52 protein-coding genes and 1 tRNA gene (1 of these 53 cut by a window edge) are annotated in these 56,299 nt (G+C 66.5%); 28 read left to right on the top strand and 25 right to left on the bottom strand.

The features are described 5' to 3' along the window. On the bottom strand, positions 1-643 hold the 5' portion of the coding sequence (locus tag VGI62_RS17545; protein ID WP_331505830.1) for a pirin family protein. The gene continues 257 nt to the left of window position 1, outside the view; only the first 643 of its 900 coding nucleotides appear in the window; its start codon is at positions 641-643; its stop codon lies beyond the left edge, outside the window. 22 nt (positions 644-665) lie between these two features. Then, the gene (locus VGI62_RS17540; RefSeq protein ID WP_331505829.1) at positions 666-1,163 is read right to left on the bottom strand and encodes an Lrp/AsnC family transcriptional regulator; all 498 of its coding nucleotides are present in this window, start codon (positions 1,161-1,163) and stop codon (positions 666-668) included. Positions 1,164-1,634: 471 nt separating this feature from the next. On the opposite strand from VGI62_RS17540, the gene VGI62_RS17535 reads away from it, so the two are divergent. From VGI62_RS17535 to lpdA, 4 genes are read left to right on the top strand one after another with little or no spacing between them, the layout of a single operon-like run. Beyond that, entirely contained in the window at positions 1,635-2,876 is a 1,242-nt protein-coding gene (locus VGI62_RS17535; protein ID WP_331505828.1) for a 3-methyl-2-oxobutanoate dehydrogenase (2-methylpropanoyl-transferring) subunit alpha, read from the top strand. A gap of 14 nt (positions 2,877-2,890) precedes the next feature. Further along, positions 2,891-3,955, top strand: coding sequence for an alpha-ketoacid dehydrogenase subunit beta (locus tag VGI62_RS17530; RefSeq protein WP_414695701.1), 1,065 nt, complete (start codon positions 2,891-2,893; stop codon positions 3,953-3,955). A 5-nt stretch (positions 3,956-3,960) separates the two neighbouring features. Continuing rightward, positions 3,961-5,250 (top strand): dihydrolipoamide acetyltransferase family protein, encoded by a 1,290-nt coding sequence (locus VGI62_RS17525; RefSeq protein WP_331505826.1) that lies wholly within the window; start codon positions 3,961-3,963, stop codon positions 5,248-5,250. A gap of 4 nt (positions 5,251-5,254) precedes the next feature. Next, a complete protein-coding gene (gene lpdA / locus VGI62_RS17520; RefSeq protein WP_331505825.1) occupies positions 5,255-6,652 on the top strand; it encodes a dihydrolipoyl dehydrogenase in 1,398 nt (465 codons plus the stop codon). A 24-nt stretch (positions 6,653-6,676) separates the two neighbouring features. On the opposite strand, the gene VGI62_RS17515 is transcribed toward lpdA, so the two are convergent. The 3 genes from VGI62_RS17515 to VGI62_RS17505 all read right to left on the bottom strand — a co-directional run bounded on the left by VGI62_RS17515 (position 6,677) and on the right by VGI62_RS17505 (position 9,898). Next, positions 6,677-7,597 (bottom strand): sulfotransferase domain-containing protein, encoded by a 921-nt coding sequence (locus VGI62_RS17515; protein WP_331505824.1) that lies wholly within the window; start codon positions 7,595-7,597, stop codon positions 6,677-6,679. 95 nt (positions 7,598-7,692) lie between these two features. Next, positions 7,693-8,655: a sugar phosphate isomerase/epimerase gene (locus tag VGI62_RS17510; RefSeq protein ID WP_331505823.1), complete on the bottom strand. Its 963-nt coding sequence runs from the start codon at positions 8,653-8,655 to the stop codon at positions 7,693-7,695. A gap of 52 nt (positions 8,656-8,707) precedes the next feature. Further along, positions 8,708-9,898, bottom strand: coding sequence for a serine hydrolase (locus tag VGI62_RS17505; RefSeq protein WP_331505822.1), 1,191 nt, complete (start codon positions 9,896-9,898; stop codon positions 8,708-8,710). Between the two features lie 105 nt (positions 9,899-10,003). Between VGI62_RS17505 and VGI62_RS17500 the strand changes: the two genes are divergently transcribed. The 3 genes from VGI62_RS17500 to VGI62_RS17490 all read left to right on the top strand — a co-directional run bounded on the left by VGI62_RS17500 (position 10,004) and on the right by VGI62_RS17490 (position 14,175). Further along, positions 10,004-11,116: an NAD(P)/FAD-dependent oxidoreductase gene (locus VGI62_RS17500; protein WP_331505821.1), complete on the top strand. Its 1,113-nt coding sequence runs from the start codon at positions 10,004-10,006 to the stop codon at positions 11,114-11,116. Between the two features lie 83 nt (positions 11,117-11,199). Further along, entirely contained in the window at positions 11,200-13,173 is a 1,974-nt protein-coding gene (locus VGI62_RS17495) for a M1 family metallopeptidase (protein WP_331505819.1), read from the top strand. Between the two features lie 9 nt (positions 13,174-13,182). Next, positions 13,183-14,175 (top strand): NAD(P)H-dependent flavin oxidoreductase, encoded by a 993-nt coding sequence (locus VGI62_RS17490; RefSeq protein ID WP_331505818.1) that lies wholly within the window; start codon positions 13,183-13,185, stop codon positions 14,173-14,175. A 47-nt stretch (positions 14,176-14,222) separates the two neighbouring features. Here the strand turns inward: VGI62_RS17490 and asnB are convergent, their stop codons facing one another. Next, complete coding sequence (asnB, locus tag VGI62_RS17485) at positions 14,223-15,992, bottom strand: asparagine synthase (glutamine-hydrolyzing) (RefSeq protein ID WP_331505817.1); 1,770 nt, start codon at positions 15,990-15,992, stop codon at positions 14,223-14,225. Next, positions 15,992-17,020, bottom strand: a complete 1,029-nt coding sequence (locus VGI62_RS17480) for a glycosyltransferase (protein ID WP_331505816.1) — start codon at positions 17,018-17,020, stop codon at positions 15,992-15,994. The genes asnB and VGI62_RS17480 overlap by 1 nt, the downstream gene beginning before the upstream one ends. A 177-nt stretch (positions 17,021-17,197) precedes the next feature. Between VGI62_RS17480 and VGI62_RS17475 the strand changes: the two genes are divergently transcribed. Continuing rightward, the gene (locus VGI62_RS17475; RefSeq protein WP_331505815.1) at positions 17,198-18,658 is read left to right on the top strand and encodes a PAS domain S-box protein; all 1,461 of its coding nucleotides are present in this window, start codon (positions 17,198-17,200) and stop codon (positions 18,656-18,658) included. On the opposite strand, the gene VGI62_RS17470 is transcribed toward VGI62_RS17475, so the two are convergent. Both VGI62_RS17470 and VGI62_RS17465 read right to left on the bottom strand, forming a co-directional pair. After that, positions 18,655-19,389 carry a hypothetical protein gene (locus tag VGI62_RS17470; RefSeq protein WP_331505814.1) on the bottom strand — a complete coding sequence of 245 codons (735 nt, stop codon included), beginning with the start codon at positions 19,387-19,389 and terminating at the stop codon, positions 18,655-18,657. The two genes, VGI62_RS17475 and VGI62_RS17470, sit on opposite strands and share 4 nt — an antisense overlap. Positions 19,390-19,499: 110 nt before the next feature. Then, positions 19,500-20,108 carry an OmpA family protein gene (locus VGI62_RS17465; RefSeq protein ID WP_331505813.1) on the bottom strand — a complete coding sequence of 203 codons (609 nt, stop codon included), beginning with the start codon at positions 20,106-20,108 and terminating at the stop codon, positions 19,500-19,502. A gap of 308 nt (positions 20,109-20,416) precedes the next feature. Between VGI62_RS17465 and VGI62_RS17460 the strand changes: the two genes are divergently transcribed. From VGI62_RS17460 to VGI62_RS17450, 3 genes are all read left to right on the top strand, one after another. Beyond that, positions 20,417-21,136, top strand: a complete 720-nt coding sequence (locus VGI62_RS17460) for a hypothetical protein (RefSeq protein ID WP_331505812.1) — start codon at positions 20,417-20,419, stop codon at positions 21,134-21,136. Positions 21,137-21,301: 165 nt separating this feature from the next. Next, positions 21,302-21,378 (top strand) — tRNA-Met (locus VGI62_RS17455). An 835-nt stretch (positions 21,379-22,213) separates the two neighbouring features. Then, positions 22,214-22,828, top strand: coding sequence for a DUF4118 domain-containing protein (locus VGI62_RS17450; RefSeq protein ID WP_331505811.1), 615 nt, complete (start codon positions 22,214-22,216; stop codon positions 22,826-22,828). Positions 22,829-23,080: 252 nt separating this feature from the next. Here the strand turns inward: VGI62_RS17450 and VGI62_RS17445 are convergent, their stop codons facing one another. Then, entirely contained in the window at positions 23,081-23,956 is an 876-nt protein-coding gene (locus VGI62_RS17445; protein WP_331505810.1) for a 3'-5' exonuclease, read from the bottom strand. A gap of 173 nt (positions 23,957-24,129) precedes the next feature. On the opposite strand from VGI62_RS17445, the gene VGI62_RS17440 reads away from it, so the two are divergent. After that, on the top strand, positions 24,130-24,699 hold the full coding sequence (locus VGI62_RS17440) for a DUF4126 domain-containing protein (RefSeq protein WP_331505809.1): 570 nt from the start codon (positions 24,130-24,132) through the stop codon (positions 24,697-24,699). On the opposite strand, the gene VGI62_RS17435 is transcribed toward VGI62_RS17440, so the two are convergent. Then, positions 24,700-25,323: a class I SAM-dependent methyltransferase gene (locus VGI62_RS17435; RefSeq protein ID WP_331505808.1), complete on the bottom strand. Its 624-nt coding sequence runs from the start codon at positions 25,321-25,323 to the stop codon at positions 24,700-24,702. It lies immediately after the preceding gene. Positions 25,324-25,337: 14 nt separating this feature from the next. After that, on the bottom strand, positions 25,338-26,381 hold the full coding sequence (locus VGI62_RS17430) for a DUF2125 domain-containing protein (protein WP_331505807.1): 1,044 nt from the start codon (positions 26,379-26,381) through the stop codon (positions 25,338-25,340). A 26-nt stretch (positions 26,382-26,407) separates the two neighbouring features. On the opposite strand from VGI62_RS17430, the gene VGI62_RS17425 reads away from it, so the two are divergent. After that, positions 26,408-26,938: a gamma-glutamylcyclotransferase gene (locus VGI62_RS17425; RefSeq protein ID WP_331505806.1), complete on the top strand. Its 531-nt coding sequence runs from the start codon at positions 26,408-26,410 to the stop codon at positions 26,936-26,938. Between the two features lie 47 nt (positions 26,939-26,985). On the opposite strand, the gene VGI62_RS17420 is transcribed toward VGI62_RS17425, so the two are convergent. From VGI62_RS17420 to VGI62_RS17405, 4 genes are read right to left on the bottom strand one after another with little or no spacing between them, the layout of a single operon-like run. After that, entirely contained in the window at positions 26,986-27,693 is a 708-nt protein-coding gene (locus VGI62_RS17420) for a lysophospholipid acyltransferase family protein (RefSeq protein WP_331505804.1), read from the bottom strand. A 2-nt stretch (positions 27,694-27,695) separates the two neighbouring features. After that, a complete protein-coding gene (locus tag VGI62_RS17415; RefSeq protein ID WP_331505803.1) occupies positions 27,696-28,319 on the bottom strand; it encodes a YdcF family protein in 624 nt (207 codons plus the stop codon). A 10-nt stretch (positions 28,320-28,329) separates the two neighbouring features. Continuing rightward, entirely contained in the window at positions 28,330-29,223 is an 894-nt protein-coding gene (locus tag VGI62_RS17410; protein WP_331505802.1) for a cell division protein FtsX, read from the bottom strand. Beyond that, the gene (locus tag VGI62_RS17405) at positions 29,220-29,948 is read right to left on the bottom strand and encodes a cell division ATP-binding protein FtsE (protein ID WP_331505801.1); all 729 of its coding nucleotides are present in this window, start codon (positions 29,946-29,948) and stop codon (positions 29,220-29,222) included. The genes VGI62_RS17410 and VGI62_RS17405 overlap by 4 nt, the downstream gene beginning before the upstream one ends. On the opposite strand from VGI62_RS17405, the gene VGI62_RS17400 reads away from it, so the two are divergent. The 6 genes from VGI62_RS17400 (at position 29,947) to VGI62_RS17375 (ending at position 33,962) form a co-directional block, all read left to right on the top strand. Continuing rightward, entirely contained in the window at positions 29,947-30,837 is an 891-nt protein-coding gene (locus tag VGI62_RS17400; RefSeq protein WP_331505799.1) for a DUF3426 domain-containing protein, read from the top strand. The two genes, VGI62_RS17405 and VGI62_RS17400, sit on opposite strands and share 2 nt — an antisense overlap. Continuing rightward, positions 30,830-31,357, top strand: a complete 528-nt coding sequence (locus VGI62_RS17395; RefSeq protein ID WP_331505798.1) for a phosphoribosyltransferase — start codon at positions 30,830-30,832, stop codon at positions 31,355-31,357. The genes VGI62_RS17400 and VGI62_RS17395 overlap by 8 nt, the downstream gene beginning before the upstream one ends. Before the next feature lie 69 nt (positions 31,358-31,426). Next, positions 31,427-31,831 carry a hypothetical protein gene (locus tag VGI62_RS17390; RefSeq protein ID WP_331505797.1) on the top strand — a complete coding sequence of 135 codons (405 nt, stop codon included), beginning with the start codon at positions 31,427-31,429 and terminating at the stop codon, positions 31,829-31,831. 74 nt (positions 31,832-31,905) lie between these two features. Beyond that, positions 31,906-32,778, top strand: coding sequence for a c-type heme family protein (locus tag VGI62_RS17385; RefSeq protein WP_331505796.1), 873 nt, complete (start codon positions 31,906-31,908; stop codon positions 32,776-32,778). A gap of 31 nt (positions 32,779-32,809) precedes the next feature. After that, positions 32,810-33,679: a toll/interleukin-1 receptor domain-containing protein gene (locus VGI62_RS17380; protein WP_331505795.1), complete on the top strand. Its 870-nt coding sequence runs from the start codon at positions 32,810-32,812 to the stop codon at positions 33,677-33,679. A 106-nt stretch (positions 33,680-33,785) separates the two neighbouring features. Further along, positions 33,786-33,962 (top strand): hypothetical protein, encoded by a 177-nt coding sequence (locus VGI62_RS17375; protein ID WP_331505794.1) that lies wholly within the window; start codon positions 33,786-33,788, stop codon positions 33,960-33,962. Positions 33,963-33,980: 18 nt separating this feature from the next. On the opposite strand, the gene lysA is transcribed toward VGI62_RS17375, so the two are convergent. From lysA to argH, 3 genes are read right to left on the bottom strand one after another with little or no spacing between them, the layout of a single operon-like run. Continuing rightward, positions 33,981-35,252: a diaminopimelate decarboxylase gene (lysA, locus tag VGI62_RS17370; RefSeq protein ID WP_331505793.1), complete on the bottom strand. Its 1,272-nt coding sequence runs from the start codon at positions 35,250-35,252 to the stop codon at positions 33,981-33,983. Then, the gene (locus VGI62_RS17365) at positions 35,249-35,563 is read right to left on the bottom strand and encodes a hypothetical protein (protein WP_331505792.1); all 315 of its coding nucleotides are present in this window, start codon (positions 35,561-35,563) and stop codon (positions 35,249-35,251) included. Before VGI62_RS17365 ends, lysA begins: the two co-directional genes overlap by 4 nt. Continuing rightward, positions 35,560-36,981, bottom strand: coding sequence for an argininosuccinate lyase (gene argH, locus VGI62_RS17360; protein WP_331505791.1), 1,422 nt, complete (start codon positions 36,979-36,981; stop codon positions 35,560-35,562). Before argH ends, VGI62_RS17365 begins: the two co-directional genes overlap by 4 nt. On the opposite strand from argH, the gene VGI62_RS17355 reads away from it, so the two are divergent. Beyond that, positions 36,982-37,611: a TlpA disulfide reductase family protein gene (locus VGI62_RS17355; RefSeq protein WP_331505790.1), complete on the top strand. Its 630-nt coding sequence runs from the start codon at positions 36,982-36,984 to the stop codon at positions 37,609-37,611. Between the two features lie 29 nt (positions 37,612-37,640). Here VGI62_RS17355 and VGI62_RS17350 read toward each other — a convergent pair whose 3' ends face one another. Then, the gene (locus VGI62_RS17350; protein WP_331505789.1) at positions 37,641-38,018 is read right to left on the bottom strand and encodes a helix-turn-helix domain-containing protein; all 378 of its coding nucleotides are present in this window, start codon (positions 38,016-38,018) and stop codon (positions 37,641-37,643) included. A 341-nt stretch (positions 38,019-38,359) separates the two neighbouring features. Here VGI62_RS17350 and VGI62_RS17345 point away from each other — a divergent pair, with 341 nt between their 5' ends. The 3 genes from VGI62_RS17345 to VGI62_RS17335 all read left to right on the top strand — a co-directional run bounded on the left by VGI62_RS17345 (position 38,360) and on the right by VGI62_RS17335 (position 41,253). Further along, the gene (locus VGI62_RS17345) at positions 38,360-38,611 is read left to right on the top strand and encodes a hypothetical protein (RefSeq protein ID WP_331505788.1); all 252 of its coding nucleotides are present in this window, start codon (positions 38,360-38,362) and stop codon (positions 38,609-38,611) included. A 38-nt stretch (positions 38,612-38,649) separates the two neighbouring features. Beyond that, positions 38,650-39,774, top strand: coding sequence for an AGE family epimerase/isomerase (locus VGI62_RS17340; protein ID WP_331505787.1), 1,125 nt, complete (start codon positions 38,650-38,652; stop codon positions 39,772-39,774). 63 nt (positions 39,775-39,837) lie between these two features. After that, positions 39,838-41,253: an NAD-dependent succinate-semialdehyde dehydrogenase gene (locus VGI62_RS17335; RefSeq protein ID WP_331505786.1), complete on the top strand. Its 1,416-nt coding sequence runs from the start codon at positions 39,838-39,840 to the stop codon at positions 41,251-41,253. Positions 41,254-41,546: 293 nt separating this feature from the next. On the opposite strand, the gene guaD is transcribed toward VGI62_RS17335, so the two are convergent. After that, complete coding sequence (guaD, locus tag VGI62_RS17330) at positions 41,547-42,854, bottom strand: guanine deaminase (RefSeq protein ID WP_331505785.1); 1,308 nt, start codon at positions 42,852-42,854, stop codon at positions 41,547-41,549. Positions 42,855-43,153: 299 nt separating this feature from the next. Between guaD and VGI62_RS17325 the strand changes: the two genes are divergently transcribed. Genes VGI62_RS17325 through upp form a run of 3 tightly spaced genes read left to right on the top strand, consistent with a single transcriptional unit; the run spans position 43,154 to position 46,258 of the window. Further along, a complete protein-coding gene (locus VGI62_RS17325; RefSeq protein ID WP_331505784.1) occupies positions 43,154-44,410 on the top strand; it encodes a GTP cyclohydrolase II in 1,257 nt (418 codons plus the stop codon). Between the two features lies 1 nt (position 44,411). After that, positions 44,412-45,620: a DUF1688 family protein gene (locus tag VGI62_RS17320; RefSeq protein ID WP_331505848.1), complete on the top strand. Its 1,209-nt coding sequence runs from the start codon at positions 44,412-44,414 to the stop codon at positions 45,618-45,620. A gap of 8 nt (positions 45,621-45,628) precedes the next feature. Continuing rightward, a complete protein-coding gene (gene upp, locus VGI62_RS17315; protein ID WP_331505783.1) occupies positions 45,629-46,258 on the top strand; it encodes a uracil phosphoribosyltransferase in 630 nt (209 codons plus the stop codon). Between the two features lie 6 nt (positions 46,259-46,264). Here the strand turns inward: upp and VGI62_RS17310 are convergent, their stop codons facing one another. The 3 genes from VGI62_RS17310 to VGI62_RS17300 all read right to left on the bottom strand — a co-directional run bounded on the left by VGI62_RS17310 (position 46,265) and on the right by VGI62_RS17300 (position 50,996). Beyond that, the gene (locus VGI62_RS17310; RefSeq protein WP_331505782.1) at positions 46,265-48,673 is read right to left on the bottom strand and encodes an ATP-binding protein; all 2,409 of its coding nucleotides are present in this window, start codon (positions 48,671-48,673) and stop codon (positions 46,265-46,267) included. A gap of 147 nt (positions 48,674-48,820) precedes the next feature. After that, positions 48,821-49,918, bottom strand: coding sequence for a YeiH family protein (locus tag VGI62_RS17305; protein ID WP_331505781.1), 1,098 nt, complete (start codon positions 49,916-49,918; stop codon positions 48,821-48,823). A 55-nt stretch (positions 49,919-49,973) separates the two neighbouring features. Then, positions 49,974-50,996 carry a glutathione S-transferase N-terminal domain-containing protein gene (locus VGI62_RS17300; RefSeq protein ID WP_331505780.1) on the bottom strand — a complete coding sequence of 341 codons (1,023 nt, stop codon included), beginning with the start codon at positions 50,994-50,996 and terminating at the stop codon, positions 49,974-49,976. Between the two features lie 149 nt (positions 50,997-51,145). On the opposite strand from VGI62_RS17300, the gene VGI62_RS17295 reads away from it, so the two are divergent. Next, positions 51,146-52,654: a tetratricopeptide repeat-containing sulfotransferase family protein gene (locus VGI62_RS17295; RefSeq protein ID WP_331505847.1), complete on the top strand. Its 1,509-nt coding sequence runs from the start codon at positions 51,146-51,148 to the stop codon at positions 52,652-52,654. 70 nt (positions 52,655-52,724) lie between these two features. On the opposite strand, the gene VGI62_RS17290 is transcribed toward VGI62_RS17295, so the two are convergent. Further along, positions 52,725-55,460 (bottom strand): TonB-dependent receptor, encoded by a 2,736-nt coding sequence (locus VGI62_RS17290; RefSeq protein ID WP_331505779.1) that lies wholly within the window; start codon positions 55,458-55,460, stop codon positions 52,725-52,727. Between the two features lie 275 nt (positions 55,461-55,735). On the opposite strand from VGI62_RS17290, the gene VGI62_RS17285 reads away from it, so the two are divergent. Continuing rightward, the coding region (locus VGI62_RS17285; protein WP_331505778.1) for a GntR family transcriptional regulator at positions 55,736-56,299 on the top strand (564 nt) is incomplete at its 3' end.

The following is a 56,299-nucleotide window of genomic DNA, read 5'->3' as shown; positions in this document are numbered from 1 at the left end:
CGTGGATCTGGCGGCCGTCGACCTCCACGATCCCTTGCGCGACATAAGCCGCCCGTTCGGAATATTCCGGTCCGATGTCGGCTTGGCCGCCGGCCTTTAGCGCCCAGTGGATGTAGAACATCGGCGAATGGGTCTTCACCTTGGCTTCCACGCCGAATGCGCGGCCGGCCACCAGGCGGGCCCACAGCTTGCCGTCGGGGCTCTCATAGGTCGGCAGGTCGTCGGAGCCATGGTGCGAGAACGCCGGGTCGGCTTCTTCGTCCCTCTCCGGTAGGGCCACCCATGCCTGGATGCCGTGCATACTTCCGCCGTGCGCCCGCAGATCTTCGAACCGCTCTGAATGGGTGATGCCCTTGCCGGCGGTCATCCAGTTGACCTCGCCCGGCCGGATCACCTCGGTCGAGCCGACGCTATCGCGATGGGTCATCGAGCCTTCGAAGAGGTAGGAGACCGTGGAGAGCCCGATGTGCGGATGCGGCCTGACGTCAACGTCGCGCGGGAAGCCCGCCTCGAACCTCGCCGGCCCCATGTGGTCGAAAAAGATGAACGGTCCGACCATCCGATGTGAATGGAACGGCAACACCCGCCCCACCTCGAACCCGCCGAGGTCCTTGCGTCGTTGGTCGATAACGAGCTCGATCACGAACGTCTCCGTCTATGCGCGCCTATCCCTGCGCGCTCACATAGGGACTGACCAGCCCCAGGGGCGCAGCGGTGGTGTTCTTCACCGAGCGGATGACGATGCGGCTTTCGATGTTGGAGACCAGCCCCAACGACAAGATCCGCTCGCGCAGGAAGTCGTCGAAGGCGTGCATGTCGCGGGTCACGACCCGCAATTCATAGTCAGCCGATCCGGTGACCGTGGCGCACTGCACGACTTCCGACAGCTTGCCGATTGCGGATTCGAAGGAGTCGAGGTTGTCCCGGGTCGGCAGGCTCAGCTTGACGGTGCAGTAGACCTCGAAACCCAGACCGAGCTTCTCCCGATCGAGGATCGTCACGCGCCGCTGAATGACGCCGGCGTCCTCGAGCCGCTTGATCCGCCGCCAGCAAGGGCTGGAGGACAATCCGACGCGTTCGGCGATCTCGGCGACTGACAAGCCCGCGTCATGCTGGATGAGGTCGAGTATCTTTGCATCGACAGCGTCCAGCACCTCAGACAAGTTTTCCTCCCCCGGTCGCCGAAAATCGGCTTCGTCGTGCCCTGGAACCGATCGGCTACGGCACGCTTTTGGCAAGCAATCGCGACATACTTACATGATCTTCCAAGCCGCGGGCGAGGGGCGGAAGGAATAAAATTGCGAAGTGGCGCCCTGAAGTGACGGGCGACGACAAGTTTCTGCTCACAGAAGGCAGAGTTTGCATCGCCTCAGTGCCGTCGACGCTCCTGCCCGGCTCGAGACACGGCGCGCCGAACGAAGCTCAGCGGATTTTTTCAATGCGAGGTTAAACCGACCCTGATATCACGTCGTAGTGGTATGATTGCGCGACGTTGGGCTGGACGTGGCAAGAGACTTGCTCGAACCCGGCCGATAAGGATCATTTATGTGCAGTTGTATCGATAGTGTCCGCGGCGCGCCGGACACCAAGCTCACCCCCGGACATCGCGCTTTGCGCTTCTGCAAGGACCGGCCATGACGACGCTGAAGAACAGTCGGCCTCTCAGCCTCCACATCCCCGAGCCGCGCTTCCGGCCGGGCGAAAAACCCGACTTCTCGAACCTCAATATTTCGGAAGCCGGTGCGACGCCTCGTCCAGCGACCGACACCCAGCCGAAAGACATGCGCGACCTGGCCTACGGCCTGGTCCGCGTGCTGGCCACCGATGGCGAGGCCGTGGGCCCCTGGAACCCCAATCTGGATATCGAGACGCTCAAGCGCGGCCTGCGGACCATGATGCTGACCCGCGTCTACGACGATCGGATGTATCGCGCCCAGCGGCAGGGCAAGACCAGCTTCTACATGAAATGCACCGGGGAAGAGGCCGTCTCGATCGCCCAGGCGATGGTGTTGAACCACGACGACATGTGTTTTCCGACCTATCGCCAGCAAGGCATTCTGCTGGCGCGCGGCTACCCCATCGTCGAGATGATGAACCAAGTCTACTCCAACTCCCTGGACCCGATGAAAGGCCGCCAGCTGCCGGTGATGTATTCGTCCAAGGCGGACGGCTTTTTCACCATTTCAGGCAATCTCGGGACCCAGTTCACGCAGGGCGTGGGCTGGGCCATGGCTTCAGCCCTGAAGGGCGATGATCGTATCGCCTCGGCCTACATCGGTGACGGATCGACCGCAGAGGGCGACTTCCACCACGCACTCACCTTCGCCTCGGTCTATCGCGCCCCGGTGATCCTGAACATCGTCAACAACCAGTGGGCCATTTCCTCGTTCCAGGGCATAGCCGGCGGAGAGGAGGCGCCGTTCGCATCGCGCGCCATCGGCTACAATCTGCCCTCGCTGCGCGTGGACGGAAACGATTTCCTCGCGGTTTATGCAGCTACGCAATGGGCCGTTGAGCGCGCACGCTCCGATCTCGGAGCAACGGTGATCGAGCATTTCACCTATCGGGCGGAGGGGCACTCCACCTCCGACGACCCGACCCGCTACCGACCCGCCGAAGAAGCCAAGCTCTGGCCCTTGGGAGACCCGATTGAACGGCTGAAGGCCCACCTGATCCATCTGGGCGAATGGTCGGATGCGCAGCAGCAGGCGCTGCACGAGGAATTGGTCGAAGAAGTCCGGGCCGCCGGCAAGGAGTCCGAAGCGCATGGCACCCTGCACGCGGGCGACCGACCCAGCGTCAAGACCATGTTTGAGGACGTCTACAAGGAAATGGACTGGCGCCTGATCCGGCAGCGGCAGGAACTGGGGGTTTGACGATGAACAAGCCAATGACCGCGCCCGCCGCCGCGAAGGCCGAGGAGGGCGGCGCACCGCCCGAGACGGCGAAGATGAACATGATCCAGGCAATCAACTCGGCCATGGATGTGATGCTGGGCCGCGATCCCGACGTGCTCGTCTTCGGCGAGGACGTCGGCTACTTCGGCGGCGTTTTCCGGGCCACCGAGGGCCTGCAGAAGAAACACGGCCTGAACCGCTGCTTCGACACCCCGATCGCCGAGGCAGGACTGATCGGCACGGCGATCGGCATGGCGGCTTATGGCCTGCGTCCGTGCGTCGAGATCCAGTTCGCCGACTACATCTACCCGGGCTACGATCAGATCGTGTCGGAGGCGGCCAGGCTGCGCTACCGCTCGGCGGGAGATTTCTGGTGCCCGATGACGATCCGCACGCCGTACGGCGGCGGCATCTTCGGCGGCCAGACCCATAGCCAGAGCCCCGAGGCGCTATTCACTCACGTCGCCGGAATCAAGACGGTGATCCCCTCGACGCCCTTCGACGCAAAGGGGCTCCTGATCGCGGCCATCGAGGATGACGACCCCGTCCTCATCTTCGAGCCCAAGCGGCTCTACAACGGCCCGTTCGACGGCAATCCCGACACGCCGGTCACCCCGTGGCAGAAGATCCCGGGCAATGACGTGCCCGTGGGCTACTACAAGGTGCCGCTTGGCAAGGCGCGAATAGCGCGGGAGGGCGCCGAGGTCACGGTCCTGGCCTATGGGACAATGGTGCACGTGGCGGTGGCCGCCGCCGAGGCGCTCGGCGTGGACGCCGAAGTGGTCGATCTTCGCACGCTTGCGCCGGTCGATATCGAGGCCATCGCCGCCTCGGTGAAGAAGACCGGCCGATGCGTGATCGTGCACGAGGCGACGCGGACGTCGGGTTTCGGCGCTGAACTCTCGGCGCTCGTCCAGGAGGCCTGCTTCTACAATCTGGAATCGCCCATCGAGCGGGTCACAGGTTGGGACACGCCCTATCCCCATGCCTTCGAATGGGAATACTTCCCGGGTCAGAAGCGCATCGGCGCAGCCCTCAAACGCGTGATGGAGGCCTAGGGCCCGTGGGACGTTTCGTCTTCAAGCTGCCGGATCTGGGGGAGGGCACGGCCGAGGCTGAGATCGTCGCCTGGCACGTCAAGGTGGGCGACGTTGTCGCCGAGGACGCCCCGCTCGTCGACATGCTGACCGACAAGGCCACGGTGGAGATGACCTCGCCCGTCGCCGGCAAGCTGATCGAGCTCAATGGCGCGCCGGGGGACATGGCCGCCGTAGGGGGCCCGATCGCGGTGTTCGAGGTCGAAGGCGCCGGCAACGCAGCCGCGACGGACCGCAGTCCGCCGGCGCGCCCCCAGGCCCCTCAGGTCGACGCTGAGGCGCCTGAGGCGCCTCAGGCGACGCAGGCGCCCGCTGTGGTGGCGGCTGCGCCCAGCGTAGCCGTCCAGGCGCCCGGCCGCGCCATACCCACGCGCGCCGAGGGCGAGAAGCCGCTGGCCTCTCCAGCGGTGCGCCGGCGGGCGGAGGACCTGGGGATCAAGCTCACTCAGGTGGCGGGAACGGGCCCGGCGGGCCGCATCACCCATGAGGACCTCGATATCTTCATAGCCGGAGCCGGTTCGAGTGCGCCACCCGCGCCGTCGACCCTCGCCAAGCGGACCGGTGTGGACGAGGTGAAAGTCATCGGCATGCGCCGCGCCATCGCCCGGCAGATGCAGGAGTCCAAGCGCCGCATCCCGCACTTCGCCTATGTCGAGGAGGTCGACATGACGGAGCTGGAAGAACTCCGCGTCCACCTGAACACGACCAAGCGCGACGATCAGCCGAAGTTGACGGTGTTGCCGTTCATCATGCGCGCCCTGGTCCGCGTGCTGCCTGCCTATCCGCAGATCAACGCGCGCTTCGACGACGAAGCCGGTGTGGTGCATCGCCACGCGGGCGTCCACATCGGGATCGCGACGCAGACCTCGAGCGGGCTCGTGGTGCCGGTGGTGAGGCATGCTGAAGCGCTTGATGTTTGGGCCGCCGCCGTGGAAGTGGCGCGCGCCGCGGACATCGGGAGGTCCGGCAAGGGATCTAAGGATGATCTCTCTGGCTCCACGATCACCATCACCTCGCTCGGTCCACTGGGCGGCATCGCCACGACGCCCGTGATCAACTACCCGGAAGTGGCCATCATCGGTCCCAACAAGATCGTCGAGCGGCCCGTCGTGCGGCACGGCCAGATCACCGTGCGCAAGATGATGAACCTGTCGTCGTCCTTCGATCACCGGGTCGTAGACGGCTATGACGCGGCGGAATTCATCCAGCGGGTCAGAGCCATGCTGGAACACCCCGCAACCCTCTTCATGGACTGACGCCGTGGCCGAGACCATCACCACCCGCCTCCTGATCCTGGGCGGCGGACCGGGCGGCTACGCCGCGGCGATCCGGGCGGGCCAGCTCGGTATCGACACCGTGCTCGTGGAGGCGGACCGCTTGGGCGGCACGTGCTTGATCCGCGGCTGCATACCCTCGAAAGCGCTGATCCATGTCGCCTCGAAGTTCGAGGGCATGGTCGAGGCGGCGCAAGGAGCGAAGGACGGCATCTCGCTCAGCTCGCCGCCCGTACTCGACATGGCCAGGACCGTCGCCTGGAAGGAGAGCGTGGTCGACAAGCTGAACGGCGGGGTCGTCGCGCTTTTGAAGCGCGCCAAGACCCGCGTCGTGGCCGGCTGGGGGACCTTCAGCGACGCCAAAACCTGCCACGTGGAAACCGACGACGGGCCGGTCACCATCAAGGCCGAGACTGTGATCTTGGCGGCAGGCTCCGTCGCCACCGCCTTGCCGCACATCCCCTTCGGCGGCGACGTGATCTCCTCCACCGAGGCGCTGGCGCTCGAGAAGGCGCCTAGGCGCCTGGCGGTGATCGGCGCGGGCTATATCGGTCTTGAGCTCGGCTCAGCCTTCCGCAAGTTCGGCTGCGAAGTGACGGTCGTGGAGGCGTTGGACCGCATCCTTCCGCAATACGATGAAGCCCTCACCAAGCCGGTGAAGGCCTGGCTTCAGAAGTCGGGCGTCGGCGTGCACCTCTCGGCGAAGGCGACGGCCTGGACGAACGGCGAACTGAGCGTGGACAAGAACGGTGAAAGGCTGGGAATTCCCGCCGACAAACTGCTCGTCACGGTCGGCCGCCGCGCTCGCATCGAGGGCTGGGGCCTGGAGAACATGGGTGTCGAGATGGCCGGCGCCTTCGTCAAGGTGAATGGCCGCATGCAGACGTCGATGAGCGGCGTCTACGCCATCGGCGATCTCGCCGGCGAGCCCATGCTGGAGCACAAGGCCATCGCGCAGGCGCATGTGGCTGTCGAGGTGATCGCGGGCCAAAACCGCACGTTCGATCCAGCGGCCATCGCCGCGGTCTGCTTCACCGAACCGGAGATCGTCTCGGCCGGGCTTTCGCCCGACGAGGCGGCCGCGGCGGGACACGATCCGCTCAGCGCAGTATTCCCGCTTCAGGCCAATGGCCGGGCGCTCTCCATGGGAACCGGCGACGGCGGCGGCTTTGCTCGGGTGGTGGCGCGAAAGGCCGATCATCGGGTCGTGGGCCTGCAGGCGGTGGGAGCGCATGTCTCCGAGCTTTCAGGCGAATTCGCCATGTCCATCGAGATGGGCGCGCGGCTTGAGGACCTGGCCGGAACCATCCACGTCCACCCAACCCTGTCGGAAGCGGTGCACGAGGCGGCGCTCAGGGCTCTGGGGCACCCGGTTCATATCTGACGGCTGGAGCGAGGGGCCGTTACTCTAGGCGACGGCGCGTTTCCGTCGCCGCACCTCGGCCTCGAGCGCGGCGTAGTCTGAGAACCCGCTCACAGGCGTCACCATCTCGCACCACTTGGCATCGAGGGCTGCGGCGATCTCGGGTGGGAGCTCCTGTCTGCCTCCACCGGAGCCGCCCTTGCGGACCTTGGAGGAATCCGAGTTCGGCGGCAGATTGCAGCGGACTTCAGACGCGGCTCGCAACATGGCGTCGTCGAACCGATCCTTGTGAGCCAGCATGAACTGAAATGACGAGCGCTCCAGCGTCAGAGCCATCAGTTCGTCGTCCAGCGCCAGGCCGCTGAAAGCGGCGACCCGGCGGACGGTGGCCTGCGGCTCGGCGCTCATCTGCTCGTAGGTGAGGATCAGCACATTCGGATTGTCGCGCTCGCCCCACCAACTTAGCAGGTGGTTCCAATAGTCGGCGCCAACGGCTGTCCGGGCCATCCAGTCCTGCGCGAAGTCGGCGATAGGAACCGCGCCGGGCTCCATGAACCAGCCCTCCATGAAGCGGTACATGGACAGGAAGGCGTCCTTCGGCTCGCGGAAGGCCACGATGTAGCGCGCGCCCTTCGGCACGCTGGAGTAGGAGAGGTGGCTCTTGAAGCCGCGTGGTTCGGCCCGCTGCGGCGCCTCAAGATCCAGGCCGACGATCGCCGCAGTCTCGATCCAGGGCACGACGCGCGAGATGTCGTCGAAAGCGAAGTCGCCGCGCGTGCGCAGGGTGTGAAAGATCTGCTGCAGCCAGGTTGTCCCACATTTGCCGTAGGGGGTGATCAACACGTCGGTCGGCCGGGGGCGATAGCTGCCGATGCCCGCACCGATGTCGGCGGGCACGAACAGCTTCCCGACAACCTCGCCGAACTCCGCCGCGCTCTGCGCCCGGCGCCGCGTGAGCTGATCCATGTCGCTGCCCCCTGCGCCGCTCTGCCGCTGGCGCCCGGACGCTATACACCTTTCGCGGAGAGAAAAATCGATTGGGCGATCGACGTTCGCCCTTTCTAGGCGACAAGCCCATTCAGGTATTCGCCGCTTATCCGCACCGATTCCATGCGCGGCTTGTCGTAGGGCGCCTCTTGTTCGACGAAGAAGCCGCGCACGCCTGCCGCGTAGGAGGCGGGGAGGAGCCGTTTCCAGTCGATGGTGCCCGAGCCCACCTCGGTCGGGTCCTGCTGGAAGGCGAAGTTTGGCTTGGTGGTCGCTTTCACGTCCTTCACGTGCATCTGGGTGAAGCGGTGTGGCCGGGCCTTCAAGAGAGCGAACGGATCGGCGCCGGCGGCAACCACCCAGCCTGCGTCCATCTCGAAGCTGACCAGCGCCGGGTCGGTGTTCTTGAGCAGGATATCCATCCCGGTGGTCGCGCCCAGCGGAGCGAACTCGACGTTGTGATTGTGATAGCCCAGCGTAAGCCCGGCGGCCTTCAACGGCGCGGCTTTGGCATTCAGGAAGTCGGCGGTCGCCTTCCAGTCGTCGGCCGTCATCTGCGTGGCGAGGCGGGCCAGGACGGCGCGGCGATCCTCGCCCGCCGAAGGCGTCATGTTCACGTGGGCCGGGATCGCGAACATCGGCAGCACGATGTGGCGGATGCCGAGCACATGTGCGTCGGCGATCACCTTATCGACGTCCGCCAGCCCCGGCTCCGTGGCCGAGGAGCGCGCCTGGAAGTGGGCGCTCGGACAAACGAGGCCCGCCTTGTCGAAAGCCGCCCGCAATTCCTGCGGGCTTCGGCCGAGGTAACCGGCCATCTCGACGCTCCGGTAGCCGGCCTTGGCGACCTGCCCCAGTTGCCCGTCCAGGTCGGCCTTCAGTCCGTCGCCAAGCGTGTAGAGTTGCAAGCCGATCGGCAGGCCCGTGCGCTTGAAGAATGGCGTGCCTGTCGCCGCAGCGACCGAGCCTGGGCCCAGCGCGGCCGCGGCGCCTGCGAGACCCGCTCCAATGGCTGCCCGTCGCGACAATTCGATCATCTCCCAATTCCCCCGCTTGCCTGGTTTCCGGCGCCCAACCTGACGCCGATGATCATGTTGAAGTGTCGCGCGCCGCCGCACGCACCCCTTCGAGGAACGCGTTGTGCGCCGCGCCGAGCTCCTTGCCGATCGCCGTCGGCCAGGCGGAATTCACGACAATGATCAGGTGTTCCTTTTTGAAGATTGTCACCGACTGGCCGAAGATGCCAACCGCCTCATAGACGTCGTTAGAGCGAATCCACCAGAAGTAGCCGTAGCCGGCCGGTGGAGGGGAGCCATTGTCGATCTCGACTTTGGTCGCCTGGCCTACCCACCAGGGCGGTACCACACGCCTGCCGTTGGCGACGCCGCCGCTCGCAATGAGAAGGCCGATGCGGCCGTAGTCCCGCAGCGTCATGGAGATGCAGCAGCCGCCACGTTCCTGGCCGCCCGGATCGGTCATCCAGATGGCGTCCTGCTCCATGCCATAGGGCTTCCAGATCTTTTCCGAGGCGTACTGCGCCAAGGTCTCGCCGGTCGCTTTGGAGACCAGCACGCCCACAAGGTCGGTCTCGCCGGTGTTATAGTTGAACTTGGTCCCCGGCTTGTTGGCGCGCGGCAGCCTTCGCAGGTAGCTGACCATCGGGTTGACGCCGGGCTCGGTGACCGATCCGCCGGCCAGGGCCACGTCGGACTTGGGGTCTGTGTAGTCCTCGTTCCACTTCACGCCCGAGCTCATCATCAGCATCTCTCGGACGGTGACACCCTCGTAGGCAGAGCCTTTCAGCTCCGGAATGTACGCGGTCACCGGATCGTTCAGGCTCTTGATCTTGCCATCCTGGATCGCCGCGCCGACCAGTGTCGAGGTCACCGATTTGGCCACCGAGAACGAGGTCCAGCGGTCCGTCGGCCTGCGGCCAAGGCCGTACTTCTCGAGCACGATCTTGCCATCCTTCAGCACCAGGACGCCGGAGACGCGATAAGCCTTCATGTAGTCGTCGGTTGTCCAGGTCCTGCCCTGGTAGGTGAAGGTCGGCTCGATCTGCCTGGCGGCGAGCGGAAGCGGATGGACCTTCGCCCCACGCTTGATCGTATGTGTCTTGAAGATCGTCTCGATCGACCGGTAGCCCGTGGCCTGCTGCTCCGGCGTCCACGTCAGGATCGAGGCGATCGGCTGAGGCTTCGACTCATCCAACGCCACCTGGGCATGGGCCGCCCCGGCGATGACCGTCGCCGCAGCGGCCAACCAGACACTCTTGCGCATCACGCCTCCCGAAACCGCGCGGGGAAAGCTAGAGCGCGGCGCGTTCCATGTCTTCCGTGAACTCAGATGGGTTTCGATTTGGTGAGACACGCGTTAGGCCAAGCTATGGCTGAGTTCGACTTCGATGCGGTGGTGGTGGGAGCTGGCGCGGTGGGCCTGGCCTGCGGCTATGCCCTCTCGAGGCGCGGACTGACGGTCGCGGTGCTGGAGCAAGAGAGCGCCATCGGCCAAGGCGTGTCCTCACGCAATTCCGAAGTGATCCACGGCGGCCTCTACTATCCAACCGGCTCCCTCAAGGCCCGGCTCTGCGTGACCGGGCGCCGGGCGCTCTACGCCTTTCTGAAAACCCATCACATCGACTTCGATCGTTGCGGCAAACTGGTTGTGGCGACCACCTCCGATGAGGTCGGGCGCCTGGACGAGATCCTAGACCAGGCGCGCATCAACGACGTCGAAGGCATGGCCCGGCTCACCAAGGCTGAAGCCTTGGCCTTGGAACCGGAGCTGAACTGCGAAGGTGCGCTGATCTCTCCCGAGAGCGGGATCTTCGACAGCCACGGCTATATGCTGGCCTTGCAGGGGGAGATCGAGGCCAGCGGCGGGGCGGTGGCGCTCTCGACGCCGTTCGAGCGCGCCACCCCGCGGGAAGGCCGGGGATTTTCCGTCCAGGCCGGCGGCGATGAGCCGACGACGTTTACGTGCCGCTACCTGGTCACCGCGCCGGGTCTTTCGGCCCAGGCCGTCGCCGCCGAGATCGAGGATTTTCCAGCCGCGAACATCCCCAAGGGCCACTATGGCAAGGGCATGTATTTCCGCCTGGCGGGCAAGGCGCCGTTCGCGCGCCTCATCTACCCGCCGCCCATCCACGGGGCGCTCGGCACCCACTACCGCCGCGACCTTGGCGGCCAGGCGGTGTTCGGCCCGGACCTCACCTACGTCGACGAGCTTGATTACAGCGTCGACCCTCAAGCGGAACCGGCCTTCGCCCGATATATCCGCAGGTTCTGGCCGGGCCTGCCGGACGGCGCGCTCGCGCCGGACTACGCCGGCATCCGCCCCAAGCTCCACGGCGCCGACGAGCCGCAGCCCGACTTCCGTATCGACGGCGAGGACGTACACCGCCTGCCGGGCCTCGTCGCCATGTTCGGCATCGAAAGCCCCGGACTCACCTCATCCCTCGCGATTGCAGAAGAGGTGGCTCTTCGTCTCGGCCTCTGAAGCGGACTGAGCCGCTGGGCCGCACTTGCAGGCTCGGCGATGCCGCGTCAGATGAGGTCCGCGTTCGAGGGGATTCCATTACTATGGCGTTGCGACTGTTTGCGTTCATGGCCGCGGCTGTCTTCGCGGCGACATCCGCCGCCGCCCAGCCCCCGCTCGCCGCGCCATACGACCCGCTGAAGACCTTCGCGCCGCTGACCCTGCCGCAGCCGGCCAGCACGCTGCGCACCGGCGCGGGCGCCCCGGGCCCGGCTTACTGGCAGAACCGCGTCGACTACAACATCGACGCGCGCCTCGACACGACGGCTCACGTGCTGAGCGGCGAGGTGACGATCACCTACACGAACAACAGCCCCGACGCCCTCGATGCGCTGTGGCTGCAGCTCGACCAGAACCTCTATCGCCGCGACAGCCGCGGCTACGCCATGGCCGGTGGGCGGCGGATCGACGCGGCGCAATCGACCGAGGGCTACGTCATTGAAGCGGTCTCCATCGAGCGCGGGGGGCGGGCGGCGGGGGCGAACTATGTTGTCAACGACACCCGAATGCGGGTGGACCTGCCCCAGGCGCTGAAGGCGGGCGGCGGCCGGCTGAAGCTGCATATCCGCTATCACTACACCGTCCCCGGCCTGTTCGGCGGCCGCACCGCGTGGAACTCCAACAGGAACGGCGACATCTACGACATCGCCCAATGGTATCCGCGGATGGCGGTCTACGACGACCAGCGCGGCTGGGACACGCTCCCCTACCTCGCCAACGAGTTCTACCTTGAGTACGGAGGCTTCGATTACGCCGTGAGCGTCCCTGCGGACATGATCGTCGCGGGCTCCGGCGCACTCACCAATCCAAAGGATGTGCTGAGCCCCGAGCAGCTGGTCCGTCTGGAGCGGGCCCGGGCCAGCGACAAAACCGTAGTGATCCGTACACCCGAGGAGGTGGTGGCCTCCGTCGCCGCCAAGCCGGGCGCGACGAAGACGTGGCGCTTCCACATGGAAAACACCCGCGACGTCGCCTTCACCGCCAGTCGCGCCTTCGTCTGGGACGCCGCCCGGATCAACCTGCCCGAGGGCAAGACCGCGCTCGCCCAATCGGTCTATCCGCCGGAGAGCCTCGGCGAGGGGGCCTGGAGCCGGTCTACCGAATACATGAAAGACGCCGTCGAACGGTTCTCCAGGCGCTGGTATTCCTACCCCTGGCCGAACGCCATCAATGTGGCCGGACCGGCGACCGGCATGGAATATCCCGGGATCGTCTTCGACGGCATCACCGACAAGGCCAAAACGCTCTTCTACATTTCGGCTCACGAGATCGGCCACAGCTGGTTTCCGATGATCGTCGGCTCCGACGAGCGCCGTGACGCCTGGATGGACGAAGGCTTTAACACCTTCATCGACGTCTATGAGTCCGATGACTTCGCGAACGGTCTCTACGCTCCTAAGCGCGACGGCGAATATGCGCCGGGCCCCGAGGCGCCCGCTGACCAGATTGCTGTGCTGCTCAATGACCCGGAGGCGCCGCCGATCGTCAGTCGTGCTGACACGGTGCGCGAGAAGTACCGGCACCCGGTCACCTATTTCAAAGCCGCCTTCGGCCTCACGCTGTTGCGCGAAGATATTCTTGGACCGCAGAGGTTCGATCCTGCCTTCCGCAAGTACATCGCCGACTGGGCCTATAAGCACCCCAAACCCAGCGACTTCTTCCGAGCGATGGAAAGCGCCGGCGGCGAGGATCTCTCCTGGTTCTGGCGCGGCTACTTCCTCAACAACTGGACCCACGACCTGGCCGTCACCGATGTCCAGTACGTTGGCGCAGACCCTGCCAATGGCGCCAAGGTGACGGTGGTCAATCTCGGCCAGCTCGTCCTGCCGGCGACCCTGCGGATCACCTACAAGACCGGCGAGAAGCGCGAGATCCGTGTCCCCGTCGAGACCTGGATGCAATCCGGGACCCATGTCTTCAACCTCGACCCCGGGCCGGCCATCGCCGAGGCGACCATCGACCCCGATCACCGCCTTCCGGACCGCGACCGCACGAACAACAGCTTCAGGCCAAAATAGACGCCAGGTTTGAGTTCCCAAACGTCATGGCTGCATCCTGCGCCAACGGAGGAACGCATGAAGAACCGCATCACCGATCTGCTGGGGGTCAGGTACCCAATCGTCCAGGCGCCGATGGGCTGGATCGCCCGCGCTCAATTGGCCTCGGCGGTGTCGAACGCAGGCGGACTGGGCATCATCGAGACCTCCTCCGGCCGCCTCGACGAGGTGCGTGAGGAGGTGAAAAAGATGCGCACGCTTACCGACAAGCCCTGGGGGATCAACGTCGCCCAGGCCTTCGTCCGCGACCCGGACATTGTCTCGTTTGTTGCCGACCAGGGCGTAAAGTTCGTCACCACCTCGGCGGGCGATCCGAACCGCTATTGCGAGGCGCTGAAGGGCAAGGGGCTGACCGTTTTCCACGTCGTGCCTTCGCTTGCGGCGGCCATGAAGGCGATCGAGGCGGGCGTCGACGGCCTGGTCGTCGAAGGCGGGGAGGGCGGCGGCTTCAAGAACAGCCGCGAGGTTGCGACCATGGTCCTCTTGCCGTTGGTCTGTTCCAAGGTGGGCGTGCCGGTCATCGCCGCGGGCGGCATCACCGACGGGCGGACCATGGCGGCCGCCTTCGCGCTGGGCGCCGAGGGCGTGCAGATGGGCACGCGAATGGTCTCCTCGGCCGAGAGCCCGGTGCACCAGAACTGGAAGGATATGATCCTCAGCGCGAAGGAGACGGATACCGTCTTCCTCAATCGTTTCGGACCTGGGCCCGCTCTTCGAGCGCTGCGCACGGCCAAAACCACCGAGTTTGAGAAAGCGCCACCTGCGAACATCATGGGCGAATTCGGCAATGCGCTTGCGCTCTACTTCGGCGGCGACATGGAGGCCTCCATCGCGCTCTCCGGCCAGGTCGCCGGCCGCATCGACGAGATCAAACCGGTGGCCCAGATCCTCTCGGAGACCATCGCCGAGTTCGATGCGACCGTGGCCGAGATGAGCGCTAAGTACGGCCAAGTCTCGGCCTGAAGGTTCTCCCCTCGCGGGAAAGGGAGGTGCGACGCGCCCCAGTGTCGCTAAGCCACGCCAGCGACGCTCTCCAGGGCCTCGACGGGCGCTGCGCCCTCCAGGTGGATCCGCGCCCAGACGGCCAGAAAGAGTAGCGGCCAACGCACCCCCTCGCCGCCGGCGGCGAAGGCTGCTGCCGCGTCCGGCCGGGTCCGGCGCACCGCCTCGACGTCGCCGATGCGCGCGGCGATATCGGAGGCCCGTGGGGCGATCCATGCGTCCACGGGGACCGTGAACCCCTGCTTGCGGGCCCAGGGCTCGGCGGCGGGGCAGGTGCGCTCCAGCCACTTGCGCAGCAGCCACTTGCCGTAGCGCCCGCGGACCTTGAACCGATCCGGCAGGGGGAATGCAAAAGCCGCCACCTCGCGATCGAGGAATGGTGTGCGACCTTCCAGACCATGGGCCATCAGGCAGCGATCAAGCTTCAGGAGAAGGTCGTTGGGAAGCCAGGTTGCGATGTCGGCCCACTGTGCCCGCTGCAAGGGCGTCAGCCCCTTGGGGGGCTCAGCCTCGGTTCGCCAGCGCGCCAGCGCCGCGGCATCACCGCCTCGGGGTTCGGCCGCTCGCCCGCCCATCCAGGAAGGCCTGAGGGCGCGGCGATAGCGGCCATAGCCCCCGAAGAGCTCGTCGCCGCCTTCGCCGGTCAGGACGACGGTCAGCGTACCCTTGGCAGCCTCGGCGAGCTTGTAGGTCGGCAGCGTCGCATAGTCGGCGGTCGGGTCGTCCATTGCCCAGGCGACCTCGGGCACGATCCGCCAGAAATCCGCCTCGCCGAAGCTGGTCTCCCGCCAGTCGAGACCAAGGGCGCGGGCCACCCGCTCGGCCTGCGCCCGCTCGTCCTTGGCGCCGGGCGCGTCAAACCCGCAGGTGAAAGCGGTCACCGGCCGCTCGTTCAGCCGGGCCATCAGAGTGGCTATCGCCGCGGAGTCTATCCCACCCGAGAGGAACAGGCCGTAGGGCACGTCGGAGCGCTGGTGAACCCGCACGCTGTCCTCGAGGACCGCGTCTAGGTGGCCAAGCACTGCCTGATCGCCTTCCGAACCGAAGAGTCCAGGGGAGGCGGCGGCGAAGCTGGCGGCGGGCGGGCGCAAGCTTGGAGCCTGGGGACGTGCGCTTCTGTCTTCGCCGTGAGGTTCGAGCCAAGGTTGGCGCCGGCCCGATATGATGCGGCCGTCGCGGATTTCACAGACTTCGCCTGGGGCGAGCCTTCGTAGGCCGCGAAACGGGGTGCGGGCGCCTAGCGTATAGTTGAAGGACAGCAGCTCCTGGGCGGCCTCCTCATCGAGAGCTTTCTGCATCAAGCCGGCCTTGAAGAAGGCCCGGGGCTCCGAAGCGAAGGCGAGTCCCTCCGCGTGCTCCATGACGTAGAGCGGCTTGATGCCGAAAGGGTCGCGCGCCAGCCAGGCGCGGCCGTCCGCGCCGATCAGGCAGAAGGCGTACATCCCCCGCAAGCGCTCGAAGGCCGTCTCGCCCTGGCGGGCATAGAGGTGCAGCAGCGGCTCGAAGTCGGAGCCGGTGGCCAGCAGGTTCCCAAGTTGGTGGTCTCTCGCCAGCTCGAGGTAGTTATAGATTTCGCCGTTGCCGATCACCGTCGAGCCCGCGGCGTGGAGCGGCTGCCAGCCGCCCTCCAGGTCGATGATCGAGAGCCGGGCATGCGCCAGGGCCGCACCGGCTGTTTCCTCGATCCTGACGCCATCGGGCCCGCGATGCGTCAGGGCGGCGATCATTTCAGGGACGCGGGCGTCGCGCCCTCCGAGCTGGCCGGCGATGCCGCACATCAGGCGGCACCGTAGTCCGAGAAGAGCGCCGTCCACTGGGCGACCACGGCGGTCTCAGAGAACTCGGCGGCCACGCGGCCCAGCCCCCGCGCCGTGAAACCCGCGGCAAGCTTCGGCTTGGCCAGGACGCTGCGCACGCCTTCCGCCAGCGCGCCGGGATCATCGACCGGGATCAACAGGCCATCGCGGCCATTCTCGATTAGCGCCCTTGGTCCCTGGCTCGCCGCCGCCACGACCGGCAGGCCGTGCGCCCAGGCCTGAATCACGACATTGCCGAGCGGCTCGTAGCGTGAGGGGAATACGCAGACGTCAGCCGCGCGATAGAGCGCCGAGGGATCGTTGCGCCATCCCAGGAACCGCACGCGCCCGGCCACGCCGAGAACGGTCGCCATGGCCTTCAGCTTGGCCTCCAGCGGCCCCACACCCGCGATCCAGAGATAAGCGTCCGGCAACTCGGTCAGAGCCTGCAGGCTCACGTCGTGGGCCTTGGAGTCATGCAGCCGGCCCATCGCCAGCAGCAGCGGCGCATCGTTCGGTGTCTCCAGGCTCGCGCGGTCGAGCGGGCCACCGTCTGGCGGCGCTGTGGCGAAGTTCGGGATGCAGCGGACGCGGCCCGCAGGCCAGCCCTGGCCCACGATCCACTCCGCGATGTCCTCGGTGTTGGCGACCAGCTCCTCGAAGCCCTGGTAGTATTTGAGATTGTAGTAGCCGCCCAGCCGGCCGATCCGCGCCCAGGGCCCCTTGGGCGTGTGCCGGGCCGCCCGGTTCATCCAGGCCAGAGCCAGCTTCGTCTTTTGCAGGCGCGCGTAGCCGGCAGCCGCCGGTTTGGTCAGGACGTCGAGCGGTCCGCCGAAACCAAGCACTTTTGCGGGTATGCCGGCCGCCTTCAGCGCCGCCTCGCGGCCAGGATGATGGCGGATGGCCGCAGCCTCGCTCACGCCCGCGCGCCGCAACGCCGTCAGCAGGTCGACGAAGTAGGTCTCCGCCCCGCCGTCGCCGGCCGTTCCCAGGAGGTGCAGCACGCTCATGTGTGCGGCGAACCTAGCGGGTCAGGGGCCTCGGCCCAAGGGCCAAGGTCTGCATAGGGGTTCCGGTCGCAGCGCCTCAGGTCCAGTCCTCATGGCGCAGGTTGGCATAACGTCGTAATTGTTCGGAGCCTGCCGCTTTCGCAGGCGCTTTACTGGTTTCGGCGCAAGGCAGTGATCGTGCAGTCTGATGTTGTGACAGGGCGACAGAGTTCGGCCGGCGTCGGCGACGCGGAGGCGGCGCTGCAGATTTCCACGCTGTCCGGTGTCTTGACTGCATTGAAACAGGCGCCGCTAGGGATCGCGATCTTCGACCGCGAGATGCGCTATCTCGCCGCCTCCAGCCAATTCCTGACCGAGCAGGGCTTGCCTGGCGACATGCCGCTGGTCGGGCGACTGCACTACGACGTGTTTCCGGAAGTCCCCCAGCGTTGGCGCGACCTGCACGCACTCGCCCTGAGGGAGGGTGTGGAGCTCAGCCACGAAGCCGATCCTTACGTCCGCGACGGACGCATGGACTGGGTTCGCTGGTCGCTCAGGCCTTGGCGCACCGACGAGGGCGCGATTGGCGGCCTGGTGCTCTACACCGAGTTCGTGACCCCCGCCGTCGAGGCCAGGATGCGCCTGGAGGCGGCGGAGGCTCGCTACCGCGCCGTCTTCAATCAGGCCGCGATGGGCGTCGCACGCGTGGCGCTCGACGGGCATTTTCTGGAAGTGAATGATCGCTTTTGCGCGATCACCGGCTTCGGTCGTGACGAGCTCGACACCCTGGCCCCGCGCCAAATCACCCATCCCGACGATCTCGCAGCGAATCTCGCCCAGACCGCAGCGCTGGTGGCCGGTGAAATCGACCAGTACTCAATCGAGACGCGATCCCAGACCAAGTCCGGCGAACTCGTCTGGGTCAACCTGACCGTCTCCCTCGTCCGTGGTCAGGCCGACGAACCGGCCTACTTCGTCTCGATCATTGAGGACATTGAAGCGCGCAAGCAGGCCGAGGCGGGACAACTTCGCTACCAGAACCAGCTTCGGCTGATGATCAACGAGCTGAACCATCGCGTGAAGAATACGCTCGCCACGGTCCAGTCGATGGCGGCCCAGACATTACGGACCGAACGCGACCCGGGCGCGGCCTACGAGAAGTTTGAGGCTCGCCTCCTCGGCCTTTCGGAAGTGCACGACCTCCTGACCCGCGAACGCTGGCACGGCGCGGGCCTGCAGGAGGTGGCCGAGCGCGCACTGTCTCCCTTCGACGGGGCGGCCTCCGGCCAGGTCACGATCGGTGGCCCGCCGGTGCGGCTTCAGCCCGGCGCGGCTCTGACCATGGCGCTGGTCTTTCATGAGCTCGCCACCAACGCGGTGAAATACGGCGCACTATCGGTCGACGATGGACACGTCGACCTCTCCTGGACCTTTGATGAGGCGGACGACCGCGTGCAGCTGACCTGGGCCGAGTCCGGCGGTCCGCCCGTAAAGCCGCCGGCCCGCCGGGGTTTCGGCTCCCGGCTTATTGAACAAGGATTGCGCGGCGAACTGCGGGGCTCTGCGATGATGAGTTACCGACCCAGCGGTTTCACCTGCACGATGCAGGCGCAGACACCGCAGCATGAGGACGTGCCAACCCTGTTCGACGGCTTTTAGGATCCGCCGGCGGCCGGGGCTCCGGGGGGGCGAGGCAGGCTGAACAGGTTGCGATCTGGCGGAGTGAAGGCCACGCTCTCGACTTGCCTGGTGTCAGGGCTGTCCGGCGCTGCGCCGGCCACCGTGATTCGATAGGGGACCAACAGCGCTCCCACCCGGCGATAGTCCGAGAGCTGTACGATGACCGGATTGGGACCCGCACGATCGACGATAAGGCCAAGGAGATGGCTGCGTTTGTCGAACCAGAGTTCGCGCGCCTCTCCACCCCAGGGCTTCACGCTCACCACCTCGAATGGCCGACCCTCGCGCGCCCGCACGCCGACATATTCGCCACGCGCATCGAAACGGCCCGGGTAGAAGAAACCGTAGGCGCCTAAGAAGGCGCTCGTCCGGGCTTTCGCCACGGCCACTCGTTCGTCGCCGCCGGTCTTGGCGCCGTTGGGCAGGATCTGCCATTCGCCCTGACCGTTGAACCCGCGCACATGGACGCCGCCCGCCTCACGGGTTTCGATGCGCATGCCGTAGCGCAGGGTGTCGAACCAGCGCTCATAGGGCGCACCGCCCTCATGCCCTGTCTCATGCCAGCCGCGCAGATAGTCCCAACCGGCCCCACCCGAGGCCGCGCGCGCCTGAGCGAGCACGCGCTTGGCGGCCGGGGAATAGCCCTGGGCATGGGCCGATGCGGCGAGGCAGGCGAAAACCAGCCCCGTGGCGAACACGAAATTGCGCATGGGACTGTCATGCGTGGGCCCAGCCGGCCCGGCAAGGATTGTTCTCAGGTGGGAAGGGCGATCTGCCGGATTCGCCGTCAACAGCCACTCCGGCAGATCGGCGCACCCCGTTAGGACATGACGATAATTACGACCCGCCGGTTCTGGGCGCGGCCATCGCGCGTGTTGTTGGGCGCGACCGGGTCGTCCTGGCCGTAAGAGATCGTAGCTATGCGGTTCAAGGCGACGCCTTGCTTGTTGAGGAACAGGCGGGCGGCTTCGGCCCGCTGCTGACCCAACATTTCATTATAGGCCGGCGATCCTTTGGAATCGGTGTGACCCTGGATTTCCAGATAGACGTTCTTGTTGTCGTTCTTAAGCCGCGTCGCCAGTTCCGCGAGACGGGCCTGGGCCTCCGGCGACAGCTGGTGGGCGTTGGTCGGGAACTTCACCGAGTCGTCCGACAGCACGACGGCATAGTCGAATTTGCCCTCTGCGAGTTTGCCGGCCGCGGTGGCCCGCTGCAGCGCATCCTGAGCCGTCTTGTCGGTGGCGCCGAGGCGGGTGTCGACGTCGCCGAGATGCGTGTCGACCGCTGAGACCCGCGTATCGACCGTAGCGACGTGCTCGTTGACGTATTTTTCCGTCGCGCAGCCGCCAAGCGACAGGGCGCCTATCAGCACCGCTGCGCCCATCCCGAATGTCCGCACCCCCACCAAGCTTCGTGTCGTCTGTTGCATCTCGTTCCTCTCAGTCGCCAATGGCCGACCCCCGGCGCCCCATGTTTGACTCAACTCAGACTCAACGCCCCCCCGCCTTGTTCAGCCTTGAACTGTGGCGGAACGACGACGGGCGGCCGCGCGCTGCGAGGCAACTCCAGCGAGCTTCGACTGGAAACGATTCTGGGCCCAAGTGGTTTCGCTTCAGGTGCTGCGTCAAACCGAAGGCGCCACGATCCTGCCGCGGGTGCAACCGAGATTGCGGCGGGAGCGAAGTCTCAAGGTCAGCATCTGGGATGGTTATGGGCGGTCGACCGCGCAGACGAGGCTTGCAGCGGCTTGTCACCGTAACGTTCAGCCTCGCGGCTCACGTGCTGGTTCTGGCGGCGCTGCTCTCGGTCCGATCGACCCCGCCACCGACGCCCGCACAGGAGCCGGCGCCGATCCCGGTAGCCCTGGTGGAACTCCCGCCACCGCCGAAGGCCCAGCCGCCCGAACCGCCGTCGCCGGCTCCGCCTGCTCCCGAAAAACCCCCGCCGAAGCTCCACCCGCCAAAACCGGCGCCGCCGGATGTCGCGCCGCTGCCGGCGCGGCCAGATCCGAAGGCGACGACAGGCGTCGAACTCACCGCGGCCCAGTTGGCCGGCGCAACTCACGCCGGAGCAGGCTCGGGCGGCGGAGGGCCCTGCGACGTCGCGCGCTGGCTGCAGGCCGGTCTCCGCAAGGATCCCCGCGTCCAGGCCGCCCTCCTGAACGGCGCGCTCGGTCCCGGCTCGGGAGGCCGGGCCCTGATGCTCTGGAACGGGGACTGGGTGCGTAGCGCCGGGGAGGACGGGGACGGATTAGCAGTTATACGCGAGGCCGTTATGATGGAGATCCTGTCTGCTCCCGCCGCCTGCCGAGTCGAGCCGATGCACGGCTTGATCCTGATTTCGCCCGCAGAGGGCGCCGGCTCGGCGAGGCTCGCCGTCGGCTCCGCCGACTGGCGCTGGGCGGACCTTCTGCTGCCCAGGGGCGGTGTGACCGGACACCCGATACTGGTTCGGTAACTCGTCCGCGGCGCCGGCGCGAACGAGTGTCCAACCCGACCTGCGAGTACGAACATCGGACGGAGCCGAGGTGGCTGATGGCCGCGCCCTGCGGCCATGCGCCCAAGCCGCTTGAAGCCGCGGATTCGAAACCCTATAACCCGCGGCTCTCGCGCGAGAGCCCGTGGCTGGGTAGCTCAGATGGTTAGAGCGGTGGATTCATAACCCACAGGTCGGCGGTTCGATCCCGCCCCCAGCTACCAAAGCATCCAACCCAGCGTTTCCGGGTTGTTCTGCTTCGCTCATGAACTTCGCAAGTTTCTGTGCACTACGATCTCGACGGGACCGCCCCGATCTTGAGACAGGGACGTGCGCGCGAGCGACTTCGTCTCAGTGGGAGCCCAGCTTGCTGAGCCCCGGGTAGTTTTCCGTCTGCGGCGAGGCGCCCGGGAGCCCTCCCCCGCCTGTCCGGGCCGGCGGGGTCGCGCGATAGTTTGTCCAGGCTTTGCGGTTTGCCGCCTCGGCGTCGAAAGCCGCCCTCTTGTGAGGCGGAATCGTATGCGGCTTCGGTGGAGCGTGAACAGTCACCCCGGATACTGTGTGCGGCGGCTTTGATGCCGCAGCGCCGCTCTTATGGTTCCCGCTCTGATTATCCTGAGCCAAGCCTACGGACGCCGGCAGCGCGAAACCCGCCGCGGCGACGATGACCACCAAAAGCCGAAGAGTCCCCCGAATAGCGCGGGATTTCATGGCAATCCGCCCCCCTTCTTCGACACGTGGCACTTCCTGGTGGGGAGCGGATTTTTCAGGGCGGATGTCCCAACGACGCGCTTGCACCGGCTCATGAGGGGCAGCCCGCACCTCGGACCGCCCTCCAGCGACTGCGGAAGCGTTTCGCACTCTCAGGACCACGTCTATCAGGTCGATCCCGGACCGGCGGATAGTTTGCTGCGAACGTCGGCAATCCGCCCCCTGAGCTGAGGTTCAGAACGTCCCCTGGCGGAAAGGCTAAACCTCAGATCCCAGGCGCCGAGGCGATGACCGAGTTCGGACCCGCTGCGCACCTGGATCGGACCTCGGGATAGTCCCGATTTCCATATGCATCGCCGTGGCGATACTCCCCGCGAATGTCCAGCCAGCGGGCCCGTGCGGACGGAGCCGGGTATTGCGTGCATTTCTGCGAGGTCCGCCCTGCCGGAGCTTCAGGTTATGTCTCATGCGCCAGTCCCTAGGTCCCGCGTCCGCGCCCCGCCGCCGCTGATAGCCATCCTCTGGGCCGGCTCCGCGGCCGTCGTGCCCACGCTGATCCGGCTGGCCATGGACCACGTGGTGAACGACGTCTCCATCTTCCCAGCCTACTTCCCGTTTGTGCTCGCGGCCGCGACCTTCCTCGGCTGGCGCAGCGCCGTTGTCACCGCGGTCCTCTCCGCGCTCGCGGCCAATCTCATGTTCATGGGGGCGCGCTTCGAATTTTCCGCCGCCCCCACCGACATTGTCAGCACGCTGTTGTTTCTGCTGTCCGCCAGCGCCGTGATATTCGGCGTCGAAAGGCTCAAATCCGCCGCCCACAGGGGACAAGGAGCATCACCTGCCGCAATTGGGAGACGTCCGCTGGCCATGGGACGCGGCCTGCTGCTCGCCGCCGTCCTTTCATTCATCTCGTGGCTGGCCGTGATTTTGGGCGTGGTTCACACCATCCGCCTGTTTACCTGAGCCGCGCGCTCTGTCGCCAGCCACGGAAGGGTCGCGCTAGGGGCGCACCAATCGGGCATCGCAATGCGCGCCTCCGGCGTCAGGACGGCGGCTGCTTGTCCCGCCTCCGGATGGAGCTGGAGTCCGGTTTCGCGCGAGACGGCTCCAGCATGACGTCGGATTTAAGCGAGTTCGATTTCAGTGGAAAACGATCTTGAACGGGCCCCGATCAGGCTTGGCCCTACAATTTCAGATCTCCGTGGCCGAGACGCGTCAGACGCGGTCGGAGAATCGGTCGTGCGCGTCGATGCGGGTGACGAGGAGGTTCACGTCGGCTTGGTAGATCTCTCGCTGCAGGTAAGTGATCTCCGCGTCGCGAAGATCGGCGGCTACGTCGACGTACCAGGCCCGGGGTTGGGCATTGCCCTCCGCGTTCCAGCGGTAGCCGCGCGCCTTCAAGAGATCCTTGAATTCGAAGGGGCTGTTCTCGGCCCAGATGCGGTAGGTGGGTCTTCGAGCCCGGTCCAATAGCTTGCCAAGGGCGGTGCCGCCGCCGCCCGGGAGCGGGCGGGCGAGAAGCTCGATCGCAGCCAGGCAATCGTTCATAGCGCGGTGCCGATCGTAGAAGAATCCGGCGTGCGCGACGAGGTAGCCCAGCTTCGTGCCCTCGAATCCCTCCACCTGCCACTCAATTTGGCTCATCGAGCAAGCCCAGGGCTTGGTGGTGAATACCGGGCTGAGGCGCTCGAGAAAGCGGCGGTCGAACCCGGCGTTATGGGCGACGACGACTGCGGCGGGCGCAACGCAGCTTGCGACGACATCAGGATCGATGGACGCGCCTTGGACCATCGAGTCGGTGATTCCGGTCAGCGCCGTGATCTCGGGCGCGATCGGAACGGACGGTTCGCGGTAGCTTTGGAAGGCTTGATGCACCTCCAGCACTTCGCCGCTCAAGGAATATGTGAACGGCACCATGGCGAGCTCGATGATCTCGTCTCGGGCCGGGTCCAGGCCCGTGGTCTCGACGTCCACGAACAGGCCCAGGCGCGTTGGGCCATCCGCCTTGAGTGGGGTCCGAGGTGAAAGGCGTCTCAGGACCCGATATTCGCCGGTGGCCTCCAGCGTCTTCGCCATCTCTTCGTGCGTCATGGCCTAGGTGTGCCGTCGGTCTGCCTTCAGGCCAAGTCAAACGTCCAAGCAACGCCACGAACGGCTGTTGGCTCCACGCCCGAAATTCGACCTTCAGGCCAGCCTACCTTCCATTCGCTGGTGAGCCTCAAGTGGCCTAAGCTGGGCGCCCGCCAGCCTCGATCGGAAGCCCAATGGAAGTCTGGGTCCTGCCGGCTTTGATGGGCCTCGGCCTAGCCGCCGCGACCGGCCTGCGCACATTTCTGCCTCTGTTGGTGCTGGCGGCGGTGGCGCGCATGGGGCTGTTCGGCGTCACGATCAATCCGCATGTGGCCTGGCTGGGTTCGACCCATGCGCTGGTCGCCCTCGGTGTCGCAACGGTCGTCGAACTGGCGGCAGACAAGATCCCGCTCGTCGATCACGCCCTGAGCGGCGTGGGCGTCGTGACCCGCCCCCTGGCCGGCGTTCTTGCGGCCGGCGCCGTCTTCAGTCACGTCGACCCGGCCATGGCTGCTGTGGCGGGGCTCATCGTCGGCGCCCCGACAGCGCTGGCGTTCCATGCCGCCCAAGCCGGCACGCGGGTGGTCAGCACGACGACCACGGCCGGACTGGGCAATCCGATCGTCTCCCTGGTCGAGGATGCTGTGTCGGCGATCCTCTCGCTTCTCGCCATTCTTGCGCCCGTCCTGGCCGCGCTAGCGGTGGCCGCGCTGTTGTTCGTCGGGTTCAGGAGTTGGGCTTTCCTGCGCAAACGGGCGTCATAGTCAGGCCGGTGTTGCTGAACCCCATTCGTTCCAGGCGGCGATCCTGGGCGTGTTCGGTACGTACATGCTCTCCACCTGAGCGAGCGCGAAACCCGATGCGGCGATAGCGCTGGAGACCGGGCGCGTCAGGTGGCATCCGCCGACCATGCGCTTCCAGAGGGGCTCGATCCGCCGCTGCCATTTGGCGACACCAAGGTCGGGGGCCAGTCCGTGCTCACAGAAGAGCAGGGTCCCGCCGGGCCGTAGCACCCGGCGAGCCTCGGCGAGCGCTGCTGCCGGCGAATGGACCGAGCAGAGGGTGAAGGTGCAGACCACGGTTGTGAAGCTATGGTCTTCGAACGGCAAGGCCTCAGCGGTCCCCTCGACGACGCTGACGGCGAGCCTCGGGTCTCGCGGCGCAGCGACCGCCGCCGAGCGGAGTTCCGCGGAGGGATCGACCCCCGTGACGCTCTCGACCTTGTCCGGATCGTAGAAGCCAAGATTGAGGCCAAGGCCGATGCCAAGCTCCAGCACTCGCCCGGTCGCTCGGGGCACGACCTTGGCGCGCTGCTTCATGGTCGGTGGCGACGAACATCCGCAAGCCAGCAGCCTGGGTAGAATGAAGCGGTCGTAAAGCGAGGCCATGGGTCCCCCAGCCTTCAACGCGCCTCGTAGACCTTGGGCGCGGGGCCTAGGGCTACGGGACCCAGGGTGGTGCGGCCAGCCTGGAAATCAAGTGTCGCCCGGGCCGCTTCGTCGCCGCCACGGCGAGCCTCGGCAACCGCAGTGGCGGCTTGGGCGGCATCGCGGTCGATGACCCCTTCGTCGCCCAACGCGCCCAAGGCTCTTGGCGCCTGGCGCAGGGTGACATCCAACAAGCCGGAGAGCCGCCCGTCATGCCCGACGCCCAGGTTCCCTGCGTTCGATCCAACAACCGCCTCGCCAGCGGTGATCCCGGCCTGGCGAACGGTCATTCGACCACCGGCGTCGGTCCAGTGACGCACCGCCTCGGGCCAGTCGGCGCCGGCGAAGGCGCTCATCTTCGATAGCGTGGAGTTCCAGACGATTGAGATCGGCTTGTCGCCGGCCACGCGGGCGAAGAGACCGGAGAGCCGAGCCTTGCCGTTGTCCAGGCGCGCGAAGACGCCGCCCTCGTCGTCCGGTCCGGCGCGGAGATGAAACTCGACCCGGTCAGCTGTGGTAAGCGCGAACGGCTGGGCTCCCGGCTGCGGGGTGAAAGTCAGCTTGACGCCTTCGAACGAGACACTGGGGGGTCGGGTGTCGAAATGGCTCACGCTCGCGCGTATGAGGTCGCCCTTCACCGCCACCGGTCCGCCGACGGGACGTACGAAGGTGATCCCCTCGGGTGCGGCGATCAACCAATGGGTGATAGCGTGCATGTAGGCTTCGCCCTCGATCCGCGGCGATTCCAGCGCCCAGCCGGAAGGCTCGCGGATACGGGCGTCCGTAAGCGTGACGTCCATGCGGAACGGATAGCCGCCGATCTGCCGCTCCTTCCAGGTAAGCTGCCAGCCGGCGCGACCTAGCGTCTGGACCGCCTCGTCAATCCGCGACTGCGCCTGGCCCTTGGCCCAGAACCAGACTGCGCTCCAGCCGGCGACAGCCAGCGCCAACACAACGAAGGGCAGCCACAAGCCAAGCCTGCGGGATTTGCGGGGCGGAGAGGGATCGTGCACAGACATTAGGTCTCTTATAGCCGCGGGGCGGGATGTCGAACGAGCTTTGGGTCTTCGGCTACGGGAGCCTGATGTGGAGGCCCGGCTTCGCTTTCGCTGAACGCGTCGCAGCGACCCTGCCGGGCCGCCGACGCGCGTTCTGCATCTATTCGGTCCACCACCGCGGAACCTACCAAAGACCAGGCCTCGTCCTGGGGTTGGCGCCCGGGGGTTCGGTGCGGGGCATGGCCTACCGAATCGCGTCCGAGGATTGGCCGGACGTCTACGCCTACCTGCTGGAGCGCGAACAGCCGACTGAGACCTATGTGGAGGCGCGTCGCTTCGTGCGGCTGGGGGATGGCCGACGGGTCGAAGCGATGGTCTTTCTTTCCGATGTGCGTCATCCGCAGTGGGCTGGCGCCTTGAGCCTGGAGCGCCAGGCCGAACTGATCGCCGGAGCCAACGGCCTTTCCGGTCGTAATGTCGACTACCTGCGGGACCTGGTCGAACACCTTGCCCAGGAGGGTATTCGAGACCGCTCGATGCAGATGCTGCTAGGGCTGGTGGAAGCCCGCGAAGCCTAGCGCCCATGGCTGTCCGCTAACCGCGCGTCCTCCAGGTCCAACCACGACTAGAGCCCGAGCAGGGCCGTCGACGCCGTCTCGATGCGGTCTTCAAGAGTTCTCATGAACTCTGCGCGCTTCAGGCCAGGCGGGATGGGCTCGAGGTATTCGTAGACGATGGTCCCTGGCCGCCGGATGAGACCATGCGCCGGCCAGTGAACGCCCGCATTGGTGGCCATGGGATGCACGGGCGCATCGAGTTCGCGATAGAGGGCGGCGATCCCCGGCTTGTAGTCGCCGGGTTGGCCGGGCTCGCCCCGATGGCCCTCAGGGAAGATCACGATCTGCCGCTCGTGGCTGAAGCGGTCCTTGGCGTCGGCGACCATCTTGCGCAGCGCCGTGGACCCGGCCTCTCGATCGACCGAGATCATCCGCGCCTTGGCGGCGTACCAACCGAAGAATGGAATCCACATCAGTTCCTTCTTCGTCACGAAGCAGCTGTCGGGCAGCACCGCGAACTGGGCGAATACGTCGAACATGCACTGGTGCTTGGGCGCGATCAGCGCACGGGCCGTGGGCATATGCTGATGACCCCTGAACTCGACGCGAATATCGCACACGACGCGCAACAGCAGCATCACGCCCTGCGACCAGATCGTCCAGGAACGCACCATCCAGATTCGCGGCCCCAGCATGAGCGGCGAGATCAAAAGCACCCAGAACACTGACCACAGGTAGAACAGCGCCGTGAAGAGGTAGGATCGCACGAGGAGCAAGGTCAGCCCTTCTGAGGCGCCACGGAGTCTGCGGGGGGACCGAGCCCCAGCACCAACTCGCGGCCGAGGATCGCCAGATACTTGGAATACTCCACCACCATCAAGCGCGTAGCGCGTGGCGAGCGCCACCATTCGCGGGCCTTCAGCATCGGGGTCGGCACCGCATAGGTCTGCAAAGTGAAGGCCGGCGGCCTCAGGACTGCGCGCAACTCGAGCATCGCGCGGGGCATGTGGTAGTCCATCGTAACGATCGTCAGGCTCTGAAAGCGCATCGTCTTGGCCCAATCGGCCGTTTCGCGGGCGTTGCTGACGGTGTCGACCGAGTTGAAGCCGAGATCGACGCAGCAATCGTAGAGCCTGCGAACGGTGTTTGAGGCCGTCCGCAACTCCTCGCGGCTGACCACCCGGTTCACACCTGAGACCAGGACGCGCCGCCCGCGATGCGCGGCCAGCAGATCGACCGCCGCAGCGATGCGTTCGTTCGAATTGGCGCCGGTAAGGACCACGATCCCATCGGCCGGCGGTGGATCCGCCGGCGGCGTCGACTGTTGAACGCGCGTCGCGAACGCCATCAGGCCGGACGCCCAGATCAGCGCCAGCACCAGCAAGGCCGCCAGGGTTTTCAAGGCGCCAACATCATCGCATGCCGCGGATCAACCGCATCGCCGTGACCTGGGCCGCAGCGGCGGCCACCAGGGCGGCCAAAAGCGGACAGGGGACTACGGCGAGGATGTCGCTCCAGGCCAGCGGTAGGGCAGGGGTCAGCCCTTGGCCGCCGCCAGCAAAACGCAGGCCCGCGCCCAGCACCCCGGCCGATACCGCCCCGATCAGGCCCGCGAGGCCGGCGACGCGGGCGAATCGCACCTGGAACAGCCTGGCGATGAAGCGGTCCTCGGCGCCGGCCATGTGCAGCACCTCGACCACGTCTCGCCGCGCCGCAAGCCCCGCGCGGGTCGCGAACGCCACCACTGCGGCCGCCGCGGCGGCGATGAGCGCGAAGACGCCGACGCCCAGCCAGCGCACCAACCGACCCGCGCCACGTATGTCCTTGATCCAGCGGGAATGGTCGTCGACCGTTGCATCGATCCTTTGAGCCTGGAGGGCCGCGTTCAGGCGCTTGGCGTCGGCCGGATGCCTGGCGTCCAGGGTGACGGCGACCAGCCTGGGAACCGGAAGGTCCTCCAAATCGCTGACGTCGCCCAGCCAGGGACGAATCAGGTCGTAGGCCTTGGCGGGCTCCAGCGCCCTGGCCTCGGTCACACCGGCGGTCCCAGCCAAGGTCTCCGCGGCGCGGGCGGCGGCCGCGTCGGGCGTCTCGCCGCCGTGGGGCCGCACGATCACCGTGGCTTCGCCGGTCAACTGCGCCGTCCATCCTCGGGCCGCTCGGTCGGCGGCGATAACCCCCATGGCGGTCAGACAGGCCAGGAAGCATAACACCGCGACGACGAAGATCAGCGCGACGTCCCTTGCCTCGCGCTCGGGCAGAAATGGCGCTGGGCGCCAGCGTTGGGGATCAAAAGGCTCGCTCACGTGGCCGCCGGACCTTGTGGCGGCGCGGCGCTGATCCGTCCCCGCTCCAGTTGCAGCACGGGGCGCCCCGACCGCGCGATCAGGTCCTGGTCATGCGTGGCGATGAGAACGGTGGCCCCAAGCCGGTTGAGCTCCACGAACAGCCGGAAGATGCGCAGCGCCATCTCCGGATCGACGTTGCCGGTCGGCTCGTCCGCCAGCAGAATCTCGGGGCGATTGACCACCGCGCGCGCTATCGCCAGCCGCTGGCGCTCGCCGCCCGCCAGAGTCGGTGGGAGCGCGTTCATCTGCCCGCCCAGCCCGACCCAGGTGAGCAACTCGCCCACGTCGGTCCTGTATTCCGCCGGCTTGCGGCCAGCAATCCGCAAGGGCAGGGCCGCGTTATCGAACGCGGAGAGGTGGTCGAGCAAAAGGAGATCCTGGAACACCACGCCAATTCGCCGGCGAATCTGCGGTCGCGCTGCGGGCGAAGCGAGTGCGGTGTCCTGGCCGAACAGATGCACCTGCCCCTTCGACGGGCTGGCGGCCAGATAGATCAGCCTCAAGAGCGAGGTCTTGCCGGCCCCCGATGGACCGGTCACGAAGTGAAACGAACCCTGCGGCAACGAAAAGTTGAGGTCGCGCAGCACGTCCGGCCCGCGCCCGTAGCGCATGGAGACATCGTCGAAACGGACGACCTGATCGGCGGATTTGGTCGCCGGAGCGGCGTCGGGGTTTCTGGACATGAAGGCCGAAATCGGCGACCTCGAAAGGGAGGTTGCGGGAGCGTCCGATTCGATCGTCATGATACTGACCTGTCCAGAGTGCGCCACCAGCTATTTCGTGGACGACTCACGGATTTCGCCGGCTGGGCGAACAGTGAAGTGCTCGAATTGCGGGGCGCGCTGGACGGCGCGTGCGGAAGCAGCGGTGGAGGCGCACGAAGCGCCGCCGGCGCACCCCGATTCCGAACCGGAAGTCGCGCCCGTCGCCGATCCGGCTGTACATGAACGGATTGCGGAGGAGCCTGAGCCTGAGCCGGCGGCGGCGCCTGCCTACACAATCAAACCGACTCGCGAACCGCGACGGGCGGCCGGGGGAAAGGTGCTGGTCTGGGTCGGCGCGGCCGTGGTGATCGCAGCGCTGGTCGCCGCCGCGGTCGCGTTCCGAGCTCAGGTGGTGCGGTTCCTGCCAGTCAGCCGGGCGGCCTACGCCGGCCTCGGAATGGCGGTTAGCAACCTCGTGATCGAGGACGTCCACGCCGAACCCACCTTCCAAGGGGGGCGACCGGTGCTGGAGGTGACCGGGCGGATCCGCAACCAACGCGACGCGGCCTCAAGCGCGCCGGCGCTCCGCATCAGCCTGCTGGACCACGCGGGCAAGCCACTGGCGGTCAAGGTCGCAAGGCCCATCGACGGCGAGATGCCGGCCCGCGCCGTCCGCAATTTCGCGATCGCCCTTGTCGATCCGCCCGCCGGCGTCCGGGACATGGAAGTGACCTTTGATCTTGCTGGCGGCCGGGGCTCCGTGCAGGGCCCGGCGCGAGCGGACGAGGCGAGCCTGGGGAGCGCAGAGCCGGCTGAAGCCAGGCCACTGCCCGCGGGCAGCCCCGACGCGCTGCCGCCTCATGACTGACGCTGTTCCCACTGTCCTGCTTTCCGAGGAAGAGGTCGCCACGCGCGTCGCCGCGCTCGCGCGGGTCATCGCGCCTCGTGTCGACGACAGGACAGTCGCGGTCTGCCTGCTCACCGGCGGACTTTGGTTCTGCGCCGACTTGACCCGCGCCCTGTCACAGCTGGGCTGCAATGTGGGCTTCGACGCCCTTTGGCTCGCGTCCTATGGCGACGCCCGCGCGAGCCTCGGACGCTGCGAGGTGCGCGCCGACCTGCAGCGGCCGCTGGCCGGCCGAACGGCGCTGGTCGTCGACGACGTTTTCGACACCGGCCTTTCGCTGTCGGAAGCCGCCCGGCTGGTGCGCGACGCCGGCGCCGGCAAGGTCCTGACCTCGGTCTTTGCCCGCAAGCCGTGGCCGACCCTGCGGGCGATCGAGCCGGACTTTGTCGCCTGGGAGGCGCCTGCCCGGTTTTTGGTCGGCTATGGCATGGACGCGGCCGGGGCCTATCGCGGCCTCCCCTACATCGGCGCGTTGGACTAGAAGGGCTCCGCCCTATTGCCGCCGCATCGTTGCGGCTTCCAGCGCGACCAACCCATGGGAGTTCATAACTTGACGAGACGCGCGGCGGCCATCGCGGCCCTATTGATCCTTGGCGGCTGCAACCAGGCGCATCAGTCCGGCAAGGCCGGTGACAAGTTCGCCGGCCTCGACACGGAGATCCTGAAGTGGCGCACCGAAATCATGGCCTCCGATCCGCTCTGCAAGAGCCAGGCTGAGGGTGAGAAGTGCGAGAGCTTCGAGGTCGCCTGCAAGGCCGAGCGCACAATTTCGCCTGCCGACCAGGCCAAGGGCGCCACCGCCCGCGTCGTGGCGGCCATGACCTGGAACGGCTTCGACCCCAAGTTCAAACACAGCCAGTCTGGCGTCCGGGCCGCGCAGTTCGACAAGGCGGCATCAGGCTGGACCCGTACTGACCATCGCCCCGTCAACATGAGCTCCTGCGCCGACCTCTAGGCCGAAGCCGCACCGAAACCATTGAATGATCTTCGCCCTTGGGCGACTGTCCGGCCGAGAACCGGAGGGGCGCCATGGGTCTCCGAACGAAGTTCAATCTAACGTTGCTGTTCGTCGCGCTGCTGGGCGTCGGCCTCTTTGCCGTTGCCGCGACCCCGATCCTCCAGGCCCTCACGCGCGACGAGGTGTTGCAGAGTTCGCGGATCATGATGGAGAGCGCCGCCGGCGCTCGGAAGTACACCTCCGAACAGATCGCGCCGCTCTTGAAGAGCGACATGGAAGCGACCTTCCATCCGCAGGCCGTGTCCGCCTACGCGGCGAAGAAGAACTTCGACGTGCTGCATGCGAAGTTCGTCGACTACAGCTACCGCGAGGCCGCGCTCAATCCCACCAATCCCGAGGACCGCGCCAGCGACTGGGAAGCCGACGTCATCAACGACTTCCGCGATCATCCGCTGAAGCAGGAGATCGTGACGGAGCGCCAGACACCGATAGGCCCGACCCTGAACCTGGCCCGCCCGCTGGTGAGCAAGCCGGCCTGCCTAAGTTGCCATTCGACGCCGCAGGCGGCGCCGAAGTCCATGGTCGTGCTCTATGGCCCACAGAACGGCTTCGGCTGGCAGCCGAACGAGATCATAGGAGCCCAGATCGTCAGCGTGCCGATGTCGGTGCCCGTTGCGCGCGCCGCTCACGTGAGGCTGTTGTTCCTGGGCATCTATGGTGGCGTCTTTGCGCTCCTGTTCCTGCTCCTCAACCTTCTGCTGGGCTTCATGGTGATCCGGCCGATCGACCGAATGGCCAAGACCGCCGAGGCGGTCAGCATGGGAGACATGGACGTTCCGGAATACGTGCGCAGCGGTTCCGACCAGATCGCCCGGCTATCGAACGCCATCAACCTCATGCGCCGCAGCCTCCAGGAAGCCTTGCGCATGCTCTCCGAGGGGTGAGAGGTTTGCCTGCCACGGAGCGCTCCGCGCCATGACGACCTACTTTCTGAGCTATGCCCGGCTAGACGAGCGCGTCGCCCTGCGGGTCGCCGATGCGCTCATCGCCGCGGGCGTCTCGGTTTGGGTCGACCAATACGACATTCGTCCGAGCCAGCACTGGGACAGGGCCGTGGAGACTGCCGTCCGGGGCTGCGAGGGGATGGTCGTGATCCTTTCGCCACGTTCGGCGGCAAGTTCGAACGTGGCTGACGAGGTCAGTGTCGCCCTCGACGGTCAGAAGGACATCATTCCCATCCTGATCGAACCGTGCACTCCGCCGCTGCGCATGACGCGAATGCAGTTTCTCGACGCGACCAAAGACTTCGATGAGGCGGTCCGCCGCTGTGTGACGACGATCCGCAGACAGGCGGGCGAGGCTGAGGCGCCACGGGAGGAGGCAGGTCCGATGGCGCCGGGCCTTTCGGGCGACGTCCTGCAGGATGCGAAACGGCGGCTGACCGGCTTCATGGGGCCGATCGCCGGAGTGCTGGTCCGGCAAGCTGCGGGCAAGGCGTCGAATCGCCGGGAGCTCTATGAAGAGCTCGCCCGCAGCATCGCCAATCCGCTCGACCGCAAGAGCTTCCTCGACTGGGCCACCGATCATCGCCCCGCGGGCCAGGTCGTTACGCCGAGGACGACGAAAATCCCCGAAGGCCCGCCGGCCCCAGACCGGATAACGACCGAGGAGGTCGAGGCGATCACAAGCGCCTTGAAGCCCTATCTCGGTCCGATAGCCGCACAGCTTGTCGCGCGCGAACGCCAGGCGGCGGACTCCAGGGAGGGGCTCTGCCAACGCCTTTCCCTCCGGATTTCCGGCGAAAAGGAACGCCTGCAGTTCCTCCGAACCACCCGCGCTGAGTAGCCAAGACGCGATGATTTTCCGAACGATTGGGGAACGGCGGCGAAAGTTGCGCGTTAAACCGGCGAGGAGACGTTGGACGTCGCCTGTGGGGGCGGCTGGAGTAAGTATGCCTAGCTACCAGCTCTATCTGTTCGACGAGGGCGGCCGCATCAGAGAAGCGGTGTCTTTCGAAGTGGCCTCCGATTCGGAGGCCAAGGACTACGCCGAGGAGCAGCGCGAACGCCGCGCCATGGAGCTCTGGAGCAGCAGCCGCGTCGTTGAGCAATATCCGGCGCAGGCCTAGCTTTCGCTCAGGCCCGCGTCATAGCCACGGCGCGGCTCGCTCGCGCGCCAGCATATCGTTGTAGTTCGGGCGAGGTCGAACGATCGCGTAATCAGCGCCTCTGACCAGAACCTCAGGCGCCAGCAGGCGGCTGTTGTATTCGCTCGACATTGCCGCGCCATAGGCGCCTGCGGTCATGAAGGCCACCAGGTCGCGGGCCGCCAGCGGCGGCAGCAGGCGGTCGCGGGTGAAGGTGTCGCCCGTCTCGCAGATCGGCCCAACCACATCGTAGACCAAGGGCTCTCCCGACCGCGGCTTAACCGGCCGGATGTCGTGATAGGCGTCGTACATAGCTGGCCGCAGGAGGTCGTTCATGGCTGCATCCAACACCAGGAACTTCCGCCCCTCGGGTCTCTCGTTTACGTGCAGGACGCGAGCTACCAGCACGCCGGCGTTTGCAGCGATCATTCGCCCGGGCTCGAAGGCGAATTGGATGCCGGTCAGGCCGTCCATCACTCCGGCGATCATGGCGGCGTAGTCGCGGGGTTCCGGCGGCGTCGGCTGATTGAAGTAAGGGGCCCCCAGGCCGCCGCCCAGATCGAGGCGCTCGACGCCCAAACCTTCGGCGCGCAGGCGTTCCACCAGCGCGCGCATCTTGCGAAACGCCGCCTCGAGGGGGGCGAGGTCGGTGATCTGGCTGCCGATGTGGCAGGCGACGCCGACCGGCCGCACACCGGCCATGTTGGCGGCGTTGGCGTAGAGCCGCTCCGCCTCAGCCAGCGACACGCCGAACTTGTTCTCCGCCTTGCCGGTGGAGATCTTCGCGTGGCCGCCCGCCTCTACGTCAGGGTTGACCCGGATGGCTACTGACGCGCGCTTGCTCAGGCGTTGGGCGACCGCGCTCACCAGGTGCAGTTCCGGTTCGGACTCCAGATTGATCTCGGCGACACCGGCCTCCAGTGCAAAGGCGATCTCGGCCTCCGTTTTACCGACGCCGGAGAAGACGATGCGCTCGCTGGGCACGCCCGCGGCCAGGGCCCGGCGGATTTCGCCTTCCGACACCACGTCAGCGCCGGCGCCAACGTTGGCGAGGGTCCGAAGGACTGCGACGTTGGAGTTAGCCTTCACCGCAAACGCGATCAGCGGATCCTTCAGGCCCGCGCCGACCAGCGCGTCGCGAAGCACCGTGAAGTGCCGTTCCAGCGTCGCTGACGAATAGACGTAGACCGGCGTGCCGACCGCCTTGGCGATCTCCGCCAGCGGTACGTCCTCGCAATGGAGCTCACCCCCCTTAAGTTCGAAGTGATTCATCGCGGGTTGGCGTACGGGTCGGGGAGCGCACCCTGCGGGCCGGAGCGCCCGGGATCTCGCGGCGCGCCCTCGATCGGCAAAGTGCGCGGCGGGGCAGGGTCGGTGGTGCGATCGCGCGGATCGATGGTGTCGACGGGCCGCTCGCGGTCCTGCGCCTGACGCTGTTGCTCGTCAGCCTGACGTTCGGTGGCCCGGCCGGCGCCGTTCAAAGGCCCGGGCTTTTCGAGCTGGCCCAGCTTGCCGCACGCCGCAAGCGGCGCGCCAAGGATCAGAAGGACCGCGCAGGCCCGGGAGAGATGATGAAGGTTCATGCGAGGAACTCCTTCCAACGGTGGATTTGGGCGCGCACCTGATCGGGCGCGGTCCCGCCGTAGCTCATTCGGCTGGCCACCGAAGCGGCGGGGCTCAACACGTCGTAGACACCGTCGGTGATCCTTGGTTCCAACGCCTGAAGTTCGGCAAGCGGCAGGCCCGGCAAGTCGCAACCCAACTGTTCGGCCCGTTTCACAGCCGCTCCGGTGACATGGTGGGCATCGCGGAACGGCAGGCCAAGGTTGCGCACGAGCCAGTCCGCAAGATCCGTCGCGGTCGAGAAACCGGCTCCAGCCGCCGCGGCCATGCGGTCCTTGTTGGGCTCGAGGTCGGCGACCATCCCGGCCATGGCGCGCAGCGACAGTTCGAGGGCGTCGAAGGCTTCGAAGGTCGGCGCCTTGTCCTCCTGCATGTCCTTTGAGTAGGTCAGCGGCAGGCCCTTCATCACCACGGCGAGCTGGGTGAATGAGCCCAACAGGCGGCCCGCCTTGGCCCGTACCAGCTCAGCGGCGTCGGGGTTCTTCTTCTGCGGCATGATCGACGAGCCGGTGGTGAAGGCGTCGGTGAGTGCGATGAAGCCGAACTGCGGCGTCATCCAGATCACGATCTCCTCGGCCAGTCGCGACAGGTGGATGGCGCAGATGCTGGCCGCGGCCAAGGCTTCGAGGGCGAAGTCGCGGTCCGCCACGGCGTCCAGCGAGTTGGCGGCCGGCGCTTCGAAACCCAGCGCCTTGGCCGTGGCATGACGATCGATGGGGAAGGGCGAGCCGGCCAAAGCCGCGGCGCCTAGCGGGCTCTCATTCATCCGCCGCCTGGCGTCGGCGAATCGCGAGGCGTCACGGCCGAACATCTCCACATAGGCCATCAGGTGGTGGCCGAAGGTCACCGGCTGGGCCGGTTGCAGGTGGGTGAAGCCCGGCATGAGGGTCGCGGCGTTCGGCTCGGCCTTGGCGACCAGCGCCTTCTGCAGCGCACGGATCTGGGCCAGGGTACGGTCGCAGGCTTCGCGCACCCACATGCGGAAATCGAGCGCCACCTGGTCGTTGCGCGAACGCGCGGTGTGCAGCCGGCCGGCCGCCGGCCCGATCAGCTCGCGCAGACGGGCCTCCACGTTCATGTGGATGTCCTCGAACTCCGCCCGGAACGGGAAAGCGCCCGCGGCCATCTCCTTGCCGATGGCCTCCAGCCCTTTCAGGATCGCCTGGGCGTCCTCGCTTGTAATGACGCCGGTCTTTTGCAACATCGCGGCGTGCGCTCGGGACCCCTCCAGGTCGTGGGCCGCCAACCTGCGATCGAAGCCGATGGAGACGTTGATCGCCTGCATCAGCTCGGCGGGTTTGTCCGAAAAACGTCCGCCCCACATGGCCTGCCCACCGGGGCCGGCCGTTTTCGGGGCGTCAGAGGAGTCGTCAGTCATATGAACGATCAGTCCGCGGGCAAGCCCAGGGGCGGGGTCCTGACATGGGCCCTCTGGGGCGCCGCTGCTATAGGCGTCGCGGCGGTTGTCTACATCATCGTGGAGGCCTCGACCAAGTCGGCGCCGCAGGCGCCCACTTCCGTGCCTGTCGCAACCGCCACGCACGACGTCGCCTTGAAGCTGGAGCACCCCGCCGATGGCGTCCTGCCGCCGAGCTACGCCTTCTTCGACGAGGACGGCAAGAAGCTCACGGCGGCCGACTTCAAGGGCAAGGTCGTGGTGATGAACCTGTGGGCGACCTGGTGCGGTCCCTGCAAGATCGAGATGCCCACACTGGCCACCCTGGCCAGGGCCTACGCCGGCAAACCGGTGGCGGTGGTCGCGGTCAGCATCGACAAACCCGAGGCGAGGGATCAGGCCAAGGCCTTCATCGCCCAGCAGGCCCCACTTACCTTCTACAATGACCCCGAGGCCAAGCTGCCCTGGGCGCTCAGGCCGGCAGCGAGCGGCATGCCGACGACGATCATCCTGGGCAAGGATGGCCTCGAACGCGGGCGTATCTCCGGGGAAGCCGATTGGGCAGGCCGGGGCGCCGCCTCGGTGATCGACAGGCTCCTGGCGGAGAGCTGAGTCGCGCCGGGGAGCACCCAGGAGTTCCTTTAGGCGACCCGGCGGCTCTTGACGGGCGTGACGGCGGCTTGCGCTGTCAACGCGCGCAGCAGGCCGACGAGCGAGGCCCGCGCTTCGGGCGGCATCTGTTCGTAAGCCGCCAGCAACTCGAGTGCGCCAGGAGTCCGCATCCGCGTGAGCAGATCGAGGTCTCCTGTCGTTTCGCGATCAGGGCCGTCCAGGACGTCCATCAGGTCGACCACGCGGCATTTCAAAGCGCGCGCGATCTGCACGAGCCGCGAGAACGAGATTCGATTCGCTCCATTCTCGTATTTCTGGATTTGCTGGAAGCTGACGCCGCATTGGTCGGCGAGCGCTTCTTGCGAAATGCCAATCGTGCGCCTGCGGATGCGCACCGCGGCTCCCAAGGCGACATCCATAGGATCCGGCGCCTTCGTCGACGGGTCTGCCAAGTTGCGATCCTCTCCGAGCCCCTTCTCAGCGTGGAACGCCCCCGATCCGCGCGTAAGCTCGACCATAGGTTAAGGTTTTAATTTCCGCTTCGCAAAGAGGTCCGAAAAACCGCTGGTTCGAGAATATGCAACCTCAGCCGTAAGAGTCACCAAAAGACGCGTCATAGGCGAGATTTTGCGTCGATTTGTCCCGCTTCGGAGTGGCGCCGGTCGCTTCGGAGTGGCGCCGGTTAAGCACTTGGTGACCGAAGCACCCCGAATTCGACTCAATGAGTTCATTGTCAGTCGCGGGTTCCATGCGCGCCATTCGCCTCCATCCGCCTTTCGACCACGGCGCCGCCCTGCGGGTGCCGCCGCCAAGCGACAAGAAGAGCTGGCGCACGCTATGGCGTTGGCTGGGCGAGGAAGCCTGCGCAGTGGTGGAGAGCGCAGCCGTTCAGGTGCGCACGCCGGAAGGACCAGTCATCGCTCGCTGCGGCGACTGGATCGTGCTGTCTCACTCGGGATCGTTCCACGTGGCTCACGCCGTCAGGAGTTGCGACGCCTGACACGCGCGGATCGCCCGAGAATCCACCATGATAGCCCGATGCCGCTAAGGTTCGAGACACTCACCCAAGCCGCTGCCTGGTATGACGCCTGGCTGCGCGAAGCCGCCCTGCCGCTCTGGGCCGGGGCGGGTGTCGATCCTGTTGGCGGGCTCTTCCAGGAGGCGTTGATCGTCGACGGCTCCCCAGTCGAGGGGCCGCGTCGGGCGCGCGCGCAAGCGCGCCAGGTGTTCGCCTTCGCCTCGGCGGCGAGCGCCGGCCATGGCGAGCACTGGCTGCCGGTGGCGCGCGAGGGCTGGGCGCGTTTCGTAGCGGTCTACGGTCGCGCCGATGGCCTGTTCATAAATCGCGTCGCCTCCGACGGCACGCCACTGGACCCGGCGGCGGACATCTACGAGCAGGCGTTCGCAATGCTCGCGATGGCTGCGCTGCTGGCGGCTGAACCGGGAGCGGGCGACCTTATCGGCCGGGCAGAGCGCACGCTGGCGGCGTTGGACGCGCGGCGCGTTCCGGCCGGCGGCTTTCGGGAAAACGGGCCACACCCCTACCAGGCCAACTGCCATATGCACCTGCTCGAGAGCTCTCTTGCCCTGGAAGCCGCGGCGGGCGCGCCATGGGCAGCCCTCTCCGATGAGATCGCAGGCCTGGCCATGGAGCGGTTCATCGATCCGGCGACCGGCGCCATGCGCGAGTTCTTCGACGCCGAGTGGCGCGCGCTGGCCGGCGAAGAAGGGCTGGTGGAGCCCGGCCACCAGTTCGAATGGGCCTGGCTCTTGCAGCGTTGGGGCCAGTCGCGCGCCGAGCCGAAAGCGCTGACCGCCGCCAGGCGGCTCTACGAGAACGGTCTGCGTGGCGTAGATGCCGGCCGCGAAGTGGCGGTGAACGCGTTGTGGGACGACTTCTCGGTGCGCGACGGGTCTGCTCGGCTCTGGCCGCAGACCGAGCGCCTGAAGGCGGCATTGGCGCTGGGCGAGGAAGCCCAGGCGGTCCGTGCAGCCAGCGGACTGGCGCAATACCTGCAGGTTCCAGCCCGCGGCGCCTGGCGCGACAAGCTGCGCCCCGATGGAACATTCGTTGAAGAGCCGGCTCCCGCCACGTCCTTCTATCACCTGGTGGTTGCGATCCTGGAACTGACGGCGCAGGGCCGTTCGGCTGCAACGCGGTAACGGCGGCATGCAACCGGCCAGACCTTGATCAGTTCACCGCCCAGGGTGTGAAGGAGCTTGCCGATGGACATGGCGCAGAAGCCCAACTTCCAGACGGTCGATCCTGCGACAGCCGATCCCGGGCGAAGCTATCTCGGCCACACCCCCGACGAGGCGCTGCAGATCGCAGGGAAGGCTCGCCTGGCTTTCGACGACTGGCGGCGAACCGGCATCGCCGAGCGGGCCGCCATGATGCGCCGCGCCGCGGCGGTGTTGCGGGCTCGCCGGGAGGAATTTTCCGCCCTGATGACGGAGGAGATGGGCAAGACGCTCGTCGAAGGGCGCGCCGAGATCGAGAAATGCGCCGGAAATTGCGATTTCTTCGCCGAGCACGCCGCCGGCTTCCTGGCGGACCAAGCGGTCGACATGGGCGGGCCACGGGCCAAGGTGGCGTTCCGGCCGCTTGGGACAATCTTGGCCGTGATGCCCTGGAATTTTCCGTTCTGGCAGGTGTTCCGCTTTGCCGCGCCGACGCTCATGGCGGGCAACACCGCGGTGCTGAAGCACGCAAGCAACGTGCCGGGCTGTGCGCTCGCGATCGAGGACGTGTTCCGCGAGGCCGGCTTTCCGGAAAACGTGTTCCGGACCCTTTTGATTCCCAGCCGCGACGTGCGCGCGATCATCGAGGCCGACGCCATCGCCGCCGTGAGCCTGACCGGTTCAGTGGAAGCCGGGCGGGAAGTCGCCTCACAGGCTGGCGGGGTCCTCAAGAAGAGCGTGCTCGAACTTGGCGGCAGTGACGCCTATGTCGTGCTGGAAGACGCTCACATCCCAGCCGCCGCCGAAGTCGCGGCAGCCGCGCGGATGGTCAACGGCGGCCAAAGCTGCATCGCCGGCAAGCGGTTCATCGTCGTGTCCGAGATCCGCGGCGCCTTCGAAAAAGCGCTGGTGGAAGCGATGAGCGCCTACGCCATGGGTGATCCTCGGCACGAGACGACCAAGCTAGGACCGCTGCAGAGCGTCGAGGCCCGCGACAACGTCCATCGTCAGGTCGCCGAAAGCGTAAGCAAAGGCGCTCGCGCGCTGGTCGGCGGCGATGTCCCTGCGAAGGCCGGAGCTTGGTATCCGGCCACTGTGCTGAGCGGCGTGCGCCCTGGCATGCCGGCCCACGATGAGGAACTGTTCGGGCCGGTGGCCGCGGTCATCGAGGCCGCTGACCAGGCCGACGCCATTCGCATCGCCAACGACAGCCTCTTTGGTCTCGGCTCCGGGGTGCTGACCGGCGACGTCGTGCGCGGTGAACGCATCGCCACCGATGAGCTTGAGGCCGGCATGAGTTTCGTGAACCAGAACGTCCGCTCCGACCCGCGGCTTCCCTTCGGGGGCGTCAAGCACTCCGGCTACGGCCGGGAATGCTCCGACTTCGGCATCCGCGAGTTCGTGAACATCAAGACTGTGCTGGTGCACCCCGAGGCCAGGTCCAAGGCCGGGACTGAGTAGCGGCGCAGGCCCGACGCACCGTGCGGCCGATGGGGACGCATGGCCGATGGAAATCCTGATCGGGTTGTCCGGCGCACTGGCTGTGATGCTTGGCGGGCTATGGCTGTTTCAGGGCCTGGGCGTCGTGCACCTTCGGCCTCTCCTTTGCTTTGCCGATTGCACGCCGGTCCGGGGCCCCTTCGACGACCTGGGTGCTGATCGGCGCGGGGGCCCTTGCCGCCGGAGCATGGGCCGTGGTCCACGCATTGAAACGCTAGGGCCACAGCTGCCAGGCGGAGGCGAGGCGATGGCCCTCAAATCTTCTCGCGGCTGTGCGCCAGCCGACCGGCGAGGTAGGTCCGCTCGATCACCCGGTCGTCGCCCAGGATCGACAACACGAACAGCTTCTCGGCGATGGTCGTCGCCGCGGCCGTACGGCGGGCCAGGAGCGGGGTGGCGGCCGGGTCGAGGACCAGGAAGTCGGCCTCCTTGCCCGGCTCGAGATTGCCCACCTTGTCGTCGATCCTCATCGCCCGCGCCCCGGCCAGGGTCGCCAGGTAGAAGGCGTGCATGGGGTCCAGCGTCTCGCCCCTGAGCTGGCCGACCTTGTAGGCCTCACCCATCATGTGCAGCAGGGAAAAGCTCGCGCCGGCGCCGATGTCGGTGCCGAGACCGATGGTTACTCCGCAATCGCAGGCCTGCTTCAGGCTGAAGAGTCCGCTTCCCAACAGCAGGTTCGAGGAGGGGCAGAAGGCCGCCGCCGCCCCGGCGCGGCGCATCCGACGCAGGGCGTCGTCGCTCGTGTGGACGCAGTGGGCGAAAACCGAGCGCGGTGTGACCAAGCCGTGGCGCGCATAGACGTCGAGGTAGTCGCGATGGTCGGGGAAGAGCTCGCCGACGCGGGCTATCTCCTCCAGGTTTTCCGACATGTGTGTGTGGATCAGGACATGCGGATGGGCGGCCGCGACCTCACCGGCCATGGCGAGCTGGGCGTCCGACGAAGTGACCGCAAAGCGCGGCGTGATGGCGTAGCCCAGCCGGCCACGATCGCGCCACGCGCGGATCAGGGCTTCGGTGTCCGCGCGGCCGCTCTCGACGGTGTCGCAAAGCGCCGCCGGCGCATGGCGGTCCATCAGCACCTTCCCCGCGATCAGTCGCATGTCGCGCGCCAGCGCGGCCTCGAAGAGGGCCTCGATAGAGGTCTTGTGCACCGTGCCGAACACCAGCGCGCTGGTGGTGCCGTTGCGCAGGAGTTCGTCCAGGAAAAAGGCGGCGGCCTCATCGGCGTGCGCCCGATCGGCGAAAGCCTGCTCGGCGGGGAAGGTGTGGCTGTTCAGCCACTCCAGGAGCTGTGAGCCCCAGGCCGCGACAACGTCCGTTTGCGGATAGTGTATGTGGGCGTCGACAAAACCCGGCGCGATCAGCCGTCCCGGGAACCCGCTGACGGGTGTTTCCGCCGAGAGTCCCGCCGCAAGATCCTGGTAGTCGCCGAAGGCTGCGACGAGGCCGTCCTCGACGATCAGCAGCCCGTCGGAATGGTAAGCCCAGGCGGCTTCGGGCGGCGCCTTCTGGGGATCATCCAGCGCATGCAGCAGCGCGGCGCGATAGGCGTGTCGGCTCACACCTCATCCTTAGGCCGCCTGGCCGGCCGTTCCCAGCACCCGATGGTCCTTGCGCTGCTGCAGCTCCGGCAGAGGGGGTGGACCTGACCCTTCGTCGAAGTCGCTTACCTGTGATGGCGCAGACGTTCGATCTGGGCCGACGTGAGCAGATGATGCGGGCCTGCGCTGAAGCCTTGCTCAACGTCGGGGCCGGGGGCTGGTCCCGACGCCAAAGCGCAACCATATCAGGGGTGTGCCCATTTGAAGGGCAATGCCGTAACGCTTGCCAAGTCAATTCCGGAGGTTTGCCAGCGCGAACCATGTCCGCAAACAGGACATCCCATATCCGCCTCACGTCGCACCCGGGTAGCGGGTCTGCGAGCCGCTATTCGATCAACTGGGACGCCCCCACAGCCCGCGAGCGCGGCCCGGTCATCGCGACACCAAATTCCGGGGTCAACCGCAACGCAGTGGGCGCCCATGGGGGCGCCTATTCAATCTACCGCGCCCTGGCGATCTCATCCGGAGCGATGGCGGCCGAAACGCGGCCTGAACTGCATAACACCCACCCGGTGGCGCAGGTCGGCCCCCACGCTCAATGGCATGAGGCCGGCAAGATCGTCTCGCTCGATCCCTGGGGCCATCGGGTCTCCGAGGATTTCGCCGCAGAACTGGCGGAAGGCCTCGACGTGCGCCCGACGATCGCGATCACCAAGGCGCGCATCCACCTGCCCGAGATCGGCGACGCCATCGCCAAGGGCCGCCTGGAGGTCGATGGCCGGATCATCCACGAAGGCGGCGAGATCGCCGTCACCAAGGCGGCGATCGATCCGGTTTGGCATTTGCCCGGCATCGCCAGCCGCTTCGAGGTCGATGAGACCCAGCTTCGCCGTACTCTCTTCGAGCAAACCGGCGGGATGTATCCGGAGCTGGTGACGCGGCCGGATCTCTCCGTCTTTCTGCCGCCCATCGGCGGGATCACCCTCTATATGTTTGGTGACCCCGCTCGCATCGGCGACGGACGCTATAGCCTGACTTGCCGAGTGCACGACGAATGCAACGGGTCCGACGTCTTCGGCTCCGACATCTGCACCTGCCGGCCCTACCTGACCCATGGGATCGAGGAGGCCGCGCGGCAAGCCCAGGCCGGGGGGGCCGGCCTGATCGTCTACAATCGCAAGGAGGGCCGCGCGCTGGGCGAGGTGACCAAATTCCTCGTCTACAACGCCAGGAAACGCCAACCGGGCGGCGACCAGGCGGCGACCTATTTCGAGCGCACGGAGTGCGTTGCGGGCGTCCAGGACGCGCGTTTCCAGCAGTTGATGCCCGATGTGATCCACTGGCTCGGGATCCGCCGCATCGACCGCTTCGTCTCGATGTCCAACATGAAGTACGACGCCCTTCTGAAAGGCGGCGTCGAGATCGGTGAGCGGGTGCCGATCCCGGATTACCTCGTGCCCGACGACGCTTCGGTCGAGATGGAAGCCAAGAAGGCGGCTGGCTACTTCACCTCGGGAAAACCGCCGACCAAGGCTGACCTGAAGCGGGTGGTCGGCCGCGACCTGAAGGAATTCTGAGATAGCTGACATTGTCGCCGGCACGCCTGGGGACGTCACAGCCGCGCGAAGCCTGCTTACTGCGCAGGCGGTTCGCGATCGCGCTCATGAGATGCTGGCCGCCGCTGCGGCCGGCGACATCCCCGAATGGCGTGTCTCCCTGCCGAACCTGGCCGTCGCCGCCGACCTGACGGCGCAGGTGGTCCGCGAGGCCTATCCCAACCTCAAGGTCCCCTTCCATTCGCGCTGGCGACACTTCACCATCGGCGGGCGCGACCTTTGGGGTGAACGCGACCCACCCTGGACGACGCCCGAGGACCAGGCGCGCGCGGCTTTCGACCTTGCGGTGACCTCGGTGTTGCTCGACGCCGGCGCAGGCCCGGCCTGGCGCTACCGGGATGGCGAGACGGGCGCTGTGCTCGGCAGGTCCGAAGGCCTCGGCATCGCGTCTCTGCGGCTGTTCGAATCCGGAGCGCTCTCTTCTGACCCGGACGATCCCCTGCGCGCTGACGCGTTGGCCAAGGTGGACGCCGAGATGCTTGCGGAGGCTTTTCAGGTCAGCCCGCAAAATCCGCTGGTCGGTCTCGACGGCCGCGCAGCGCTTTTGCGGCGGTTGGGCGAACGGGTAGGACGACCGGGCGGGCTATTCGATGTGATGGCGGCGCGCGCGAGGACTGGGAAGCTGTCCGCACCGGTGATCCTGGACGTGTTGCTCGAGGCCCTGGGACCGATCTGGCCGGGGCGCCTTAGCCTGGGTGGCCTGCCGCTTGGCGACTGCTGGAAGCACCCTGCGATCAAGCGAGACGACGCCACTGATGGCCTCGTGCCGATGCACAAGCTCTCTCAGTGGCTCTGCTATTCGTTGATCGAGCCTTTGGAGGCTGCCGGCGTCGCGGTGGTCGACATCGATGGCCTGACCGGACTGGCCGAGTATCGCAACGGAGGCCTTTTCGTGGACACCGGCGTGCTGGCCGCGGGCGATCCCTCCGATCTGGACCGTGCGCACCTGGTGGACGAGCCCCTGGTCGTCGCCTGGCGATCACTTACGGTGGCCTTGCTGGACAGGATCGCGCCCATGGTTCGTGAGCGGCTGGGTGTTTCCGACGAAGTCCTTCCGCTGGCGCGCGTGCTGGAGGGAGGCACTTGGGCGGCGGGTCGACGGATCGCAACAACCAGGCGGGCCGACGGCGCGCCGCCGCTCACTGTTATCAGCGACGGAACCGTTTTCTGAGGGGAACCATGAAGGGAGTCACGATCGTCGACCACCCGCTGGTGCAGCACAAGCTGACGCTGATGCGGAAAAAGGACACCTCGATCAAGAGCTTCCGCCAGCTCCTGAAGGAGATTGGCGGCCTTGTCTGTTACGAGGTGACCCGAGACCTCCCGCTAGAGACCGTGGAGATCGAGACGCCCATGCAGGTCATGACGGCGCGCCAACTGGCCGGCAAGAAGCTGGTCTTCGCGCCGATCCTGCGCTCGGGAATGGGGATGTTGGACGGAATGCTGGAGCTGGCGCCCGCAGCCCGTGTCGCCCACGTCGGACTTTACCGCGATCCGGCCACGCTGGAATGCGTGGAGTACTACTTCAAGGCGCCCGCCGACATCGACGAGCGGCTTGTCGTGGTCATTGACCCGATGCTGGCCACAGGCAACACGGCCATCGCGGCGGTCGACAGGCTAAGAGAAGCCGGCGCAACGGCGATACGCATGGCCTGCCTCCTGGCCTCGCCTGAAGGCATCTCAAAGTTCCAGGGCCACCATCCGGGGGTCCACATCTGGACGGCGGCGGTGGACGAGAAGCTGAATGACCACGGCTACATCCTGCCGGGCCTGGGCGATGCCGGCGACCGAATGTACGGCACCCGTTAGGACTGCCTAGGCGGCCTCGGCCGTCTTTTCGTCGTTGATGCGGGTGAGCAGCGAGAGAAGATCCTCGGCGCTGATCGGCTTGGCGAGGTGGCCATCCATGCCCGCGGCTCGAGCTCCGGCGGTATGTTCGGGCAGGGCGTTGGCCGACAGCGCGACGATCGGCGTCGGCCGCCGCCCCCGGGCAGTTTCCAGCGAGCGGATTTCGCGAGCGGCTCCCAGCCCGTCGAGCACAGGCATCTGCAGGTCCATCAGGATGAGGTCGAAACCCTCGCGCATGACCGCATCGACGGCCTGACGGCCGTCCTCGACCAGTGTGAGATGCACGCCGAATGGCGCGAGCATCAACGAGACCACCGTGCGATTGGTGGGATGGTCCTCGGCCACCAGCACCTTCATCGCCGAAAGGTCGACCCCGACGAATTCGTCGACCTCGGAGGCCTCCTTCACGGCCTGGGTGACCGGAAGCGGCAGGGTCACGGCGAAGGTCGATCCCTTGCCAGGCTCTGAGTCGACCTCGATCTGGCCGCCCATCATGCTAGCCAGCGACCCGGCGATCGCCAGGCCAAGGCCCGAGCCGGTCGCGCGTTGGGTGACGGGTCCCTCAGTCTGGCGCAGACGGCTCAACAGCTGCGCCTGGGTGTCGTCGGAGATACCGACCCCGGTGTCAGTCACGGTGAAGGTCACCAGTTCGTCTCGGCGCGCGACGGATAGGGTGACCCCTCCCTCCGTCGTGAATTTCACGGCGTTGGAGAGCAGGTTCGAGAGGATCTGGGCCACGCGGATATCGTCGCCAAAGCACGAGCTTCGTGCGGCGTCGTCGATATCGACCTCGAATGAAAGCCCCTTGGCCTCGGCGCTGGCCCGATGAACGGCGGCGATCGTGGCGACGCTTTCCGCTAGCTCAAAGGTCGCGCCGTCGATAGTCAGCTGCCCGGACTCGATGCGGGAGACGTCGAGGATGTCGTTCAGCACCTGCTCCAGCATCCGCCCCGAGGCCAACACCAGCCCGGCCATCTCCCGGCCACGCTCGGTCGTCTGCTCTTTGGCAAGGGTGTCGGAAAGCGCGATCACCCCGTTCAGCGGCGTGCGTAGCTCGTGGCTCATACTGGCCAGGAAGTCGGACTTTGCAGCGTTGGCGCGTTCAAGTTCGGCGGTGCGGTCCTGCACGCGTGCTTCCAGGTCCTCGAGGATTTCGTCCTCGCGCCGTCGGTCCTCCTGCATGGCTCTGGCAAGTTGGCCGATCTCATCGGAACGCTGCGCCAGAGCCTCTGTTTGCGCTTCTGTAGAGTCGCCGAGCGCGCGCAGGGGCGAGATCACCAGGCGCCGCAACATCCTGAACAGGATCGCAGCCGCGATCGCCACGATCAGGAATTTGCCACCGAAATCGGCCAGGACCTCAGCCAGGGCCCCTGTCGCGATCTTGGTCTTGGGGTAGGCGACGAGCAGCAGCCACGCGGGGCCGTCGAGCTGCCCATAGGCGACCAGCATCTTGCCGTCCGGACTCTCGACCACGCCAGTCGATTTGCCCTGGGCGCGGATGGTCGCCCCTAGGGTGTCCAGGCCGTAGGTTTGTTTGAGGCCGGCGACCGCATCGGGGTCGAGCGCCTGATCGCGGGTGAAGCCCGGGACGGCGATGGGCTCGCCCTTTTCGGAGACGATCAGGCTTCTGGCCCCGGCCGGCGCGTCGCGCAGGACCTGAGAGAGGTACTGCTCGCTCATCACAGTGGAGCCCCAGGCGCCCACGTAGCGGCCGCCCACAAAGACCGGGCTGATGCAACCTGAGATCAGACTCTCCTCGGCCTTGTCCTGCATCAGCGCCGGCAGCGGCGTGCAGCGCATACGCCCCGTGGGATTGTTCTGGGGCTGAGGATAGCTGCGGTCGAACGCCAGATTCGCCGAGGCCGTCTTGCGGAAGAACGCAAGCGCTTCCTGGCGATGGGGTGCGAAAAGGATCAGCCGGTCACTGGGCGATAGGAAGAAGAAATTCTCGGATTTGGCGAGGTCGGATTGGCCGACGCGGCTCAGCACGACGGTGGCGGCCGTGAGCACCCGCTTGTCGTCTTCCGTCATTGTGGCGGCATGGCCGAGATAGGCGCCAATCCCGTATATGGCGTCGCCTTCGGGGGTCTGCACGCCCTTGTAGAGACTGTCGCGGCTGCGTCGCGTGCCGTCCCCATTCTTGGGGAACCAGGCGTCGAACTGGCGATCGACCTGCCCGCGCCGCAAGACGGACACGCGCCGACGCAACGCCTCGCTGGCCGCTGCGTGCTTGCCGCGCAGGGAGTCGAGCGACTCCTTTTCGGTTCGCGTGCGCTCCTTCACATAGATCGCCAGCTCGTCGACCCGGTGCTGCTCATCGCGCTTGCGATACTGGGAATACGTCGTCAGAGCGTCGACGAGTAGCAGAACGGTCATGCTGGCGACGAACGCCGTCAGCAGGAGCGTGCTTATCGATCGGAATTGGATGCCGCGCACAGAGATACGACCGCCTTTCACGAACAGTCGTACCGGGAAATGCTTTCCGAAGGCTTCCCACCGAAGCACGGAAAAGCGCAGTCTGGTTCAGGTCGCCAATTCCACCACCGCCAGGACAAGACCGCCGATCCACAGCGTTTCGGCGACCATCACCGCCACGGGTCGCCAGCCGGCGGCGATCAGCGACTTGAAAGTGGTCTTCATGCCCAGCGCCGCGATTGCGACCACCAGGCACCAGCGCGAGATGTCGCCGGCGGCGTCCACCACCGGCTTGGCCAGGAAGCCGAGGCTGTTCAGGGCCACCAGCGCGGCGAACCCGAACAGGAACCAGGGCACCGGCACCTTGGCGCCCCCGCGGCCGCCCTGCGCGCGCGCGATGAAGAAAGCGATCGACAGCACCACCGGCAGCAGCATGGCCACGCGCAGCAGCTTCACGTAGGTCGCAACGTCGCCGGTCTGTTGAGAGATCATATAGCCGGCGCCCACGACCTGGGCGACGTCGTGGATGGTGCCGCCGAGAAACAGGCCGGCTCGCTGGTGGTCGAGGCCGATGGCGGCGACCAGCATCGGGTAGAGGATCATGGCGATCGTGGACAGCGTGGTGACCACCACCACCGCCAGGATCACGTCGCGCTCGCTCTCCTTGGTCTTGGGCAGCACCGAGGCGATGGCCAGCGCCGCCGAGGCGCCGCAGATGCCCACCGACCCGCCGGAGAGCACCCCGAAGCTCCGGCTCTGGCCAAGCAGCCGGGCGAGCAGCAGGCCAAACAGCAAGGTCGTGGTGACGCCGGCCACCACCATGGCGATGGGGACCGGTCCCAAGGCTATGATCTGCTCAACGGTGATCCGCGCCCCGAGAAGCGCCACTCCGGTCCGCAGCACCGCCTTCGAGGCGAACTCGATCCCGGCGATGCAACGGCCTTCCTCGTGCAGGAAATGGAAGGTCATGCCGAACAGCAGCGCAAACAGCATCACCGGCGCCTTGTAATGGCCGGCCAGCCAATCGGCTGCGAGGGCGATGGTCAGTGCGACGAGGACGCCCGGATAGACTGAGCGGACAAAGGCTTCGATGCTGAGCTGACGGCGAGCAGCGGGGGCAGAAGTCGGCAGGCCCTCCATGCCCTCGAAAGACTGGAACATCTCGTGCGCCGCGGCGGCGTCGGTATCGATGTCCCTGATCACCATGGCCGACCACCTCTCCGGTTGTTCGAGCGAGGCTCGCCCCGTTTGCGGGCCGGCGCTAGGCGAATAGCCCAGCCAGGCCCGCGGGCGCCAACATCGCATCCACCTCGTCGCGCGCCTGGGCCGGGAGATCGGTCCGCGACTGGCGCAGCCAACCCAGGCACTTGGCCTGATACGGGAAGGGCTGCTGGGTCCAAACCTGGCCGTCGACCTCAGTCCTGACCTCCTCTGCGCCCGCCGCGACAGCCGCGGCGTTGGCCAGCATCACGGGCGGGTAGACGCGACCTATCTCGCTCAGGACGGCGCGCAGGGTCTCAGGCGCCTCGGTCAACGAAATCCACCCGTTATCGCGTGGCTCCACGCCGGACTGGTCTTCCATCAGCCCTACCCAGGCGGTGACGCGGGGCGCGAGTTCGAGGGTTAGCGCCATGGGCGTCGGGTCGAATCCGGCGAGCTGGCTGAGCTGACCAAAAACCGCGAAATCACAGGCGGACGGCCGCTCGCCAAGGAGGTAGGGCAGGTGGGTCAGGTGCGCTTCGAAAGCGGCGAGGAAGCGGCGGTAGCTCGCCTCGATCACCGGCCCCGTCACGGCGTTGGAGCCCACGTAACGCAGGCGGCCGATCTGGCGCTCAGCGGTGAAGGCCCCGCGGGTTCTGAGTTCCTCGTCCGGGATCGTAAAGCCGCGCCAACACGGCAGGATCGCTGCGCCTTTGGCGATGTCGGGCGCATAGGACCAGCGGTAGTGGAACATCGCCTTGGTCAACCACTCGTCGGCGTAGTCCTCGATCAGTTCGTCGAGGAAGGCCAACGCCGGGTCCCTGGGAACGATGCTGCGGCCTTTGTAGTCGCGCTCTAAGCGACGGATCAGCGGCGTGGAGTCGGTGATGGCCTGCAGCTCGCCGGTTTCGCCAGGCAGGTAGAACGTCGGCAGCAGGGCCACTCGTGGCTGGGGCAGCCCTTTCAGCGCCGGGCCGCTTGGCGGCAGGAACCGATAGGCGATCCGCCGGTAGCGGAGCACGCTCAGCATCTTGCGGGTGTAGGGCGAGCCGGGAGCGCCGGAGAGCGCGAGAGGTTCTGCCATTACGCAGACTCCAGTGAGTCGGGAGGCAGTCTGATGATCCGCCTTCCCGCACTTTCTGTCATCGCCGGGAAGTCCAGCCGGAGGGTTTGGGCGACAGCGGCCATGGCCGTGGGTAGGATCATGACCGTCAACAGCCCGGAGGTCCTGCGATCCCCCCTTCCGAAATCGAAAGCCAGGCGAGCCTGCTTCGTGCGGGACGGTTCGCAGACGCAATTGCGCAGGCTCAGCGGCGGCTGGGACAGGCCCCCCGCGACGTCCAGGCTTGGTCGGCGCTGGCGACGAGCCTATTCGCCGCTCGAAGGCCCGAGGAGGCTATCGTGGCCTGGGACCGCGCCCTGGCGTTGGCGCCGGACGCGCCGGAGCCCTTGTGCGGCAAGGCGAGGAGCTTGCAGGATCTCGGGCGGGTCGAGGACGCCACGGCGCTCTATCACCGTGCCCTGACGCGCGAGCCCGGTCGCTTCGACGCCGCCTTCGGTCTGGCGCTGCTCGCCGCAGAGGCGGGGAATTGGGCCGAGGCCGATCGATGGGCGGCGCCGCTCCGGGCGCGATATCCCGATACGCCTGCGCTCGCCTGGCTTGGCGCGCGCGTGGCGCTGGGGCGCGGCGACGGGGCGACCGCGCAGCGCAATCTTGCCGCCTTGGCGCGCGATGCGCGCCTAGGCCCAGAGCAGCGAGCCGACGCACTCTTGATGCTCGCCGAGGCGCTGGAGGCGCTGGGCCGACCGGCCGATGCGTTTGCGGCGGCGAGTGCGGGCAAGGCGCTGCAGCGCCGGCTCTTCGCGGAACGCGCGGCGGGACGAGAGGGCGCTGTCGCGCGTTTCGAGCGCATCGCGCGCTGGTTCGCCGCGGCCGATCCCGCGCCCTGGCGTGTGGCGCCGGCCGCCACGCCCGGCCCGGCCGACGCACATGTCTTCCTTGTCGGTTTTCCGAGATCTGGCACGACGCTTCTGGAACAGGCCCTGGCAGGCCACTCACGTGTGGCCGCGCTGGAGGAGGCGCCGACCTTGGCCGACGCCCACGCCGAGTTCATGAGCTCGGCGCAAGGCCTGGAGCGGCTGGCTCGACTGTCACCGGAAGAGGCGGCGTCCTGGCGCGCACGCTATTGGGCCGAGGTCGCCCGCCACGGGGTAGAGACGGCGGGCCGGTTGTTCCTCGACAAGGCGCCGGCGGGGACCGTCGATCTGCCGCTGGTGGCCAAGCTGTTCCCGCAAGCCAGGATCCTGTTCGCGGTGCGCGATCCCAGGGACGTGGCGCTGAGTTGCCTGCGTAACAACTTCCAGCTCAATGCCCTGACCTATGCCTTCACCGACCTGGCGCAGACCGCGGCCTGCTACGGCGCCTGCATGGAGCTGGCTCAGATCTATCGAAGTGTGCTGCCGCTGAAGGTCATGGATGTCCGCCATGAGGCGCTGGTCGCCGACCTCGACAAAGGGCTCGCAGCGATCTGCGGGTTCCTCGACCTCACGCCGGAGCGAGCGATGTCCGACGTCGCGGGAACGGCGAACCGTCGATCTGTGCGCACGCCGAGCGCGCCGCAAGTCCGCGCCGGCCTCAACCGCAAGGGCTTGGGTCGGTGGCGCAGCTACGAAGCCGAGTTGGCGCCCGTCCTTCCGGCGCTGGCGCCCTGGGTGCGGCGGTTCGGATACGATCAGGACTGATCGACAAAAAAAGCGGAGCGACAAGTCGCTCCGCTTCAGTTTTAGTCCTCGGGGAAATGGATCAGATCATCTAATATCGAAGTCTAAACCCGAAGAATACCTGCGTTCCGTTGTCGTATACAGCCCGCGGCTGGGTCTTGTTCAGGGCATAGTACTTCAGATTGTCGTTGGTAATGTTCAGGGCGTCGAGGGTGAGCTCGATATTGTTGTTGATCCGATAGCTGACTGAGCCATCCAGTTGGCCGTAGTTGTCCTGATTTTCGGCGGCGCTGCGGTCCAGCCCGACGAAGAAGTGCGAGCGATAGGTGTAGGCCAGTCGCGCGCTCAGGCCATGAGCCTCGTAGTAGCCCACGGCATTGGCCGTCCATCGCGACGTGCCCACCAGCGGACTGCCGTCGGCATCCTGCGAGTCGACGTAGGTCGCGTTGAGTTGAAAGCCGAAGTCGTACGGCAACGGTTGCTGGACCTGCAGCTCGATACCCTTGACCTCGCCCGTCGTGTTGCTCGGCGATGAGATGGAGTAGGTCGAGAAGACCGGGACAACCGGCCCGCCCGGCGTCGCCGGCTTGGACAGCAGCGAGTTCAGGTAGACGGCGTTGTGCGTCCCGAACGTCACGTACGACGAGAGGTTCTGGTAGAACACGCTGATCGCGGCGAGTGAGGTCGGTGCGTAGTACCACTCGAGGGCAGCGTCATAGACCGCGGCCTTGATCGGCTTCAGGTCGGGGTTGCCGCCATTGCCGGTGAGCGTGGTGTCGGTCAGCGATACGGCGCCTCCGAGCGCACTGTAGTCGGGCCGAGCGATGGTCTCGGCGGCGGAGACCCTGAGGTAGAGGTTCTCCTTGACGTCAAACGCCAGGTTCAAGCTCGGCAGGAAGTCGACGTAGTTGTGGCTGACGTTGCTGACGAAATAGGGACCGTAGGCGGAGCTCGTGATGTCGCCCCGGAGCGTTCCGCTCGCGTCGGGGACATTGACGAAGGAATTCTGCTTGGTGTCGGTGATCCGCAGGCCGACGTTGCCGCGCCAGCCGTCACCGCCGACCTTCGCCATAACGTAGCCGGCCCAGTCCTTCTCGGTGACCTTGAAGGCTCCCGGCCAGTAGTAGTTCTGCGCCGTCTTGATCGATGAGATCGGCCCGTGCACCCCGTCATTGATGCTGTTCAGGATCGACACGATCTTGTCCGGGTCGCCGGCGATCGGGATCAGCAGGCCGGGGATGCCGAGGGCGCCGGAGTTGAAACCGCTCGGATAAGGCGAGGGATTGGTGGCTGAGAACGGCATGGTGGGCGAGGTCCAGCATTGCCCGTTGGCGCCCAGCGTGCACCCGCGGTCCCAACCATCCACTTGCCGGGTGTGGTCGGAGTAGCGCAAGCCGAACAGGACGTCCTGGAAGACACCGTGATTGACCGCATAGTCGCCGTCGACCTTGACGTAGGCTTCCTTGTCGATCGAGGTGAAGGTCTCGTTCCACGCCCAGTCGTTGGAGAGGCCCGCAGGACTCGCGGGGTTGATGTTGGTCGGCGTCACCCGCCAGCCGTTGCCGGATGGGGCGTAGGAGATGCCGGTGAAGCCATCGACCTCGAAAGCAGGCTCCTCGGGTGTGTTTCCTTCGCCGTGCGTGTAGCCGACCTGGCCCTTGAAGGTCAGATCGTCGGTGGCATGGAAGGCGCCATCGAGATTGATGAAATAGCTCTCGCCGCTGGCGTTGGGCCGCACAATGTTGTCGATCACCAGGCCCTCGACCGGTTTGCCGGACGGGCCGTTGAGCGGGAAGGTCGCGGAGGTGAGGGTGTTGTTGGCGACGGTGAAGCTGCTGGGCGAATTGTTGCCCAGCTCGCGCGAGCCCCAATACATATAGTTGTCGTTGTGGTTCGTGGCTTCGAGCTTCGAGTAGAAGCCGTCGAGGACGAACTCCACCTTCTCCGTCGGCCGCCACTGCAGGGTGATGTCCCCACCCTCGCGCTTGCGCTCCTGCTCGAACAGCGTCGAGCCAATGAGCGTCGGCGCCCACACGCCGATCAGCTCCGGATGGCTGATACCGGTCTGCATTGTCGAGTTGATCTGGGTGTAGCCTAAGGTCTCCTGGCCATAGCGGCGGACGCTGCGCTCCTCGTAGAAGCCCTGCACCAACGCCCCGAACGTCGCATCGGGGTTCTGCCACGAAAGCAGGCCGCTGACCTGTGGCTTAGTCTTCTCGGTGAGCGTGTTGTAGACGCCCTGGAGCGAGCCTTGGGCGGTGAACGGTTGATGCAGATCGAGGGGTCTGCGGGTGAGGATGTCGACCGCGCCGGAAACGCCGCCATCCAGCAGGGACGCATCCTGGGTCTTGTAGACCTTGGTCGTGTCGACGATCTCGGCGGGAAGCAGGGTGAAGGTCACGCTGCGGCCAACGGTCTGGAACTGGTCAAGGATGAACCAGTCGCCGGTGGAGACGGGATGGCCGTCGACAGTGACCTGGGTCAGGCTGGGCGAGGTGCCCCGGATGGAAACCCGATCGTTCTCGTCGAAACCGCCTTCGCCGCTGGCCGCCGATTCGGTGTTGACGCCGGGAATACGCTGCAGCGCATCGGCGACGTTCTTGTCCGGCAGCTTGCCGATGTCGGTGGCCGTCACGGCTTCGACCTGGTTCACCGAAGCGCGCTTGATGCTGATGGCGCGCTGGAGGGATTCCTTGATGCCCGTCACCACCACTTCGCTCGCGGTGCTCGTCGATGAATCCGTGTCGGTCGCCGCCAGCGCTGGCACGGCCACGATCAGGGCGGCGAGGCTCGTGGAGCTCACCAGCAGACGCTTGCCGAAAGTCATGGGCGTTCTCCCCGCTTGGGCCGTCAAACTGGCCGGCCCGCCCCTAAGTCCATTTGCATACCAATCGAAGATGATTGGCCTTGTCGCTCCGGCCAATCACTCTCTCGACATGGCGAAGCTGTCACGAACTTGATAACAAACGCAAGCCCAAAATCACACCAATTACGTACCAATCATTTATTGGTATGCAAATGGTCTGGTTCTGTGGCAGACATGGCGCAGGCCGGCGGCGGAGGCTCTCCGTCGCCGGCCCTTTCGGAGAGGGGGCCCATCGCTTGGCGTCGTTTTCAGACGTAATCGGCAGCCTCAAGGAGCAGTCGCGCGCGCCGCTGTATCAGCAGCTGCAGCGCGCGCTGCGCGACGCCATTACCGAGAATCGGCTGGCCGCGGACGAGGCGCTGCCGCCTGAGCGCGACCTCGCCGAGGAGTTCGGCGTTTCGCGGATCACGGTGCGCAAGGCGCTCGACGCGCTGGTGGGCGAGGGCCTGCTGACCCGCCGCCAGGGCGCCGGGACCTTCGTCGCCGCGCGCGTCGAAAAGCACTTCTCCAAGCTCTCGTCCTTCACCGAGGACATGATCTCGCGAGGCCGGCGGCCGGAGAGCGTCTGGCTCAGCCGCTCGTCGGGCGCGGTGACGCCGGAAGAGTCGCTGACGCTGGGCCTCAGCCCGGGCGCGCTGGTCTATCGCTTCAACCGCATCCGCTATGCCGACGGCGCGCCGATGGCGCTGGAGTACTCGACTGTGCCGGGCTTCTGCCTGCCGTCGGAAATGGCCGTCGAGGAGTCACTCTACGAGGCGCTCGATAAGCACCGCGCGCGGCCGGTCAGGGCGTTGCAGCGC

This window comes from Phenylobacterium sp., from assembly GCF_036495085.1.
Lineage (GTDB): Bacteria > Pseudomonadota > Alphaproteobacteria > Caulobacterales > Caulobacteraceae > Phenylobacterium.
This window is presented reverse-complemented; position numbering and strand designations above follow the sequence as displayed.

Coding starts and splice junctions, on each gene's coding strand:
- VGI62_RS17535 (WP_331505828.1), top strand. CDS start 1,635: ATGACGACGCTGAAGAACAGTCGGCCTCTCAGCCTCCACATCCCCGAG.
- VGI62_RS17530 (WP_414695701.1), top strand. CDS start 2,891: ATGACCGCGCCCGCCGCCGCGAAGGCCGAGGAGGGCGGCGCACCGCCC.
- VGI62_RS17515 (WP_331505824.1), bottom strand. CDS start 7,597: ATGGATCAGCTCACGCGGCGCCGGGCGCAGAGCGCGGCGGAGTTCGGC.
- VGI62_RS17510 (WP_331505823.1), bottom strand. CDS start 8,655: ATGATCGAATTGTCGCGACGGGCAGCCATTGGAGCGGGTCTCGCAGGC.
- VGI62_RS17505 (WP_331505822.1), bottom strand. CDS start 9,898: ATGCGCAAGAGTGTCTGGTTGGCCGCTGCGGCGACGGTCATCGCCGGG.
- VGI62_RS17500 (WP_331505821.1), top strand. CDS start 10,004: ATGGCTGAGTTCGACTTCGATGCGGTGGTGGTGGGAGCTGGCGCGGTG.
- VGI62_RS17495 (WP_331505819.1), top strand. CDS start 11,200: ATGGCGTTGCGACTGTTTGCGTTCATGGCCGCGGCTGTCTTCGCGGCG.
- asnB (WP_331505817.1), bottom strand. CDS start 15,992: ATGTGCGGCATCGCCGGCCAGCTCGGAGGGCGCGACGCCCGCGTCCCT.
- VGI62_RS17480 (WP_331505816.1), bottom strand. CDS start 17,020: ATGAGCGTGCTGCACCTCCTGGGAACGGCCGGCGACGGCGGGGCGGAG.
- VGI62_RS17470 (WP_331505814.1), bottom strand. CDS start 19,389: ATGCGCAATTTCGTGTTCGCCACGGGGCTGGTTTTCGCCTGCCTCGCC.
- VGI62_RS17465 (WP_331505813.1), bottom strand. CDS start 20,108: ATGCAACAGACGACACGAAGCTTGGTGGGGGTGCGGACATTCGGGATG.
- VGI62_RS17450 (WP_331505811.1), top strand. CDS start 22,214: ATGCATCGCCGTGGCGATACTCCCCGCGAATGTCCAGCCAGCGGGCCC.
- VGI62_RS17445 (WP_331505810.1), bottom strand. CDS start 23,956: ATGACGCACGAAGAGATGGCGAAGACGCTGGAGGCCACCGGCGAATAT.
- VGI62_RS17440 (WP_331505809.1), top strand. CDS start 24,130: ATGGAAGTCTGGGTCCTGCCGGCTTTGATGGGCCTCGGCCTAGCCGCC.
- VGI62_RS17435 (WP_331505808.1), bottom strand. CDS start 25,323: ATGGCCTCGCTTTACGACCGCTTCATTCTACCCAGGCTGCTGGCTTGC.
- VGI62_RS17430 (WP_331505807.1), bottom strand. CDS start 26,381: ATGTCTGTGCACGATCCCTCTCCGCCCCGCAAATCCCGCAGGCTTGGC.
- VGI62_RS17425 (WP_331505806.1), top strand. CDS start 26,408: ATGTCGAACGAGCTTTGGGTCTTCGGCTACGGGAGCCTGATGTGGAGG.
- VGI62_RS17400 (WP_331505799.1), top strand. CDS start 29,947: ATGAAGGCCGAAATCGGCGACCTCGAAAGGGAGGTTGCGGGAGCGTCC.
- VGI62_RS17405 (WP_331505801.1), bottom strand. CDS start 29,948: ATGTCCAGAAACCCCGACGCCGCTCCGGCGACCAAATCCGCCGATCAG.
- VGI62_RS17395 (WP_331505798.1), top strand. CDS start 30,830: ATGACTGACGCTGTTCCCACTGTCCTGCTTTCCGAGGAAGAGGTCGCC.
- VGI62_RS17385 (WP_331505796.1), top strand. CDS start 31,906: ATGGGTCTCCGAACGAAGTTCAATCTAACGTTGCTGTTCGTCGCGCTG.
- VGI62_RS17380 (WP_331505795.1), top strand. CDS start 32,810: ATGACGACCTACTTTCTGAGCTATGCCCGGCTAGACGAGCGCGTCGCC.
- VGI62_RS17375 (WP_331505794.1), top strand. CDS start 33,786: ATGCCTAGCTACCAGCTCTATCTGTTCGACGAGGGCGGCCGCATCAGA.
- lysA (WP_331505793.1), bottom strand. CDS start 35,252: ATGAATCACTTCGAACTTAAGGGGGGTGAGCTCCATTGCGAGGACGTA.
- VGI62_RS17365 (WP_331505792.1), bottom strand. CDS start 35,563: ATGAACCTTCATCATCTCTCCCGGGCCTGCGCGGTCCTTCTGATCCTT.
- argH (WP_331505791.1), bottom strand. CDS start 36,981: ATGACTGACGACTCCTCTGACGCCCCGAAAACGGCCGGCCCCGGTGGG.
- VGI62_RS17355 (WP_331505790.1), top strand. CDS start 36,982: ATGAACGATCAGTCCGCGGGCAAGCCCAGGGGCGGGGTCCTGACATGG.
- VGI62_RS17345 (WP_331505788.1), top strand. CDS start 38,360: ATGCGCGCCATTCGCCTCCATCCGCCTTTCGACCACGGCGCCGCCCTG.
- VGI62_RS17340 (WP_331505787.1), top strand. CDS start 38,650: ATGCCGCTAAGGTTCGAGACACTCACCCAAGCCGCTGCCTGGTATGAC.
- VGI62_RS17335 (WP_331505786.1), top strand. CDS start 39,838: ATGGACATGGCGCAGAAGCCCAACTTCCAGACGGTCGATCCTGCGACA.
- VGI62_RS17325 (WP_331505784.1), top strand. CDS start 43,154: ATGTCCGCAAACAGGACATCCCATATCCGCCTCACGTCGCACCCGGGT.
- upp (WP_331505783.1), top strand. CDS start 45,629: ATGAAGGGAGTCACGATCGTCGACCACCCGCTGGTGCAGCACAAGCTG.
- VGI62_RS17310 (WP_331505782.1), bottom strand. CDS start 48,673: ATGACCGTTCTGCTACTCGTCGACGCTCTGACGACGTATTCCCAGTAT.
- VGI62_RS17305 (WP_331505781.1), bottom strand. CDS start 49,918: ATGGTGATCAGGGACATCGATACCGACGCCGCCGCGGCGCACGAGATG.
- VGI62_RS17300 (WP_331505780.1), bottom strand. CDS start 50,996: ATGGCAGAACCTCTCGCGCTCTCCGGCGCTCCCGGCTCGCCCTACACC.
- VGI62_RS17290 (WP_331505779.1), bottom strand. CDS start 55,460: ATGACTTTCGGCAAGCGTCTGCTGGTGAGCTCCACGAGCCTCGCCGCC.